The sequence below is a fragment of the Proteus sp. LHD240705 genome (assembly GCF_047921555.1).
Taxonomy (GTDB): domain Bacteria; phylum Pseudomonadota; class Gammaproteobacteria; order Enterobacterales; family Enterobacteriaceae; genus Proteus.
This window is the reverse complement of record NZ_JBLRMI010000007.1, coordinates 115344-173014: the sequence shown is the minus strand read 5'-3', so window position 1 is coordinate 173014 and position 57671 is coordinate 115344. Positions and strand designations below refer to the sequence as shown.

50 protein-coding genes, 3 tRNA genes and 1 pseudogene (1 of these 54 only partly in view) are annotated in these 57671 nt (G+C 39.4%); 26 read left to right on the top strand and 28 right to left on the bottom strand.

The window, feature by feature from the left end:
* The first annotated feature begins 39 nt into the window (after positions 1 to 39).
* The 5 genes from ACNART_RS14070 to ACNART_RS14050 all read left to right on the top strand — a co-directional run bounded on the left by ACNART_RS14070 (position 40) and on the right by ACNART_RS14050 (position 7398).
* Positions 40 to 1836 carry a sigma-54 interaction domain-containing protein gene (locus tag ACNART_RS14070; protein ID WP_368927605.1) on the top strand — a complete coding sequence of 599 codons (1797 nt, stop codon included), beginning with the start codon at positions 40 to 42 and terminating at the stop codon, positions 1834 to 1836.
* Positions 1837 to 2483: 647 nt separating this feature from the next.
* Positions 2484 to 3056, top strand: a complete 573-nt coding sequence (locus ACNART_RS14065) for a fimbrial protein (RefSeq protein WP_198620195.1) — start codon at positions 2484 to 2486, stop codon at positions 3054 to 3056.
* Between the two features lie 58 nt (positions 3057 to 3114).
* Positions 3115 to 3795 carry a molecular chaperone gene (locus tag ACNART_RS14060; protein WP_198626342.1) on the top strand — a complete coding sequence of 227 codons (681 nt, stop codon included), beginning with the start codon at positions 3115 to 3117 and terminating at the stop codon, positions 3793 to 3795.
* Between the two features lie 18 nt (positions 3796 to 3813).
* Positions 3814 to 6327 (top strand): fimbria/pilus outer membrane usher protein, encoded by a 2514-nt coding sequence (locus ACNART_RS14055; protein WP_368927607.1) that lies wholly within the window; start codon positions 3814 to 3816, stop codon positions 6325 to 6327.
* Between the two features lie 9 nt (positions 6328 to 6336).
* On the top strand, positions 6337 to 7398 hold the full coding sequence (locus tag ACNART_RS14050; RefSeq protein ID WP_198620198.1) for a fimbrial protein: 1062 nt from the start codon (positions 6337 to 6339) through the stop codon (positions 7396 to 7398).
* A gap of 445 nt (positions 7399 to 7843) precedes the next feature.
* Here the strand turns inward: ACNART_RS14050 and ACNART_RS14045 are convergent.
* Positions 7844 to 8088, bottom strand: a pseudogene (locus tag ACNART_RS14045) (tyrosine-type recombinase/integrase); the annotation flags it as partial.
* Positions 8089 to 8211: 123 nt separating this feature from the next.
* Positions 8212 to 8296: transfer RNA gene (locus ACNART_RS14040), tRNA-Leu, on the bottom strand.
* Between the two features lie 1472 nt (positions 8297 to 9768).
* On the opposite strand from ACNART_RS14040, the gene ampH reads away from it, so the two are divergent.
* The gene (gene ampH, locus ACNART_RS14035) at positions 9769 to 10998 is read left to right on the top strand and encodes a D-alanyl-D-alanine-carboxypeptidase/endopeptidase AmpH (protein WP_198620204.1); all 1230 of its coding nucleotides are present in this window, start codon (positions 9769 to 9771) and stop codon (positions 10996 to 10998) included.
* A 66-nt stretch (positions 10999 to 11064) separates the two neighbouring features.
* On the opposite strand, the gene lptG is transcribed toward ampH, so the two are convergent.
* Together lptG and lptF are read right to left on the bottom strand one after the other, a co-directional pair.
* Complete coding sequence (gene lptG / locus ACNART_RS14030; RefSeq protein WP_196533526.1) at positions 11065 to 12144, bottom strand: LPS export ABC transporter permease LptG; 1080 nt, start codon at positions 12142 to 12144, stop codon at positions 11065 to 11067.
* The gene (gene lptF, locus ACNART_RS14025) at positions 12144 to 13241 is read right to left on the bottom strand and encodes an LPS export ABC transporter permease LptF (protein ID WP_198620205.1); all 1098 of its coding nucleotides are present in this window, start codon (positions 13239 to 13241) and stop codon (positions 12144 to 12146) included. The genes lptG and lptF overlap by 1 nt, the downstream gene beginning before the upstream one ends.
* A gap of 286 nt (positions 13242 to 13527) precedes the next feature.
* On the opposite strand from lptF, the gene pepA reads away from it, so the two are divergent.
* From pepA to ACNART_RS13995, 6 genes are all read left to right on the top strand, one after another.
* A complete protein-coding gene (gene pepA, locus ACNART_RS14020; protein WP_006535637.1) occupies positions 13528 to 15036 on the top strand; it encodes a leucyl aminopeptidase in 1509 nt (502 codons plus the stop codon).
* 105 nt (positions 15037 to 15141) lie between these two features.
* The gene (locus tag ACNART_RS14015; RefSeq protein ID WP_023583544.1) at positions 15142 to 15591 is read left to right on the top strand and encodes a DNA polymerase III subunit chi; all 450 of its coding nucleotides are present in this window, start codon (positions 15142 to 15144) and stop codon (positions 15589 to 15591) included.
* 13 nt (positions 15592 to 15604) lie between these two features.
* Positions 15605 to 18493, top strand: a complete 2889-nt coding sequence (locus ACNART_RS14010; protein ID WP_198626346.1) for a valine--tRNA ligase — start codon at positions 15605 to 15607, stop codon at positions 18491 to 18493.
* Positions 18494 to 18869: 376 nt separating this feature from the next.
* Positions 18870 to 19379: a GNAT family N-acetyltransferase gene (locus ACNART_RS14005; protein ID WP_198620261.1), complete on the top strand. Its 510-nt coding sequence runs from the start codon at positions 18870 to 18872 to the stop codon at positions 19377 to 19379.
* A gap of 419 nt (positions 19380 to 19798) precedes the next feature.
* Positions 19799 to 19966 carry a YhfL family protein gene (locus ACNART_RS14000; protein WP_036914671.1) on the top strand — a complete coding sequence of 56 codons (168 nt, stop codon included), beginning with the start codon at positions 19799 to 19801 and terminating at the stop codon, positions 19964 to 19966.
* Positions 19967 to 20329: 363 nt separating this feature from the next.
* Positions 20330 to 21199: a pirin family protein gene (locus ACNART_RS13995; RefSeq protein ID WP_368927610.1), complete on the top strand. Its 870-nt coding sequence runs from the start codon at positions 20330 to 20332 to the stop codon at positions 21197 to 21199.
* 109 nt (positions 21200 to 21308) lie between these two features.
* Here ACNART_RS13995 and rraB read toward each other — a convergent pair whose 3' ends face one another.
* Positions 21309 to 21743, bottom strand: coding sequence for a ribonuclease E inhibitor RraB (gene rraB / locus ACNART_RS13990; protein WP_088493956.1), 435 nt, complete (start codon positions 21741 to 21743; stop codon positions 21309 to 21311).
* A gap of 184 nt (positions 21744 to 21927) precedes the next feature.
* Here rraB and argF point away from each other — a divergent pair, with 184 nt between their 5' ends.
* The 9 genes from argF to ACNART_RS13945 all read left to right on the top strand — a co-directional run bounded on the left by argF (position 21928) and on the right by ACNART_RS13945 (position 29115).
* Positions 21928 to 22932 (top strand): ornithine carbamoyltransferase, encoded by a 1005-nt coding sequence (argF, locus tag ACNART_RS13985; RefSeq protein ID WP_198620208.1) that lies wholly within the window; start codon positions 21928 to 21930, stop codon positions 22930 to 22932.
* Between the two features lie 178 nt (positions 22933 to 23110).
* Positions 23111 to 23284, top strand: a complete 174-nt coding sequence (locus tag ACNART_RS13980) for a hypothetical protein (protein ID WP_162558370.1) — start codon at positions 23111 to 23113, stop codon at positions 23282 to 23284.
* Positions 23281 to 24216 carry an aspartate carbamoyltransferase gene (pyrB, locus tag ACNART_RS13975; protein WP_109372663.1) on the top strand — a complete coding sequence of 312 codons (936 nt, stop codon included), beginning with the start codon at positions 23281 to 23283 and terminating at the stop codon, positions 24214 to 24216. Before ACNART_RS13980 ends, pyrB begins: the two co-directional genes overlap by 4 nt.
* Positions 24217 to 24229: 13 nt before the next feature.
* A complete protein-coding gene (pyrI, locus tag ACNART_RS13970; RefSeq protein WP_109372664.1) occupies positions 24230 to 24688 on the top strand; it encodes an aspartate carbamoyltransferase regulatory subunit in 459 nt (152 codons plus the stop codon).
* Between the two features lie 325 nt (positions 24689 to 25013).
* A complete protein-coding gene (locus ACNART_RS13965; RefSeq protein WP_006535650.1) occupies positions 25014 to 25400 on the top strand; it encodes a RidA family protein in 387 nt (128 codons plus the stop codon).
* Between the two features lie 344 nt (positions 25401 to 25744).
* Positions 25745 to 27883: an anaerobic ribonucleoside-triphosphate reductase gene (gene nrdD / locus ACNART_RS13960; RefSeq protein WP_198620209.1), complete on the top strand. Its 2139-nt coding sequence runs from the start codon at positions 25745 to 25747 to the stop codon at positions 27881 to 27883.
* 4 nt (positions 27884 to 27887) lie between these two features.
* Complete coding sequence (gene nrdG / locus ACNART_RS13955) at positions 27888 to 28352, top strand: anaerobic ribonucleoside-triphosphate reductase-activating protein (RefSeq protein ID WP_349443281.1); 465 nt, start codon at positions 27888 to 27890, stop codon at positions 28350 to 28352.
* Between the two features lie 31 nt (positions 28353 to 28383).
* Positions 28384 to 28593 carry a hypothetical protein gene (locus ACNART_RS13950; protein ID WP_023583554.1) on the top strand — a complete coding sequence of 70 codons (210 nt, stop codon included), beginning with the start codon at positions 28384 to 28386 and terminating at the stop codon, positions 28591 to 28593.
* A gap of 159 nt (positions 28594 to 28752) precedes the next feature.
* Positions 28753 to 29115 (top strand): hypothetical protein, encoded by a 363-nt coding sequence (locus ACNART_RS13945; protein ID WP_232799445.1) that lies wholly within the window; start codon positions 28753 to 28755, stop codon positions 29113 to 29115.
* Between the two features lie 26 nt (positions 29116 to 29141).
* On the opposite strand, the gene ACNART_RS13940 is transcribed toward ACNART_RS13945, so the two are convergent.
* Both ACNART_RS13940 and ACNART_RS13935 read right to left on the bottom strand, forming a co-directional pair.
* Positions 29142 to 29582: a YhbP family protein gene (locus tag ACNART_RS13940; RefSeq protein WP_198626349.1), complete on the bottom strand. Its 441-nt coding sequence runs from the start codon at positions 29580 to 29582 to the stop codon at positions 29142 to 29144.
* A gap of 114 nt (positions 29583 to 29696) precedes the next feature.
* Positions 29697 to 29948, bottom strand: coding sequence for a YdgH/BhsA/McbA-like domain containing protein (locus tag ACNART_RS13935; RefSeq protein WP_075673608.1), 252 nt, complete (start codon positions 29946 to 29948; stop codon positions 29697 to 29699).
* A gap of 286 nt (positions 29949 to 30234) precedes the next feature.
* Between ACNART_RS13935 and ACNART_RS13930 the strand changes: the two genes are divergently transcribed.
* The gene (locus ACNART_RS13930) at positions 30235 to 30519 is read left to right on the top strand and encodes a GIY-YIG nuclease family protein (protein ID WP_109372668.1); all 285 of its coding nucleotides are present in this window, start codon (positions 30235 to 30237) and stop codon (positions 30517 to 30519) included.
* A 13-nt stretch (positions 30520 to 30532) separates the two neighbouring features.
* On the opposite strand, the gene ACNART_RS13925 is transcribed toward ACNART_RS13930, so the two are convergent.
* Together ACNART_RS13925 and ubiT are read right to left on the bottom strand one after the other, a co-directional pair.
* Positions 30533 to 31036 carry a GNAT family N-acetyltransferase gene (locus ACNART_RS13925; protein WP_196533542.1) on the bottom strand — a complete coding sequence of 168 codons (504 nt, stop codon included), beginning with the start codon at positions 31034 to 31036 and terminating at the stop codon, positions 30533 to 30535.
* Positions 31030 to 31563 (bottom strand): ubiquinone anaerobic biosynthesis accessory factor UbiT, encoded by a 534-nt coding sequence (ubiT, locus tag ACNART_RS13920; protein ID WP_109372670.1) that lies wholly within the window; start codon positions 31561 to 31563, stop codon positions 31030 to 31032. Before ubiT ends, ACNART_RS13925 begins: the two co-directional genes overlap by 7 nt.
* Before the next feature lie 216 nt (positions 31564 to 31779).
* Between ubiT and ubiU the strand changes: the two genes are divergently transcribed.
* Both ubiU and ACNART_RS13910 read left to right on the top strand, forming a co-directional pair.
* A complete protein-coding gene (ubiU, locus tag ACNART_RS13915) occupies positions 31780 to 32775 on the top strand; it encodes a ubiquinone anaerobic biosynthesis protein UbiU (protein ID WP_088493968.1) in 996 nt (331 codons plus the stop codon).
* Positions 32776 to 32788: 13 nt separating this feature from the next.
* Positions 32789 to 33667, top strand: coding sequence for a U32 family peptidase (locus ACNART_RS13910; RefSeq protein ID WP_349443279.1), 879 nt, complete (start codon positions 32789 to 32791; stop codon positions 33665 to 33667).
* A 220-nt stretch (positions 33668 to 33887) separates the two neighbouring features.
* On the opposite strand, the gene ACNART_RS13905 is transcribed toward ACNART_RS13910, so the two are convergent.
* From ACNART_RS13905 to ACNART_RS13895, 3 genes are read right to left on the bottom strand one after another with little or no spacing between them, the layout of a single operon-like run.
* Positions 33888 to 35051 (bottom strand): ABC transporter permease, encoded by a 1164-nt coding sequence (locus tag ACNART_RS13905; RefSeq protein ID WP_196533589.1) that lies wholly within the window; start codon positions 35049 to 35051, stop codon positions 33888 to 33890.
* A complete protein-coding gene (locus tag ACNART_RS13900) occupies positions 35051 to 36196 on the bottom strand; it encodes an ABC transporter permease (RefSeq protein WP_100157966.1) in 1146 nt (381 codons plus the stop codon). The genes ACNART_RS13905 and ACNART_RS13900 overlap by 1 nt, the downstream gene beginning before the upstream one ends.
* Positions 36197 to 36205: 9 nt before the next feature.
* Positions 36206 to 37177 carry an HlyD family secretion protein gene (locus ACNART_RS13895; RefSeq protein WP_198620212.1) on the bottom strand — a complete coding sequence of 324 codons (972 nt, stop codon included), beginning with the start codon at positions 37175 to 37177 and terminating at the stop codon, positions 36206 to 36208.
* A 234-nt stretch (positions 37178 to 37411) separates the two neighbouring features.
* Between ACNART_RS13895 and ACNART_RS13890 the strand changes: the two genes are divergently transcribed.
* Positions 37412 to 39115 carry a sensor histidine kinase gene (locus ACNART_RS13890; RefSeq protein WP_109372675.1) on the top strand — a complete coding sequence of 568 codons (1704 nt, stop codon included), beginning with the start codon at positions 37412 to 37414 and terminating at the stop codon, positions 39113 to 39115.
* Positions 39116 to 39117: 2 nt separating this feature from the next.
* Positions 39118 to 39834, top strand: a complete 717-nt coding sequence (gene btsR / locus ACNART_RS13885; RefSeq protein WP_109372676.1) for a two-component system response regulator BtsR — start codon at positions 39118 to 39120, stop codon at positions 39832 to 39834.
* 196 nt (positions 39835 to 40030) lie between these two features.
* Here btsR and ACNART_RS13880 read toward each other — a convergent pair whose 3' ends face one another.
* The 16 genes from ACNART_RS13880 to rlmE all read right to left on the bottom strand — a co-directional run.
* Positions 40031 to 41929, bottom strand: a complete 1899-nt coding sequence (locus ACNART_RS13880) for a DEAD/DEAH family ATP-dependent RNA helicase (protein WP_160229903.1) — start codon at positions 41927 to 41929, stop codon at positions 40031 to 40033.
* A 171-nt stretch (positions 41930 to 42100) separates the two neighbouring features.
* A complete protein-coding gene (nlpI, locus tag ACNART_RS13875) occupies positions 42101 to 42988 on the bottom strand; it encodes a lipoprotein NlpI (protein WP_098941350.1) in 888 nt (295 codons plus the stop codon).
* Positions 42989 to 43100: 112 nt separating this feature from the next.
* A complete protein-coding gene (gene pnp / locus ACNART_RS13870) occupies positions 43101 to 45230 on the bottom strand; it encodes a polyribonucleotide nucleotidyltransferase (protein ID WP_109419174.1) in 2130 nt (709 codons plus the stop codon).
* 250 nt (positions 45231 to 45480) lie between these two features.
* The gene (gene rpsO, locus ACNART_RS13865; protein ID WP_023583571.1) at positions 45481 to 45750 is read right to left on the bottom strand and encodes a 30S ribosomal protein S15; all 270 of its coding nucleotides are present in this window, start codon (positions 45748 to 45750) and stop codon (positions 45481 to 45483) included.
* A gap of 123 nt (positions 45751 to 45873) precedes the next feature.
* Complete coding sequence (gene truB, locus ACNART_RS13860) at positions 45874 to 46827, bottom strand: tRNA pseudouridine(55) synthase TruB (protein ID WP_368927617.1); 954 nt, start codon at positions 46825 to 46827, stop codon at positions 45874 to 45876.
* Positions 46827 to 47228 (bottom strand): 30S ribosome-binding factor RbfA, encoded by a 402-nt coding sequence (gene rbfA, locus ACNART_RS13855; RefSeq protein ID WP_368927618.1) that lies wholly within the window; start codon positions 47226 to 47228, stop codon positions 46827 to 46829. Before rbfA ends, truB begins: the two co-directional genes overlap by 1 nt.
* A gap of 302 nt (positions 47229 to 47530) precedes the next feature.
* Positions 47531 to 50287 carry a translation initiation factor IF-2 gene (infB, locus tag ACNART_RS13850; protein ID WP_196533553.1) on the bottom strand — a complete coding sequence of 919 codons (2757 nt, stop codon included), beginning with the start codon at positions 50285 to 50287 and terminating at the stop codon, positions 47531 to 47533.
* Positions 50288 to 50309: 22 nt separating this feature from the next.
* On the bottom strand, positions 50310 to 51818 hold the full coding sequence (gene nusA / locus ACNART_RS13845; protein WP_006535691.1) for a transcription termination factor NusA: 1509 nt from the start codon (positions 51816 to 51818) through the stop codon (positions 50310 to 50312).
* Between the two features lie 20 nt (positions 51819 to 51838).
* Positions 51839 to 52291 carry a ribosome maturation factor RimP gene (rimP, locus tag ACNART_RS13840; protein WP_036914691.1) on the bottom strand — a complete coding sequence of 151 codons (453 nt, stop codon included), beginning with the start codon at positions 52289 to 52291 and terminating at the stop codon, positions 51839 to 51841.
* Between the two features lie 202 nt (positions 52292 to 52493).
* Positions 52494 to 52570: transfer RNA gene (locus tag ACNART_RS13835), tRNA-Met, on the bottom strand.
* A gap of 60 nt (positions 52571 to 52630) precedes the next feature.
* Positions 52631 to 52720, bottom strand: a tRNA-Leu gene (locus ACNART_RS13830).
* Between the two features lie 58 nt (positions 52721 to 52778).
* Positions 52779 to 53123, bottom strand: a complete 345-nt coding sequence (gene secG / locus ACNART_RS13825; protein ID WP_036914692.1) for a preprotein translocase subunit SecG — start codon at positions 53121 to 53123, stop codon at positions 52779 to 52781.
* Positions 53124 to 53288: 165 nt separating this feature from the next.
* The gene (gene glmM, locus ACNART_RS13820; protein WP_088493982.1) at positions 53289 to 54626 is read right to left on the bottom strand and encodes a phosphoglucosamine mutase; all 1338 of its coding nucleotides are present in this window, start codon (positions 54624 to 54626) and stop codon (positions 53289 to 53291) included.
* On the bottom strand, positions 54623 to 55465 hold the full coding sequence (gene folP / locus ACNART_RS13815) for a dihydropteroate synthase (RefSeq protein ID WP_198620215.1): 843 nt from the start codon (positions 55463 to 55465) through the stop codon (positions 54623 to 54625). Before folP ends, glmM begins: the two co-directional genes overlap by 4 nt.
* An 82-nt stretch (positions 55466 to 55547) precedes the next feature.
* The gene (ftsH, locus tag ACNART_RS13810) at positions 55548 to 57494 is read right to left on the bottom strand and encodes an ATP-dependent zinc metalloprotease FtsH (protein WP_198620216.1); all 1947 of its coding nucleotides are present in this window, start codon (positions 57492 to 57494) and stop codon (positions 55548 to 55550) included.
* A gap of 47 nt (positions 57495 to 57541) precedes the next feature.
* Positions 57542 to 57671, bottom strand: the end of a protein-coding gene (rlmE, locus tag ACNART_RS13805; protein ID WP_036939360.1) for a 23S rRNA (uridine(2552)-2'-O)-methyltransferase RlmE. It continues 500 nt past the right edge of the window; 130 of the gene's 630 nt are visible here — the last part of the coding sequence; its start codon lies off the right edge, out of view; its stop codon occupies positions 57542 to 57544.

Here is a 57671-nt window from a genome sequence, read left to right as displayed (position 1 = left end):
ATTTATTATCAATATTGATAATTTTAAGGTGAGAATGTGATGCACTCATTACTAAGTACTCTACAAGATGAAATCAGCAAGTACACCGATGCCATTGCAGGTATCACTGGTACCGATGTTGAAATTATTGATAACAACTTGATTCGCATTGCAGGTACAGGGCGTTATCGCTATATGCTCAATCAAGATGTCTCTAGTAATGGGCATATTTATCGCCATGTACTGCAAGTACAAAAAACCATTTTGATTGAAGATCCCAAAGAAAATAGCCTATGCCAACTGTGTCAAAACCGATTAACTTGCACTGAAGAACTTGATCTCAATGCTCCTATTTTCCTGAATAATCAAGTTATTGGCGTAATAGGGATTATTTGTTCTAATCGAGAACAAAAAATGTTTTTGATGAAACAAAAACAAGCCTTTATCACCTTTATCGAACAGTTTTCGGCGATGATTTCAAGTCGTATTTTTGAATGTCTTGAAAGGCTTAGAGAGCAAGAGCGATTTGGGACTTTTAGAAACTTGATTGATGTGATGGATAGAGGTGTGATTGCAATCGATAGCCAAAATAAAATTTGGCATGCCAATCTTTCTGCTCTACGTTTTTTTGATTGTGAATTAATTGGGCAATCTCTTGATATCGATATGACTGGCGATATTCTTTATGGTGATGAAGAAGCATGGCTAATATTAAATCAACAACGCTATCATGTTCTGTGTAAAAAAATCACCTTTTCATCTGTTGATAATGACCAACTCACAATGGTTATCTTCCATGATGCCCGCGATTATATGACACAGGTGAATACCTTATCGGTTGATGAAAATCCTCACTCCCCTTTAATTGGCAACTCACAAAATATGCTTCAATTAAAAAGCATGTTAAGTAAAGTTGCTATTAGCCACGCCAGTGTACTTATCACCGGAGAAAGCGGTTCAGGTAAAGAAGTGGTTGCTTACACTATTCACCAACAAAGCCTACGCACGAAGCAACCTTTTATTACTATTAACTGTGCAGCAATCCCAGAACAACTACTAGAAAGTGAGCTTTTTGGTTATGTACGCGGTGCATTTAGTGGTGCTGATCCTAAAGGACGTATTGGTAAATTTGAATTGGCACATGGTGGAAGCCTCTTCCTAGATGAAATTGGAGATATGCCTTTACATCTACAAGCCAAGCTTTTACGTGTTCTTCAAGAAAAAAGCATCACTCGTGTTGGCTCTAATAATATGATCAATATTGATGTAAGGATCATTGCTGCCACCAACAAAGATCTACGTGAAATGGTAAATAAAGGACAATTTCGTGAAGATCTATTTTATCGCCTCAATGTTGTTCCGATCCATACACCTGCATTACGTGATCACCGAGAAGATATTGCAGAACTTGCACAATTCTTTGCTGATGATCTGGCTTCAACCTATCAACGGCCTGCTGCAAAGATCCCCAACGTTGTTATTAACTACTTATATTCCTATGATTGGCCGGGCAATATCAGAGAGCTACGTAATGTGATTGAATATATGTATGTTATGCAAGGAGATACAGTGGATTTAAACCTCAGCCACCTTCCACCTTATTTGTTAGAAACACCTCATTCTGATCCTTTAGAAAAAGAAAAAACCAGTGGCATCTATACAGCAGCTAAAACAGATAATAAAAATCAACCGTTAAACGCACAAGAATTTCTCAAAACTCAAAACCAGACATCAGAGTATCAAACCATTATGAACATATTAGAAAAAACAGGGACAACATTAGAAGGAAAGAAGAAAGCGGCAGAAATTTTAGGGATAAGCATTGCTACTCTATATAGGAAAATAAAAATACGATAAAAGGTATTTAAGATGATTTTTTGAATATTAATAATTTAATCAATAGATTTAATTTAATATAAGGTACTTAATAAGAATTATTTTCATTAATTACTCTATATATATTATTAGAAACCATTCTTTTAATGACTAGCTTTTATAAAGTATTGTCATCATAATATTTTAAACTTAATAGAATTTGTAACTAAATATATTTTCCATAAAGTAAATTTAAACTATCACGTTTTATCCATAACTCCCCACAAAAGCATAACCAATTGAAAATAAATAATAAAAAAAATTAAATCTATTATCTTATTAATGATTTTTTCATATTACATAAGCAAATTTTGTAACACTGTGCATGAGACACCAAAAAATAAACTACATATAATCCGTTTACACAAAAACTGAAGTGAATTTTCATATTAAATTTTAATATTAATGATAAAAAGCAAAATAATGAAAATGCTTTGCAAATTTTATGATTAATACTAAAAACCTATTTTATTAAGATTATATTTACTATTAAGTTAATCTGTTCAACGTGCTTATATTGCAGTATACCTTTAATTGATTAAGAAATAGTAATAACAGACTAATTGTAAAAAAATAGCGATTAATATGATTTATTAAATACTTTTTATATCAATCACTAGGGGTTAAAAATGCCTATTTTAACAAAAAAACTGCTTCCAATGGCTTTTCTTATTTCAGCAATAACGGCAAGTGCAACAGTTTTCGCTGATGAGCAAACAGGACAAATTTCTTTTTCAGGTTTAATTTATTCATCTACTTGCACCATTGATATTAATGGCTCTGGTTCTGACGGTAACGTTAATATGGGACGTTATGCAACAAGTGAATTTGATCGTACCGGTAGTGAAGTTGGCGGAGCTAATGGTAATGGTAAATTAGATATCTCTTTAATTAATTGCCCACCACAAGGTACTGTAAAATTAAAGCTAGAAGGTAAAACAGATAGTAGCTCAGATCAAATCTTAGCCTTAGATGATCCTAATGGTTCGAATACAGCAAAAAATGTTGGTATCCATATTTATGATAGAGATGATTTGAGCACACCTTTCGATCTCAATATAACGAGAGAATATAAAATTAAAGATACGGGTGATCTTAAATCTAAAACACTTTATTTTGTTGCTAAATACGTTAGTACAAGCAATAACGTAGAAGCTGGCCGTGCTGATGCAACATTGAATTATACATTGACTTATCAATAATAAAAAATCGCAGGTTAATAATCCTGTTAACCTGCTTTTATTAAAAAGGTATTTACCGATGAAATTTAAAAAAACACTTTTAGGACTGGGGTTAATATTCAGCTCAATAACATCAAGCTTTGCTGGATTTGGTTTAGAAACAACTCGCGTTGTTTATAATGAAACAAATAAAAATGAAGGTTTCGTTGCATTTAACAGTGATAAAAATACTAATTATTTATTACAATCCTGGGTTGAAGATCTTAATGGCAAACTCACTCAAGATTTTGTGATCACTCCACCATTAATTAAATTAATGTCGCAACAAAAAAATACACTACAAGTCACTAAAAATACAACACTGCCTAATGATATTGAATCCATGTATTGGATCAATGTTAAGTTTGTCGCACCAAGCAATGAAAATTTAGAAAATGTTCTGCGTTATTCAATGACAAATAGAATTAAGTTAATTTACAGACCACAATCTCTAAAAAATGACAATATTGAAAAAGAAATCAAAGAGTTAAAATGGTCACCAAAGAATAACGATCTTGTAGTATCAAATAGCTCACCTTATTTTATTAATATTAGCAAACTCTTTATTGATGGAAGAGAGATTGAACAATTACCCAGTTTTCTTTCGCCAAAATCAGAAACCACTATTAGCGTTAACAAAACATTATCGGGTAAAGAAAAAATAAAATTATTTTATATCGACGATTTTGGAAAAAGCCTTCCAATGGAATTCGCATTATAATAAGAGATATTATTCAATATGAAAAAGATAAAGGATAATTATTTTAATAAATCGCCATTCTATTTATTTATTGCTGGCGCTTTATTCACTTCTTTTAATACATCAGCAAATGACTATTATCCTGCTAATCTATTAAATATTGAAGGAAGCGCTCAACAAGTGACAAATGAAGATCTAAATGTCTTTAGAGAGAATAATATCGCCCCAGGTCACTATAAAGTTACTCTTTTTATCAATGATAATCGCGTATTAACACGCGACTTTGATTTTATTTTGATGGAAGATAAAGAGGGTAACCCAATATTAGCGCCACGTCTTTCAGCAGAAGAGTGGTATAAAGCTGGTGTTGATCTTCCTTATGATGTGATTAATAAAAACAAAAATAATGATTTTATTAATCTCAACGAGATCAATAATGCGAACGGCTATTTAGATTTAAATAAAAAACAATATATTCTAACATTACCACAATTATATGTTAATGAAGATAGATTAAAAGAAAATGAAATAAAAAACTGGGATTCAGGTATTCCTGCATTATTAGTTAATTACGCATTATCTTCATTTAATAGTCGTAGTCAGGGTAATACGACGGATAGCTATTATGGCAACATTCAAACCCAAGTTAATTTAGGTCCTTGGCGTTTTAATAACTATTCAACCTGGACAAAGAATGAAAATGGCGAGAAAAAATGGAATACATTGAGTAATGTTCTTTCCAGAGCGATCACCAGTATTAATAGTGAATTAATGATGGGTGATCTCTATACCTCTTCACAACTCTTTGATTCAGTAAAATTTAGAGGAATTAAATTAGTCACCGATAGACTAATGACACCGACACAAAATAGAACCTATGCACCTAGCGTTTCGGGTATTGCTAATACAGAATCTATCGTCACTATCACCCAAAATGGCCAAGTTATTTATAAACGCAGTGTACCCGCTGGGCCTTTTAATATTACTGATTATTATCCGATGAACAGCGGCGGAGATTTACATGTCAGCGTTACTGAAGCGGATGGCTCTGAAAAGAATTTTATTGTGCCTTTCTCCTCTATTGCCAATCTAGAAAGAAAAGGTGAATTAAAATATAGCTTCTCAACGGGTAAATACGACGGTAATAATAGCGGGGATGGCGCTTATGTTGTTCAGACCGAAGCTTTCTATGGTTTAACTGACTATGTCACCCTTTATGGCGGCGTACTTATTGGTGAAAAATATCAATCTGTTGGTGTGGGTACTGGGGTAAATTTAGGTAGCTACGGCGCGATCACCACTGATTTATTGTATGCGAAATCTTCCACTAACAATGGCAATGATTCATTACATGGCAATGCTTTTAGAGTTAATTATTCTAAAAATATATCAGTCACAGATACGACTCTTTCGTTAGTCGGTTATCGTCACTTCGATGCCAATTTTCTCAATTTTACTCAAGCGATGGAATACAAAGACAGCAAATACCATTCAAGCAATGGGTTAAAAAATGAATATACGCTCTCGATTAATCAACCTTTATTTTCTAATAACGCTTCGATTAATTTAAATTCAGTTATTTATAAGTACGTTAGTGGTAAAACCGTTCATTCTTATAATATGGGTTTTAATAGCGCTATTAATAAAGTTAACTATAGCGTTTATTACACTTATTACGATGGTAGTCGTTATAACGAGAGTAATAAAAAAAATAGCCATGATTTGAGTATGAATGTCAGTATTCCTTTTTCATGGAATGAAAACTACATTTGGGCTAATTACGGTATATCAACGAACAATGATAACCAAGTATTACAGACCGCACGTTTAAGTGGAACCTATGGTGATAAAAACCAAGCAAACTGGGATGTTTATCAAGGCTATGGTAATAAAGGTGTTAATTATAGCGGTGGTTTAAATGGCTCTTACAAAACACAAAGCGCTGTTTTTAATGCGGGTTATTCGTATACTCAAGATAAGCAAAATATTAACTACGGTATTAGTGGTGCATTAGTTGCAACACAATATGGCGCAGTATTTGCCCCTTCATTGCAACAGACGAATGCATTAATACTGACTAAAAATACCTCTGGTGTAGAAGTCATTAATGGTCAGTCTATTAAAACGAATAATAGTGGATTAGCAGTTGTTTCTGGAATGTCACCTTACCAAAAAAATAGCATTAGTGTTAATACCAATTCTATTCCGAGTGATACTGAAATTTCGAATAATATTATTAGTAATATTGTTCCAACAAAAGGTGCTTTAGTACTGGCTGATTTCGATGCTAAAAAAGGCTTTAAATTCCTACTGACATTACAAACACCAGATAAAAGTACCATCCCTATGGGTGCTAAAGCTGAAATTGATAACGATGATACGCAATTAGTCGCAAGCTTCCATCAACTCTATTTTGTTGCCAATAAACCACAAGGCAATATTCAAGTTTCGTGGACAATTAATGGTGAGCAAAAAACCTGCCATGCAATTTATGACATTAATAATAAAGCGCCAGTTAATGGTTTATATATTTTAGATACTGAGTGTAAATAAGGAAATAAAATGACTAACTTAAAAAATAAAATGAATAAATTATTATTTCTAATTTTTATTCTTAGTTTATCTACCCTCTCTTTTTACAGTCATGCCGCACCTGATTGTGTCAATAATGGCGGTATTAAACATGGCACGATGGATGCGAGAGGTGGCACCATTGAACTAAAAGGAATGATTAAAAAGAATCAAGAGATCGCACGTTTTACATTTAAGCGTGATGGCTCTGATGTCGCCGTTGCTGATTGCCCAGATGGCGCTGAGTTCTATGCTTATGCAACATATAGCGAAGCCAGTGGCGTAATGCCAACCTATTATATGGATATCGATGGCAGACCTGCTTATTATGTTGTACGTAACGGTCATATTACAGGCTTAGATGATTATGCTTATGTTTTAATTGAAAATGAGTCAGGTTTGTCATTTAGAAGTCAGCCAGGACAAGAAGTTCCTGTTAACAGCCCTAAACTTAATACAAGGGATGCTACCGTTATTGTTTACTCCACCAAAGATAACCCTAAATCTCAGCGTTTTACGACTCAATATATTGGCTCTATATTAATTAATCGCTTTAATTCAGGTGGCGGTACAACGGCTGTTGGTTTTAGTTATCGCCTATCCGTGAATATTATTAGCGCGCCAACATCTTGTAGTGCAGAAAATACGAACCTTGAAATGAATTTGCCTAAAATGCCTATTACTGCATTTTCTAGCATTGGGTTTCCTCGTGATAATCAATATGCTGAAGATAATCTGAGAATAAATTGCACAGGTAATGCTTCCGCTAAAATTAAACTAATGGCGCATAACACCACAAGTTACGACGGGCAAAAAACCATTATCAAACCTGATAATGAAGGCGACAGTAATAATGCCAAAGGTGTAGGGTTTGTTGTTTCATCCCCTTCAAGTGGTGATACTGTGTTAATTAATAACCAGTTTGTTCCACTGGCTGATTTAACCAGTGGCAGCAATAGCGTATCACTAAAAGCAGAATATTATCGTTATGGTGATGATATTAAACCCGGCAAACTTAATGCCACTGCAAATTTTGTATTGGAGTTTAATTAGTTATTACTGCGCATTGTATGCTATTAATCGAAAAAGGGAATTTTCCTGTTATTTCGAATCAAGTGGACAAACAAAACCAGTTAATGAAGATAATAACACCATAAAATTACAATTCACTGTACCTGAGAGACAATTTATTGCAAAAGAGTATCTAGTGGGAAGCATTAAAGTTCCCTTTTAAAAAAGCCTATTTTAGATGGAATTAAAAATGCGTTTAGACCATTTCGATTATCCCAATCAAGGTGGAACGAGTTTATGTGGCTCTGCTGTATTTTTTTATTATCTACTCAGAAATAGACCTTATGTATATGAATAAACAGCAAAAGTACTGTGGCAATATGGAAAAAAATTGGCGAGCTAGAAATAGCACTTAACAAAGGCTGTCGTAATCCTAATGGCTATTTCTATAATACTTTTGACTCAGTTATTTCAGGACTTGATTGGGTAATCCAGACTCAATCAACGAGCTACACGCCATTGTTCTAAATCCATGTCCGCAAACTTCGTTTTAGTTTCATAGCCCATCACACGTAACGCATTGTTTACCGTGTTTTCACTCATAGGCTTTCTAGGATTATGGTCACCGATAAAGATCAATTTATGATTACCACTGAATTGATAGATCTGTTTTAAGATCTCAATGGCTTGTCTGCTTAAAGGCACTCAGTGAGGAGTATGCATTTTTGAATCGTGATGTAAGTATTTATCTCCTCACATTCAGCAGAAGGATGCTTTGAAAAACCAAAAGGTAGGTAACGCCCTATAAATCATAAACTTTAGGCATAAAAAAAGACGCTTTTAGCGTCTGATTTTTGGTGCCGAAGGCCGGACTCGAACCGGCACACCCGAAGGCGGTTGATTTTGAATCAACTGCGTCTACCAATTTCGCCACTCCGGCACTGAAGTGTGTCTGGAAAACCTGCCCATTATACTTGCGTGAAGAACCCTCGCAACAATTATTGTTAGTTTTCAGTTTGATTGGCGAAAAAAAGTGCATTTGGGGTTTGTTGCTATCATAAAACGCGACTTATAAGTTGCATCTAGGTATCTATCGTTAATGATTTAATCATGTTGTATCGATAAATCAATTATCTTGTTATTCTTGTATCTAAGTTTATTCGTCATCTTATTTCTACTTTTTTCTTATCTTATCTTTTTCTCTTTTAAAGATTATATCGTCATTATATAAATTCATTAAAACTAACTTATTTAAACGATATATTTTAATTTATATACCGATAAATAAAAAAAGGATCAAAACTTGGGTTAGTGTTTTGATCCGACAGTACTGCTAAACGAGGGCTTAATTTTATTTTAATGACTATAAATTATTTTTGTAGCGTCACTGCCCTTTTCTTCCCTGGTGTGAGGAAGAAGGTAGTTATGTTTTATTAATATAATGTACTTCTTTATCTATACTGCATATTATTGATATAAAGGATTTACTACTTTAATAAGATACTTCTTACTACTACATAGGAAATTACTATTTAACACAAAGGTACTTATTTACTACTATAACAAAGGTACTACTATCTAATATAAAGGCATTTATTACATCTAAAACGAATGTACTACTATTTAATATAATGGTGTTGAAATATTACGACTAATATATAACTTATTTATTATTGAAGAGGCTATTTTATAATATGCCTTCTTATTACTTCACTCTATTATTGCTGTGTTATCTTTGCTCTATAACTCTTATATTCTCAGTCTCTCGACTTGATGAAGCTATAATAAGTTTAATTTCACAATCTCACAATCAATAAATTATTACAAAATATGTCACACTCTTATATTATCTTTACATAATACCGTAATTTCATCAAAATAAGATAAATTAAAGATGAATACGTTATCTAAAAGCGATTTATTGAATAAAAAAACCATTCATTAACATTTTCTTGATATACATATCCTAACTTAATAATAAAGAAAATCTAATAATAGGGTTAAAAACTAGGGTAACTGAGGAAGATTGTAACTTAACGGTAATACTTACCTCACTTTTAGAGGAGAAACATGAGAAAAATGTCTTTTTATGATGCAGTTTTTCTCCACTATCCTTTTCTTAGAGACAATTTGACACATTTAATGCCAACTTTTTGATAACTGACTCTTGCACTGATAGACATTCTTATTTCTGATAATATAATCAAAATTTGGTTTAAATCTGATTAGAAGGCGGTGTTATGGGCATTGTTGGCTGGATTATAACGGGCATATTTGTTGGTATTATCTTAGGTGCCGTATTAAAAATGATAAAGAAAAAATAACGCGATAAGAAAGGCACCAAATTAAAACATAAACCATTTTATGTTGATCGCATTCCTTTCACCTCACTGACTTCTGTTGAAAGTAAAAATGAAAAAACATTTTCTAAAATATCTTATGATCCCAATCGCTTTACTGACATTGAATGCGTGTAGCCAACGTTCGTCATTACCACCAGCGACACAGCCTTCTATGTTAAATCAACAGAACAGTGTGCCTGAGTTAACGCAATGGCCTACGGCATTAAGCCCTAATGTAAGCAATGCAAGCGCGCTGTTTGATAAATATGCCTCACAGATTTATCAAAAGAGTAATCCTCAAGGCATGGTTATTGTCATGATCAATAACTCTCAAACCTTGAATCGTTCTTTTGGGACGACAACACCTGAAAGCCGCAATGCACCATCAATGAACTCGCTTATTCGTATCGCTTCAATTACTAAGTTGATGACAAGTGAAGTGCTATTAAAGTTACAAGATGATGGAAAATTATTAGTCACCGATCCACTACAAAAATACAGTTACTATGGTGTAGACATTCCATTAGTCAGCGCTCAATCCCCTATCCGTCTTTATCATTTAGCGAGTCACACCAGTGGTTTTCCACGAGAACAACCCGGTGGAAAATGGGGAAGACCTGTTTTTATATGGCCAACGCATGGCGACCGCTGGAACTGGTTGAAAAAGGCGACATTGACATCTACCGCTGGGGAACAAGCAGCTTATTCAAACCTCGCTTACGATCTATTAGCGGATGCCTTGGTGAAAGCATCAGGTAAAAGTTATCCTCAACTTTTACAACAATATGTCACTCAGCCCGCAGGCATGACGAATACCACATTGACGCCGACTCCAGCACAATGCCAACGACTATTAGTAGGATATAAACCAAGCCCATGCTCTGACACCATTGCAGCAGCTGGAAGTGGTGGTGTGTACTCTACGCCTGCCGATATGCAACGTTGGATGCAAGGCTTTTTGACTTCTCATAATGCCATGCGAAAGGCAACAGCAAGTAAAGAGCAGTCTGTTTACTTTCCTCGTAATCGACTCTCTTCAATAGAAGGGATGGATGTAGCGGGTCGTGCTGATGGCGTGGGTTTAGGCTGGGTTTATATGGCTCCCGCCAATGGTGTTCCGGCCATTTACCAAAAAACAGGTGGCGGCGGTGGGTTTAATACTTATATGGCAACCATCCCTGAATTAAATATCGGTGTATTTGTGGTGATCACCCGTAAACCTAACGGCACTAAATTTAGTGAAGTAACTCAGGGTACTAATGCTCTTGTTCGTGCGCTAGCAAAAGATTTTTATCAGTGATCGCATACTCAATAGCAATAAAAAAGCGCCTAATAAGGCGCTTTTTATTTTTCAGTCTGATGTTATCTAGCGATTACGCTTCATCAATAACCATAAACTCAACGTTAAGAAGAGTATTCCCGGTACTAATGCGGCAATCACTGCGGGTATGCCATAAACCAAACTTAATCGTCCTGAAACTTCATTGACGATATAGAATAAGAAACCAAAAGAGATACCCGTTAAAACTCTTAATCCCATTGGTACAGTACGTAATGGGCCAAAAATAAATGACAATGCCATTAACATCATTACAGCAACAGAGATTGGAGCAAAGATTTTTTTCCAGAAATTCAGCTCATAGTTTGCTGACTCTTGCCCACTCTGTTTTAGATATTTAACGTACTGATAAAGCCCGCTGATCGATAATGCATCTGGATCTAACGCCACAACGCTTAATTTTTCTGGCGTTAATCGTGTTGGCCATTCAAGTGATACCTGTTTTTTACCTGTGATTTTTTGTGGATCAGTTAAATCTGACTGTTCAACTTGTTTCAACATCCACGTTTTTTTATTCACATCGTAGGTTGCACTTGATGCATAACGTACCGTTTCTAGTTTTCTATCATTATTAAAATCATAGAGTGTGATGCCTTGCATCTCATTTTGGCTCTTTATTCGGTTGATATGAATAAATTGATTGCCATCTTTAGCCCACATACCGCGGTTAGTCGAAACTAAAGAGTTACCCATGATTTTTTCGGCACGGTAGTTACGTGCGTACTGTTCACCTTGTGGTGCGCCCCATTCGCCAATCAGTACAGTTAATAGTACCAAGGGAATAGCGGTTTTCATTACCGAGCCTGCAATTTGCAAACGGGTAAATCCCGATGCTTGCATCACCACCAACTCACTACGCGTTGCTAATGCGCCTAATCCTAATAACGCACCAAGTAATGCCGCCATAGGAAAGAAAATCTGCACATCTTTAAGGATATTTAAAATGGCGTAAATACCCGCATCCAGTGTGGTGAAATCCCCTTGCCCTACTTTACGGAGTTGATCGACAAATTTGATAATGCCAGATAGTGAAACTAGCAAAAACAGTGTCATCAAAATCGACTGTAAAATAGTACGCCCGATATATCTATCTAGTACACCAAACATCAGGCAACTCCTTTCTTAAAGCGAGCGCGGAATTTACGCATAGGCAAGGTATCCCAAATATTCAATAAGATAGCCAAGGCAAGATAAGCACCATTAACACTCCACATTGCAATTAGAGGGTCCAGTTTTCCTTTTTCACCGTTAGAGTGCAATGAACTTTGTAGTAAGAAGAACACCAGATAAAGCAACATGGCAGGTAGCATACTTAATACGCGACCTTGACGTGGGTTTACCTCACTTAAAGGCACGACCATCACCGCCATAATGATAACAGAGAAAATCAAAGTTAAACGCCAATGGAATTCAGCGATAGACTCAGTTTCATTTGAATGCCAAAGTTCAGTCATCGTTTTTTGTTCTACACGATTACTGCTAATGGTAGATTCACGGTGCCCGATAACAGCTTGGTAATCATTAAAATCGGTAATACGAAAATCACGTAGCACAGCCGTACCTTCATAGCGAGTACCCTCACTTAATACAACTATCTGATTCCCGTTAGGTAATTCTTTGGTATAGCCTTTATCTGCCACCACGACAGAAGGACGTTGATCTTGTGTTGGACGCAACTGTGCAAGGAATACATCTTGGAATTGATTCCCTTTTACACTGCCAAGATAGAGCACCATATTGCGGTCACTGGACATTTTAAATTGCCCTTCCATCAATGCAGCTAAACTTGGGTTTGCTTTAGCATCCTCAAGGACTTGCTCTTGATGCACCGAAGACCAAGGAATAAGCCAAATGACATTTCCTGCGGCTAATGCGCTGGTGAGTAATGAAAGCAACAGTGCAGCTTGCACTAATGCTTTTTTACCTATTCCGCACGCATTCATGACGGTTATCTCACTTTCAACATAAAGTTTGCTGTAAGTCATCAGAAGCCCAAGAAAAAGGCTTAATGGAAGAATAAGCTGTGCCATCTCAGGAATTCCCAGCCACAGCAGAGAAATCACGAGGTTTGTAGGAATGTTACCTTCAACAGCAGCCCCTAAAATTTCAACCAGTTTCTGGCTAAAAAAGATAAGCATCAAAATAAATAAGATGGCTATCTGACTTTTAAGGGTTTCCCGAGCTAAATATCGAATTATAATCACGCTAGTTATGCCTGTGAAAACTTGTCTTTTTGCAGGAAAATCGCTAACTTCGTTGTATATCTATCATTTGTGCATCTCAGTTAGACATTCTTGCAGCCCAAATGATATCAAAACATGCTATAAACAGGTTCCCAATAAGAACAAGCTTATAAGTTAGCTAAATTAGTTGTGTTCAATTAATGCATTTAGCTTAACATAAAAAGTAAACTTTCTATGGGGTAGATTAATGCGGATCACTATTCTAAACGATACTTTCCGTTTTTGTCTTTAATATTCAGGAGAACGCATGGAGTTTAATGTAAAAAGCGGCAGCCCAGAGAAACAACGCAGCGCTTGTATTATCGTGGGGGTGTTTGAGCCTCGTCGTTTATCTCCGATCGCGGAGCAACTTGATAAAATCAGTGATGGCTATATCAGCGCCTTGTTACGCAGAGGTGAACTGGAAGGCAAAGTCGGACAATCATTGCTGTTACATCATGTACCAAATGTTCTCTCTGAGCGCGTTTTACTAATTGGTTGCGGTAAAGAGCGTGAATTGGATGAACGCCAGTATAAACAGATCATTCAAAAAACCATTAACACACTCAATGAAACTGGATCTATGGAAGCCGTATGCTTTCTGACTGAGTTACATGTTAAAGGTCGTAATAATTACTGGAAAGTGCGTCAAGCGGTTGAGACTGCAAAAGACTGCCTCTATACCTTTGATCAACTGAAAAGCAATAAGACAGAATTACGTCGCCCATTACGTAAGATGGTCTTTAATGTACCTACTCGTCGTGAACTACCAAGTGGTGAACGTGCAATTGCACACGGTTTAGCCATCGCATCAGGTATTAAAGCATGTAAAGATTTAGCTAACATGCCACCAAATATCTGTAATGCCGCTTATTTAGCATCTCAAGCTCGTCAACTAGCAGACTCATCTTCAAATGTTTCTACGCGTGTTATTGGCGAAGAACAAATGAAAGAGCTAAATATGAATGCTTACCTCGCAGTAGGACAAGGCTCTCAAAATGAATCTTTAATGTCGATTATCGAATATAAAGGCAATAAAGATCCTGAAGCTCGCCCAATTGTGTTAGTAGGTAAAGGGCTGACATTTGACTCGGGTGGTATTTCCATCAAGCCTGCTGATGGCATGGATGAGATGAAATACGACATGTGTGGTGCGGCAACGGTTTACGGTGTGATGCGTGTTGTTGCTGAACTCCAGTTACCAATCAATGTCATTGGTGTACTTGCGGGTTGCGAAAATATGCCGGGTGGAAAAGCGTATCGCCCAGGTGATATTTTAACAACCATGTCAGGACAAACCGTAGAAGTATTAAACACCGATGCTGAAGGTCGTTTAGTGCTGTGTGATACGTTAACTTATGTTGAGCGCTTTGAGCCTGAATTAGTTGTCGATATCGCTACATTAACAGGTGCTTGTATGGTGGCTTTAGGACATCACTACAGCGGATTAATGTCTAATCATAATCCATTAGCACATGAATTAATGAATGCATCAGAACAAGCAGGTGACCGCGCTTGGCGTTTACCATTAGGCGATGAGTTCTATGAACAAATCGAATCTAATTTTGCTGATTTAGCTAATACTGGTGGCCGTTTAGGTGGCGCAATTACTGCGGGTTGTTTCTTAGCGCGCTTTGCGACTAAATATAACTGGGCTCACTTGGATATTGCAGGCACAGCATGGCGTTCTGGTAAAGCAAAAGGCGCGACAGGCCGCCCTGTTTCTTTATTGTCTCAGTTCTTACTTAATCGCGCGGGTTTGAATAGCGACGAGTAATACCGCATAATTATCAGGGTTAAGGTATTACCCTATTATTATGGTAAATAGAGCAGACTCCAAGAAGGGTATTGCAACGCAATACCCTTCTGTTATCGGGATATCATGAAAAACGCCACGTTTTATTTAATGGAACACCCATCAATACACGATGATTTACAGGCTCATGAGTGGCTTGCCTGTCAACTTACCGCTGAACATTGGCGATTAGGCAAACGTATTTTGTTGGTTTGTGAGTCTCAAGCTCAAGCTGAATTGCTTGATGAGGCATTATGGGCAAGAGAACCTCATCAGTTTGTTCCTCATAATCTTGCAGGTGAAGGTCCTCGTTATGGCTCTCCTGTTGAATTATGTTGGCCAGGAAAACGTGGTAATGCACCTCGTGATCTCTTGATTAATTTGCAATCGCAATTCGTAGACTTTGCCACAGCTTTCCATGAAGTGATAGACTTTGTACCTATTGATGAACAATTGAAACAGTTGGCGCGTGAACGATATAAAATTTATCGTAGCGTCGGCTTTACTTTGACAATGGCTACGCCGCCAACCTATTGAATACGTAAAAAATATGGAAAATAAATCCGCACCGAAAGAGCCATCGCTCGACACAACATATAATCCAGCAGAGATTGAACAACCTCTGTATCAGCATTGGGAAAAAAATGGCTATTTCAAAGCCAATGGCGATACAACGAAAGAAAGCTTCTGTATCGTGATCCCACCGCCAAACGTCACAGGTAGCCTACATATGGGTCATGCTTTCCAGCAGACTATTATGGATACCATGATCCGTTATCAGCGTATGCAAGGTAAAAATACCTTATGGCAGTCAGGTACTGACCATGCGGGTATCGCAACGCAAATGGTTGTTGAGCGAAAAATTGCCGCTGAAGAAGGTAAAAATCGTCATGACTATGGTCGTGATGCATTTATCGACAAAATTTGGGAATGGAAAGCAGAATCAGGTGGTAACATTTCTAACCAAATGCGTCGTTTAGGTAACTCTGTTGATTGGGAACGTGAACGTTTCACAATGGATGAAGGGTTATCTAAAGCGGTTAAAGAAGCTTTTGTTCGCTTACATAAAGAAGATCTAATCTACCGTGGTAAACGCCTTGTAAACTGGGATCCTAAATTACACACAGCGATTTCTGATCTTGAAGTCGAAAACCGTGAAGTTAAAGGATCTATGTGGCATCTGCGTTATCCTTTAGCGGATGGGGCGAAAACAGCCGAAGGTAAAGACTACCTCATTGTTGCAACAACACGTCCTGAAACCATGTTAGGTGATACAGGTGTTGCTGTTAACCCAGAAGATCCTCGCTATAAAGATTTAATTGGTAAAGAAATTATTCTACCAATCGTTAACCGCCGTATCCCTATTTTAGCGGATGAACACGCTGATATGGAAAAAGGTACAGGTTGCGTAAAAATCACCCCTGCTCACGACTTTAATGACTATGAAGTTGGACGTCGTCATCAATTACCAATGATTAATATCATGGATTTTGACGGCAATATCCGTGTAAGCGCAGAAGTCTTAGACACCAATGGTGTTGAATCTGATGTTTATAGCACTGAAATTCCAGCAGCCTACCAAGGTATGGAACGCTTTGCTGCACGTAAAGCAATGGTCGCTGAATTTGAACGTCTAGGTTTATTAGAAGAGATCAAGCCTCACGATTTAACCGTACCTTACGGCGACCGTGGTGGTGTCGTTATCGAGCCTTTATTAACAGACCAATGGTATGTTCGCGCAGCACCTTTAGCGAAACCAGCAGTTGAAGCTGTTAAAAATGGCGATATCCAATTTGTACCAAAGCAGTACGAAAACATGTACTTCTCATGGATGAATGATATCCAAGATTGGTGTATTTCTCGTCAACTGTGGTGGGGTCACCGTATCCCAGCTTGGTATGATAATGAAGGCAACGTTTATGTTGGTCGTGACGAAGAAGAAGTTCGTCGTGAAAACAATATCGCAGCTGATGTTGCATTACGCCAAGATGATGACGTACTGGATACGTGGTTCTCATCGGCACTATGGACATTCTCAACATTAGGCTGGCCTGAAAATACTGAAGCACTGAAGACATTCCATCCAACGAATGTTTTAGTCAGTGGATTCGATATTATATTCTTCTGGATCGCTCGCATGATCATGATGACCATGCACTTTATCAAAGACGAAGACGGTAAACCGCAAGTGCCATTTAATACGGTTTACATGACAGGTCTTATTCGTGATGAAGAAGGCCAGAAGATGTCAAAATCTAAAGGTAACGTACTTGATCCTCTGGATATGATCGACGGTATTTCATTAGAGAACCTGTTAGAAAAACGTACTGGTAATATGATGCAGCCACAAATGGCTGAAAAAATTGCTAAACGTACTAGCAAAGAGTTCCCAGAAGGTATTGAAGCACACGGTACAGATGCCCTGCGCTTTACCTTAGCCGCGTTAGCCTCAACGGGTCGCGATATTAACTGGGATATGAAACGTCTATCTGGTTACCGTAACTTCTGTAACAAGCTGTGGAATGCAAGCCGCTTTGTGCTGATGAATACAGAAGATCAAGATTGTGGCTACCAAGGTGGTGAGATGACATTCTCACTGGCTGACCGTTGGATCTTAGCTGAATTTAACAATACCGTTAAAGCCTATCGTGAAGCGTTAGACAACTATCGTTTCGATATCGCTGCTGGTATTTTATATGAGTTCACTTGGAACCAATTCTGTGACTGGTATCTTGAGCTATCAAAACCTGCGGTACACAAAGGTAATGATGCACAAAAACGCGCAGCGCGTCATACACTGATTGAAGTGTTAGAAGGCTTACTGCGCCTTGCTCATCCAATTATTCCATTTATCACAGAGACAATCTGGCAACGTGTGAAGGAAGTGAAAGGCATCGAAGGTGAAACCATCATGCTACAAGCTTTCCCTGAATTCGATGCATCACTTGTTGATGAAGCTGCACTTAACGATCTTGAGTGGATCAAAGAAGTTATCGTTGCTGTACGTAATATCCGTGCTGAAATGAATATTGCCCCAGGTAAACCACTTGAAGTTATCTTACGTGGTGCCGACGACAATGCTAAACGTCGCGTTAGTGACAATATTGGTTTCTTAAAAGCAATGGGTCGTTTAGCGGATATTCGGCCATTAGCAGAAGGCGAAGAAGCGCCATTATCAGTTAATAAACTGGTTAACGGTGCAGAATTGCTGATCCCAATGGCGGGCTTTATCGATAAAGATGCGGAGCTTGCACGTTTAGATAAAGAGCTTGAAAAAGTAGAAAAAGATATCACAACTTTAGACAGCAAATTATCTAACGATGGCTTTGTTAGCCGTGCGCCAGAAGCGGTTGTTGCTAAAGAGCGTGAACGCTTAGCAACATGCTTAAGTGCAAAAGAAAAACTAATCGCACAAAAAATCTCTATCGCCTCTTTATAAGCATAGTCGCTTTAAAGACACTGAGATTAATAATAAAAACCCGCGTTTATCGCGGGTTTTGACTTAATATCATTCAGCTAAAAAATAAAACCATTTTTCACTTCATTTCTTGTTATTCTCGGTTCTATTCTCGTCAATCCGCCTTTCTCCCCCCTTATTTTCGCTTAAATTTAATCACTCACTAAAATATAACGCTAGAAATAAAGGGGATAAGTAAGCAAAGAAAAAGGGTTAACGGTTTACAAACACGCTTAATCAATTAAGATAGTTTTTGTAGCCATCCGCGCTACTTTCAATGAAGAAGTTCCTTTCCGGTGCTCTCTCAATAAATAATCAAAAAGTATTCTACTAATAAGTGAAAACGATGAGTGCAACTATGACTGCAACCCAAGCTATAACCTCAAATATTGTTATCCGAGCAATTGAAGAAAAAGACAACGCAGGTATTGCACGCGTTATTCGTGAAGTCTCCGCAGAGCACGGTTTAACTGCCGATAAAGGCTTTGCGGTTGCCGACCCAATTTTAGATACCCTTTATGAAGTTTATCATCAGCCTCGCAGTGCTTACTGGATTGTTGAGATGGATGGAGAAGTTGTTGGCGGCGGCGGTGTCGCACCACTTGCTGGAGGTGATGGCAATACTTGTGAATTACAAAAAATATACCTTTCATCCAAACTACGAGGCAAAGGTATTGCGAAAAAAATCGTTCTACAATCTCTTGAATTTGGTAAAGAGCAAGGCTTTAACCGTTGCTATTTAGAAACCACAGATATCTTAAAAGCGGCTGTCGGTTTATACGAAAAGCTAGGATTCGAATTTATTGATGAAGCATTAGGCAACACGGGACATAGTGATTGTGAGATCCGTATGGTGAAGCCACTTTAAGCGTTCTTGCTGTTCCCTAAGTAATACAATAAATAAAATAAGTTTTACTTTACCCGTATTTCTGATACGGGTTTTTATTGTCAAAAATAGCACCCATTAACACAAATTCTGTTTATCAAAATGATATAAATACAGTATATTTTATACTTATTCTCACAATTAATTTCTTAATTAATTATTATCAAAGTATTATTAATGAAATTCTTATCTTATATTTTATTAAAATCTACAAGTTTAATTTATTATTCATTTCACTCTAGATAACTCTATTTAACTTCTTAAATTAAATATCTCTTAGCTTCTATTTTATTTTAATTCTCCTTCTTTTTTATATTGCTATTTATCGCTAATTTAATATCTTTATGCAGATAAAGTCATGTGATGGCTTTTATAACTCTAAAATTTAAAAGGAATTTTTCATGAAAAACTTTGTTAAAATTGCACTTATTGCTTCTGTAATTACCGTAATGACTGGTTGTACTGGTAGCGTATACAATAAAGAAAAAGACTGTAACTACGACTACTTACTGCACCCAGCAGTTTCTATTTCTAAAATTATTGGCGGCTGTGGCGACACAAGCAAATAAGAACTAAGAAATAAACATATTAATAAACTGCATTCTGACTTATTGTTGCTAAGAAAGAATGTAGTTTTTTATTTTTCATTTCTTGAAAAGAAATGAAAAAAAATTAAATCTATTACACTAAAAACTATTTATTCAATTATTTAAATATAGCCTATTTATTATTTCTATTTTCTTTATTACATCTCTTTTATTTCTATCTATTAAAATCATTCATTTTTTTTGAACACCATCAACAAATTCCCCCTATTTTGTTCATCTCGCGAACACTTTATGATCAGCTTCATTAAGAAATCGCGATAATCTGTATTACCTCCTTCTGTGTCTTGGTTATTGCGGTTTCTTTCCTTAACTCGGAGAACAATCATGACTATCAGACAGATTAATCATATTTATTCGGCGCCAAATTCACACTGGGTAGGTAATGGCTTTCCAGTCAGCACCTTATTTTCCTATCAGGAAAATGGTGAAAAACATAGCCCGTTTCTGCTGATGGATTATGCCGAGCCAACACTATTTAAGCCTGTTACTAATGCCCGTGGTGTAGGAGCGCATCCTCATCGTGGATTTGAAACCGTGACAATCGCTTATCAAGGCGAAGTTTCTCATCATGACTCTAAAGGTCATGCTGGAACCATCGGCGCAGGTGATGTGCAATGGATGACTGCTGCTTCTGGCATTTTGCATAAAGAGTATCACTCTGAAAAAATGACCAAAGAAGGCGGTGTATTGGAAATGGTGCAACTTTGGGTGAATCTGCCGACAGCGTACAAAATGACACAGCCTCGTTATCAGGCGCTAAAAGCAGAGGATATCCCTCATGTTGAATTACCTGATGGTCAGGGTTATGTCAGAGTCATTGCGGGTGATTATGCCAATATCCAAGGTGCTGCAATGACCTATTCACCACTGAATGTGTGGGATCTGCATTTAAATCACGCAGGTGTTTCACATTACAGTATTCCCGAAGGCCATAATGCAATGCTGTTTGTAGTAAAAGGTGCGGTACATATCAATGACAGTGAAATAGCACGCCAACATGACATGGTCGTGTTAGATAATCATGGCGATACGCTGACATTAGAATCAATGGGTGACACCCTTGTTTTAATTCTAACAGGTGAGCCGATTAATGAGCCGATTGCTGGACAAGGACCTTTTGTGATGAATACGCAAGAAGAGTTACAACAAGCTTTTGATGATTATGACAATGGTAGATTTGGGGTGATGAACTAATCGCTCGATCTTAAAACCAATAACACCAGTCACAAAGTAATTATTTTGTGGCTGGTGCTATTATTTTGCACTGATAAATCAGGTACAAAAGGACAACATTTAGCAAAAATTAATGTAAGCGAGATGACTTATCAGACTCTTCTTCTTCGTCATCTTCGTCTTCACCTTCTTCATCATCATACTCTGCGTCAGGATCTTCAAAATAAGTCCCCCAACCATCGTAATAGACACCCATTTTTTCAGCTAAATTCATTAATTGCTCAACTTGGGCATCAATAAGTTCAGCATTCAAACCACTTTCACTCACAGCATCAAAACAAACTAGGATCTCACCTGATTCGACTTCAATTTCCTCAGGCTCAGTCACTTCATAACCTAACTTAAAGACTTCAACTGCTGCTTTTTCTAGTGTTTCAAAGTTTTCACAAGAAATATGGTGCTCAATGGCATACAGTGCGTCAGGATCACTGCCATCTTCCAGTAACTCTTCAATAATAAGACGTGTTTCTTCACGTTGTTCTGCTAACTCTTTGCTGTCCGCCATAATCATGCTCCGCAATAGTCTGAAAAGGTATCTCGTTCATTCTCCCACAGGCAGGATCAACACTCCATACTTAATATGATGCCCTTATCGCAGACTGTTTAAATTAAAAGTTTTGCCTTAGGGGTTGATGATGAATATTTATTAATATAAATTGAATATAAATTCAATAACAGGATATCACTCTATGAACCCTTTTTATCAAAAATCATTCTTACGTTTGCTTGATTTTTCACCTGTGGAAATTCAGCAACTGCTTACACTGTCAACGCAATTGAAAAAAGCCAAAAAATCAGGTCAAGAAACTCAATATCTTACTGGAAAAAATATCGCACTGATTTTTGAAAAAGACTCAACACGTACCCGTTGTGCATTTGAAGTTGCTGCATTTGATCAAGGCGCAAGAGTGACTTATTTAGGAGGAGGAAGCCAAATTGGGCATAAAGAATCGATAAAAGATACCGCTCGAGTATTAGGTCGTATGTATGATGGTATTCAGTATCGGGGTTACGGGCAAAAAACGGTAGATGCACTTGCACAATATTCAGGTGTACCTGTTTGGAATGGTTTAACCAATGAATTTCACCCAACACAGCTACTAGCAGATTTACTCACTATCACTGAACATCAAACTAAACCGTTATCAGAAACTGTGTTTGCTTACCTTGGTGACGCTCGTAATAACATGGGAAATACCATGCTGGAAGCGGCAGCATTAACAGGTATGGATTTACGTTTAGTTGCCCCTAAAGCATGTTGGCCTGAAGCAGGTTTAGTTGCTCAATGCCAAGAAATTGCAACAAAAAATGGTGGAAAAATCACACTCACTGAAAATGTCGCTGAAGGCGTTAAAAATGCAGATTTTCTTTACACTGACGTGTGGGTTTCTATGGGTGAACCGAAAGAGGTTTGGAAAGAGCGTATTGCTTTACTCAAGCCTTATCAGGTCAATATGGATGTTATAAAATTAACTGGAAATACAGATGTTAAATTCCTTCACTGTTTACCCGCTTTTCATGATGAAGAAACAACGATGGGTAAAGCATTAGCTGAAGAATTTAACCTATATGGTGGTTTTGAAGTCACTGATGAGGTTTTTGAATCAAAACACAGCATTGTGTTTGATGAAGCAGAAAATCGTCTTCACACCATAAAAGCAGTGATGGTCGCTACCCTTGCAAATCCTTTCTAAAATACATAATCATGCAAAACACCTATTTTTTATTTATCAAAAAATAGGTGTTTTCTTTGTTTTATCCCAAGCTTATTGATTTTTAAATCAAAAAAAAATTTTTAGAAAAAAACAAAAGCAAACGCTTGCGTGCAAATCTAAGATGCGTATAATGCGCCACAATTTGTCAGGAGGAAAGATGAAACAGCGCCTATTCCAATTTGTTACTAAAACAAGCACCTTAACTGGTCGCAAGCGCATTCTCTTTTTTCCAATAGCCCAATTTTTTAAAACCCCTCTTATTGAGGGGTTTTTTTTGGCCTGTAAAAAACCACTTATCGCACAATTCATCGCTAAAGGAGAACTCAAATGACTAATCCGCTCTACCAAAAGCATATTATCTCCATCAATGATCTGGACAGGGAAGATTTGGAAGCTGTTCTTCACGTTGCTAATAAATTAAAACAGCAACCTAATAACGAATTGTTAAAAGATAAAGTGATTGCGAGTTGCTTTTTTGAAGCATCAACACGTACTCGCCTATCATTTGAAACTGCGATTCATCGCCTAGGCGCATCTGTTGTCGGTTTTTCTGATGGAAGCAACACTTCACTGGGTAAAAAAGGTGAAACTTTAGCGGATACCATTTCGGTTCTTCGCACTTATGCTGATGCCATTGTTATTCGCCATCCTCAAGAAGGTGCAGCGCGTTTAGCTTCTGAGTTTGCTGGCGATATTCCAGTACTTAATGCGGGTGATGGCGCAAACCAACATCCAACACAAACTTTACTGGATTTGTTTACCATTCAAGAGACACAGGGTCGTTTAGATAATCTTAATATCGCGATGGTCGGTGACTTAAAATATGGCAGAACAGTTCACTCACTAGCACAAGCATTAGCGAAATTTAAAGGTAATCATCTCTATTTTATCGCCCCTAAAGTACTCGCTATGCCAGAGCATATTCTTCACTTACTGGAAGAGAATGGTGTTGAATATAGCCAGCATGAAACAGTAGATGAAGTCATGCCTGAGCTGGATATTCTCTATATGACTCGTGTACAGAAAGAGCGTTTAGATCCATCTGAGTATGCGAATGTGAAAGCACAATTTATCTTAACCAGTGCAGATCTTGTGAATGTGAAAGATAACCTCAAGATCCTACACCCACTGCCACGTATTGATGAAATCACTACTGATGTAGATAAAACACCTTACGCTTACTACTTCCAACAAGCGGGCAATGGTATCTACGCACGCCAGGCATTACTTGCCTTAGTTCTGAATAAAAACTTAGTTCTTTAATAAGGAGCACACCATGACACATGATCACAAACTAAAAGTTGAAGCTATCAAACGTGGGACTGTTATTGATCATATTCCAGCGCAGGTGGGCTTTAAAATTCTTTCACTGTTTCGTTTAACTGAAACTGATGAAAGAATAACAGTGGGTTTTAATTTACCTTCAGAAAATTTAGGTAAAAAAGACTTAATTAAAATTGAGAATGTCTTTTTAACCCCAGAACAAGCAAACCGTTTAGCAATGTATGCACCGCAAGCAACGGTAAATATTATCGATGATTATCAAGTGATTAATAAGATGGCATTAAGCTTACCTGAATTACTTGAAGATGTGGTGCCTTGCCCGAACAGCAACTGTATTAGCCATAACGAGCCAGTACAAAGTAGTTTCCGTGTGAAAAAACTGGCCTCAGATGTTGTATTAACCTGCAAATACTGTGAAAAAGAGTTCGAACGCCATGCGGTAATTCGTTAATTCTTTTAACTATCTGCTCGAAAGGGCAGATAGTTTTTTTATAAAAAAAGAATAATTATCTCTTAAAAGCCCCAAGACTATTTTTACTAAAAATAGAAATAGTTTATTTCCTCTTTTTTATAAAAAATATTACTACAATTTCACTATTTTTATGGACTAAAAGTAGCGTCAAGATGCAGTATAACTCTACATTCATTTTCTTTTTACACTGACAAACTTTATGATAAAGCCTGACATCTGTCATATTGCTAACCTAAAGCACTGGCTATAATAGCGCCACACTAATCGAATGTTAGCGTTAATCTTATAAAAACAGGAGTTCTACATGTCTTACGAAATTAATACCGATAAAGCCCCTGCAGCAATCGGCCCTTATGTACAAGGTGTTGATTTAGGTAACTTAGTGATCACTTCAGGTCAATTACCTGTTGATCCTGCAACCGGTGAATTTGTTTCTGATAATGCTGCAGAGCAAGCTCGTCAATCTTTAGAAAACGTAAAAGCAATCATTGAAAAAGCGGGTTTAACCGTTGCTAACATCATCAAGACTACTGTTTTCGTAAAAGATTTAAATGATTTTGGTACAATCAATGCGGCTTATGAAGCGTTCTTTAAAGAGCATAATGCCGCATTCCCAGCTCGCTCATGTGTTGAAGTTGCACGTTTACCAAAAGATGCAAAAGTAGAAATCGAAGTTATCGCTATCCGTTAATTTCGTCTCAATAATGAGTCATAAAAAAGCAAAGGTCTCTTAATGAGCACTTTGCTTTTTTTATGTTCTCACTTTTTGATGAATAATTTATCACTTCTATTTTTGGCACATATTTACAATTCGGCTAATCCCTCTTGATACCTGACGTAGCAAAAATACCTTGATATAGATCAGTTTTAATGAAGATTATTTCCCTTCCAATAACTATATATTGTGCTTTAATACATACCGACCTACAACATATAGTAATTATACACATCTTATCCACAATAAGCCTGAATGCTGTGCCATCACCTGTTTTTATGGGATTTGAGCCTGTGGATAAATAGTTAAGGAGCAAGATTGTGAAAACCATAGTGATAAAACGAGACGGATGTAAAGTCTCTTTTGACCAAACCCGCATCAGCGATGCTATCAAAAGAGCCGCCGTAGCTTGTGAGATCACTGATGATGATTATTGCGATTCTGTCGCGCAATCCGTTTCACAATCTCTCGCAGGACGTTCGAATGTCGATATCCGTGAGATCCAAGACGCCGTAGAAAATCAGCTGATGGCTGGCGAACATAAAGATGTCGCCAGAGCCTACATTGAATACCGTCATGACCGAGATGTTGCTCGTGAGCAACGTGGAAGACTAACTCAGGAAATCCGAGGTCTTATCGAACAAAGTGATGTCTCTATTCTTCATGAAAATGCGAATAAAGACAGTAAGGTTATCCCTACCCAGCGTGATTTACTTGCGGGTATTGTGGCTAAACATTACGCAAAATTGCATATCCTGCCAAGAGATGTGGTACTCGCTCATGAGCGTGGTGAAATTCATTATCATGATCTCGATTATTCACCGTTTTTCCCTATGTTTAACTGTATGCTAATTGACCTTAAAGGCATGTTAAACAATGGCTTTAAAATGGGAAATGCAGAAATAGAACCCCCTAAATCTATTTCAACAGCAACAGCAGTAACTGCACAAATTATCGCACAAGTGGCAAGCCATATTTATGGCGGTACAACGATAAATCGTATCGATGAAGTATTAGCACCATTTGTAAAAGCAAGTTATGACAAACACTATAAAGTGGCAGAAGAATGGCAAATTGCTGACAAAGAAGCCTATGCCACTGCACGCACTGAAAAAGAGTGTTACGACGCATTCCAATCTTTAGAGTATGAAGTCAATACGCTGCATACGGCTAATGGACAAACCCCATTTGTCACTTTTGGCTTTGGTCTTGGTACATCAAAAGAAGCGCGTTTAATTCAACGCTCTATTCTTGAAAACCGTATGGCAGGTTTAGGTAAAAACCGTAAAACGGCTGTTTTCCCTAAACTCGTTTTTGCCATTAAAGATGGCTTAAACCATAAGTTTGGTGATCCTAATTACGATATAAAACAACTTGCTCTTGAATGCGCAAGTAAACGCATGTATCCCGATATCTTAAATTACGATCAAGTTGTGAAAGTGACGGGATCATTTAAAACTCCAATGGGTTGCCGTAGTTTCTTAGGTGTTTACGAAGAAAATGGCGAAATGATCCACGAGGGGCGTAATAACTTAGGCGTTATCAGCCTGAATCTACCGCGTATTGCTATTGAAGCTCAAGGTGATGAAGCGACATTCTGGTCACTACTTGATGACCGCCTTGAATTAGCGAAAAAAGCACTGATGACACGTATTGCTCGTTTAGAAAACGTCAAAGCGCGTGTTGCCCCTATCCTTTATATGGAAGGTGCTTGCGGTGTTCGCTTGAAAGCAGATGATAATGTGGCTGAAATCTTTAAAAATGGTAGAGCCTCAATTTCTCTTGGTTATATTGGTGTTCATGAAACCATTAATGCACTGTTTGGTACTCAAAAACACGTTTTTGACGACGAAACCTTAAGAGAAAAAGCGGTAGCGATTATTAATCGTCTACGTGAAGCCACAGATCAATGGAAAGCTGAAACAGGTTATGGCTTTAGCCTTTATAGCACACCAAGCGAAAACTTATGTGACCGTTTCTGTCGTTTAGATGCCGCAGAGTTCGGTATTCTTCCTGGTGTTACCGACAAAGGTTATTATACCAACAGCTTCCACTTAGATGTTGAGAAAAAAGTAAACCCATACGACAAACTGGATTTTGAAGCGCCTTATCCTCCATTAGCAAGTGGCGGTTTTATCTGCTATGGCGAATATCCAAACTTACAGCATAACCTTAAAGCGTTAGAGGATGTGTGGGACTATAGCTATACCCGAGTTCCTTACTATGGAACAAACACTCCAATAGACGAATGTTACGACTGTGGTTATACCGGTGAATTCTCTTGCACCAGTAAAGGCTTTACTTGCCCGCGTTGTGGTAATCACAACCCTGCTAGAGTCTCTGTTATTCGCCGTGTGTGTGGATATTTAGGTAGCCCCGATTCACGTCCATTTAATGCGGGTAAACAGGAAGAAGTTAAACGTCGAGTTAAACATCTGGCAAATGGTCAGTTAGGCTAACAGAGTGAATTATCATCAATACTATCCTGTTGATGTGGTAAATGGTCCTGGTACTCGTTGCACCCTGTTTGTTGCAGGGTGCATACACCAATGCCGCGGCTGTTATAACCAATCAACGTGGTCATTAACGTCGGGCAAGCCGTTTACACAAGAAGTGGAAGATCAGATCATTGCTGATCTCCAAGACAGTCGGATTAAACGACAAGGATTATCACTTTCAGGTGGAGATCCACTACACCCTCAAAATCTTTCTGCTATATTAAAATTGGTAAAACGCGTTAAAACGGAATGCCCTGAGAAAGATATTTGGGTTTGGACTGGCTACTTACTGGCTGACTTAACCCCAGAGCAGCAAGAAGTCGTTAACTTTATTAACGTACTGATTGATGGGAAGTTCGTACAAGAACTTTATGATCCCGCATTACTGTGGCGTGGTAGTAGTAATCAGGTGATCCATAAATTGAAGTAATACACATTGAATTAAATTAACTGGAGGATGTATGCCTTTAAGTGATAATAAATATGTAAGCTTTTCTGAAGATCATGAACTGAACTACCATTTAAAAAAATGGGGTAAAAAGCAGTCTAAAGCGAATCGAGAACAACTCGTGAAGCTAGGCACCGAATTGAAAAAGAAACTTGGTGCTAAACATCTCCAGCATACTGAAATAGATGCTGAGATAGAAAAAAATCTTTCATCATTCGAGTAATCCCTAAAAGCCCATTTATATAATGGGCTTTTTTCTTACCATTCTTACTTAATCACTCCTGTTATCAAATGCGAATCATTTTCAAAAAAGATGGTAAAAGTGATTAGTTTTGTTTTATTATTAACTCTCTTGACTATTCTTTTTATGATGATATTTGATATGAAATTAGCGCTCTTCCCTTTATTTTCAATGATTTTACTTTCGGGTTGCAGTAGTACTTGGGAACCCAAAGGCGCATCAGATTACACATTACAAGAAGCAAAGCTAATTTGTGATCTCGATGCCAATACTCGTTACCCTATCCGCAAAGAAGTGCTACAACGTACTGTTTATCGTGATGTACAAAGAACGTGTCGTAAAGATGATAAAGACCATTGTGGTGATAAAAAAACCTACACTGAACGCGTACCAATGACAGAAAGTTATGTTGAGGACATTAATCAAGAAGACAGAAGAACCTTCTATACTTCATGTATGTCTTTAAAAGGGTGGGAACAGAAAAATCATTATTTTTGGGAATAAAAGAAATTTGAGAAAAAATAATCAGCTTAATCACGTTGCCAATACAGCTTAGTCCCAAAACCTAACTGATTATTGACCATCTTAATTTCTTGTAATTGTAATTCCCATAAAGGCACATGGATGGCGGCTAATGCGACAGGAAAGCGTAAACAGTAATGTTTTCTTGCGTGGATGTCGTCCTTACCTGCCAGTAAAGCAACAGAACCCGTGAATTGAATACCTTGTAGATCGGATACTGCAATTTCTTGCGTACTAATACTTCCTGCAACTAATAAATTTTCCTGCATCATTTGAGCATGACGCGTTTTCTTTTCAGAAAGAAAAACAAGCCTCATCTGGCTTTCATCGAACCAATAAAAACAATTTGCACACCAAACATCACCTAATGAACGAGTTGTACATAAGGTAAACACATGGTTATCTCGAATGTATTGTTTAATTATTTTGATCGAGTCTAAAGAAGACATAATACACCTGTATAGATACAAAAAGAGACGCTGTTTAGCTGATAATTATATCATCAAAACGAGCGTCTTACCGCGTGTCTCTTATTACAGGTTATTTATCGAAAATAATTAAAATTAACGATAAATTTCAGCATTTACAGTGAGGTAATCGTCACCTGTTGCGCCAACAACTTTAAAGCCTTTTGCACCTTCATCTTTTGCAATTTGAGCAATTTTAGTGGTTAAACCATCTAAAGTATCGCTACCTGTGATTGTGATATACTCACCATTAACAGAAGGGCTTTTTGATACGCTATCAGATGCGATCGAACCGAATGAAATAGCACTTAAAGCTAATGTTGCAGCGATTAATGTAGATTTTTTCATAATAAACTCCAATTAAATTCTAATTTTGTTAGGTATCGCGGAGTGTCTCTCTGTGATATGGATCATACTATGCGCTTTAATTTAACTTTAAAATTAGCAATAATTGCTGTTCATTTTCAAAAAAATTGAATGTCATTTTATAAATAACAAAGCATTCTGTCACAAATATTTCACAACATATTGATATATCTAATAGATTTCATTTTGATAAAACGATAAATTACTCAATTCAAAAATTAAGAAATATTATTTATCAAAAAAAAAGTAGCACGAAAAGGAAAAAATGATGGCTGATACAGTGTGGTCACTCTATATTGTCAGAAATCGTCTTGGCTATCTTTATACAGGGATAACGACAAACGTTGAGCGACGCTTTACTCAACACCAGAATGGAACCGGCGCTAAAGCACTGAAAGGAAAAGGACCTTTATTATTAGAGTTTCATTGCCAAATAGGCTCTCGGCAACGTGCTTCTCAACTGGAATACCAATTAAAACAATTGAAGAAAACGCAAAAAGAAAAGCTGATCAAAGACCAGCCTTCAGACATTGCGTTGTATTTAACACGATAGACAATCTGTTCGATTAAACCTCATCAAATAATGGCGAGAAATTCACTAAACCATGAATATTTTCAACATTACCATTATCGAGAGCATAGAACTGAAATGCCTCTTCGGTGTCAGGCCATTTGCAATGTAACCCTTGTGATTTTGCAGGAATAAAGCCTGATTTTTGATAGTACTCTGGCTCACCTAATACCACCACGGCGCCATAACCAAATTCATTTAGGCTATCTAACCCTTCATTAATCAGTTGGCGTCCAATACCTTGGTTCTGGAAATCAGGTGCAACAGCAAGAGGCGCAAGCCCTACCCATTGGCAATCGACACCATCAACATCAACGGGTGTAAAGCCAATGTAACCCATAACGTGGCCTTCATCATCGACTGCGACCATACCTAATGTCAGCAGTCCCTCTTCTCGTAAATGTCCCACTAAATCAGCTTCTGCACCTGTAGGAAACGCTTGACGTAAAAGGTTATCAATAGCTGGAATATCAACGGGAATTTCAACACGTATTAGCATGAAGTTGAGCTCAGTTCATGGCTGTGTAGAGTGTCTTCGGTTTCTTCTTGAAGCCCACTTTTTACAAACTCAGCCAGTTGTAATAAACCAAAACGCAACACAGATGGCATTGAGTCTAATTCAATTGCGTCCATCAGGTTCTTAACATATAACCCGAGTTCTGTATCACCCTCAATTTGTAGACGGCGTTGGAAAAATAAGGTGTCAGGATCTTCTTTGCGCGCAGCAATTAAAATAAGATCATTTGCATTTCCACTAAAGCTGACATCTTCTTTTTCTAAGCGACTGACCACTAATTTATCATCACAAACACTGATAAACCACTGTAAATGTAAGTCTCTTATCTCAACTTTTAGCCATTTATTTTCTAGAAAGTGCAAATCGCCTTCCGCTAAAGATTCACGAAATTGCCAGCTTAAAAACTGTTCTAAAATATCGCGTTGCAGAGCAAATGGGGTAACTTGTAAAGGGTAACGTAAAAAACGAGGTCCCTCTTTAACCAAATGGGTACGAATTTTGTTAAACACGTTCGGACTCCTATAAATAAAATTACGGGCTATTGTGCCAGATATAGACAGATATTCTGCGATCCTATATCAATATTCGGTTAATCCGTTGCTCACATTTTGTGTTCTTTGATTTTACTTAAGCAAAAAACGAAGTTCTCTGCCCTAAATCAAAACCTTTTTTTATCCTGCTCATTACAATTTCTGATCATTCTTAATTTCTAAAGGGAAGTGAAGATGGAATTGCTGTGCCCAGCGGGTAATTTACCTGCCTTAAAAGCGGCCATAGATAATGGTGCGGATGCCGTTTATATCGGCTTAAAAGATGATACTAATGCAAGACATTTTGCTGGTTTAAATTTCACAGAAAAGAAGTTACAAGAAGCGGTTAATTATGTTCATCGCCACCAGCGAAAATTGCATATTGCAATAAACACCTTTGCTCACCCTGATGGATTTGAACGCTGGCAAAAAGCCGTTGATATGGCGGCATCTTTAGGGGCTGATGCTCTTATCTTGGCGGATATCGCCATGTTAGAGTACGCTGCAGAGCGTTATCCTCATATTGAACGTCATGTTTCAGTACAAGCCTCAGCAACCAATACACAAGCTATTGAGTTTTATCAACGTAACTTCGATGTGGCTCGTATTGTTCTTCCTCGTGTTCTATCTATTCATCAAGTCAAACAATTAGCACAAACTAGCCCTGTACCTTTAGAAGTTTTTGCCTTTGGCAGTTTATGTATTATGGCTGAAGGTAGATGCTATCTCTCTTCTTATTTAACAGGTGAATCGCCAAATACGGTAGGTGCTTGCTCTCCTGCACGTTTTGTACGTTGGCAACAAACACCACAAGGGATGGAATCTCGCCTTAATGATGTCTTGATAGACCGCTATTCACCTGATGAAAATGCAGGCTACCCAACACTGTGTAAAGGTCGCTATTTTGTTGATGATCACTGTTATCACGCATTAGAAGAGCCTACGAGCCTCAATACTCTTTCACTCTTACCTGAATTAATGGCGATGAATATTGCGTCAGTTAAAATTGAAGGTCGTCAACGTAGCCCTGCCTATGTGACAGAAGTGGCGAGAGTTTGGCGTGCAGCCATTGATCAATGTAAGAAAGATCCTCAAGGTTTTAGTACTAATCCACGTTGGATGAACGCGCTAGGAAAGATTTCAGAAGGAACACAAACAACACTGGGTGCTTATCACCGTAAATGGCAATAATAAGGATACGAAAATGAAATATGCATTAGGATCTGTACTTTATTATTGGCAAAAAGAGACACTTGAAGCGTTCTACGAAAAAGCAAAACAATGCGACGCTGATATTATTTATTTAGGCGAAACAGTTTGCAGTAAACGCCGAGAAACCAAACCTCAAGATTGGATAAACCTCGCCAAAGAAGTCGCTAAAAGTGGCAAACAAGTGGTTCTTTCTACCTTAGCGTTATTACAAGCACCTTCTGAATTGAAAGAAATTGCTAAGCTGGTTGATAACGGTGAGTTTTTAGTTGAAGCACATGATTTTGGCGTGATTAATATGCTTTACGAGCGCAATCTTCCTTTTGTTGCAGGCCACGGGCTTAACTGCTACAACGCTTATGCACTACGTTTGTTGCATAAACAAGGCATGATGCGTTGGTGTATGCCTGTTGAGCTTTCTCGCGAGTGGTTAAATAATCTTTTAAATCAATGTGAAAAATTAGGCATTCGCAATAAGTTTGAAGTTGAAGTATTGGCTTATGGGCATCTTCCTCTCGCTTATTCAGCACGTTGTTTTACTGCGCGTTCTGAAAATCGCTCTAAAGATGATTGTGAAACCTGTTGTCAAAAATACCCTCAAGGCCGTGAAGTATTATCACAAGAAAATCAGCGAGTGTTTGTGCTTAATGGCATTCAAACACAAAGTGGTTATTGCTATAACTTGGGTAACGATCAAGCTTCAATGGCAGGTTTAGTGGATATTATTCGCCTTTCACCTGAATCTGACGCTATTTTTGATACCTTGCAACAATTTCGCCAAAATGAGCAAGGTCAACAACCTCTTACAACGATTCATCATCATGACTGTAATGGTTATTGGCGTAAGTTGGCAGGATTGGAATTGGTGAATTAAAGATATATGATACACTTAACAAAACATTTATAGATCAATTAAATCATTATGGATGTGGTGTAAGCGGTATTATTCCTTGGAGTTACCACGGTCTTTCATTAATAGATATTTCAAAATGGGAACCAAGAAAATTATCAATGGATTGTTGCCACCACATAGTAAATATTATTAGTAAAGATAAGATCTACAATATTGATAAATAAAAGCCCTTAAGGGCTTTTTATTTTGACTCACCACGATGATGTAACCAATGCTTAAACTGATGCGTAATATGTCTTAACTCACCATTACGTAGCATACCCACCAGCACACCTAATACCGTATAAATCACACCTAAAACGAGCATCATCACGATATCACCCAATATACTTTGGAATGACAGCCCCATTTGGTTGATTCCCGCCATGGCGTTTACAGCCCATGTAGAAGGTAATGCAGATGAAATGGCAAATACCCAATCTGGCATTGCTTGTAATGGCCAGATTGTGCCAGAAATATAGAACACTGGTGTTGTCACAAAGGCTAGTGTCAGATAAATCATCTCAACACTGCGTAAGCATTCTGTAATTAACTTACCTAACCCTAAGACCGCCAATAAGAATGGGAAAGTCAGCATCCAAATCTGGTAAAGCGGCGCTTCCTGGCGGTAACCCAATACCCACGGCCACAATGCAAAGAATACCGCAGATAAAAATAACCAAATCGGAATAAGTGCAGATAATGCCCCTAGATAAACCGCTAAAGGTGGCTTTCCTTTCGGGGTACTTCTCACCGCGATACTGACGCGGACACAAGCTATTAGAAGTGAGTGCTGTAATAGCATCACTAATAAGCCAGGGAAAATAATCGCAGCAAAACTTACCCCAGGGTTATACATCGCAATGGTTTCGCCTTGAATAGGCTTTAATAGGATTTTTGATTGTTCAACACTAAAGCCTGCATTTCTCAAAATACGTCCATTGTAAGCATCTAATAACTGCTGATAAGCCAACATCAACTCTTGTTGAATTTGCCCGCTAGCCAGACGGTTTGTCGCATCACCAAATACAGGCACAGTAACATCTTTACCATTGAGTAGTTTTTTCTCAAAATCGGTTGGAACAATAATAATGGCAAATAACTCTCGCATAATCATATCGTGGCGGGCTTCATCTAAATTATCGTAATTCTTGATGCTTAATTTTGGTGTGGAGTTTAATGCGCGGATCAGTGAATAACTTGCGGGACTGTGATCTTGATTGATAACAGCCACAGGAAGATCCCACAGTACAGGCTTGGCATAAACCAAACTCATAATGCACAGAGAAACAATAAGTAACATCCACATGGGTTTTTCTAACATACCCAATAGAACACGCTTGAAGGTTTGGAAATACATTTGCATCATGCAACACCTACCTGTAATTCCAATCGTTTAAAAATACGTTTACGAACTAAAAAGGCGATAGCAAAAGGATAAATCAGCAAAAGTGAACACACATATAAAATGCCTTGTAGTGATACTTCTCTTAAGAAAATATCAAACATCGCATTTAAGGCGTGCGTTAATGGTTCTAAGTTAGAGATGATCCTTGCAGGCAATATCATCGAAAGCTCGGGCACAGCCATGCCTGAAAATGCCAATGCGATACTCACCAACATACCTATCATACTGTATGCCGTTATCGCACTATTGGTAAACGCAAAGAGCAGCAACCCCACACTTTGAGCTGCAATAATATAGAAGAATCCCACTAACACCATGTATAGCGGATTACCGTTCACCTTTGCCCCTGAAAAATGCACTAATGCCGCGAGTTCGACAATTAATAAGGTTAAGAAAAACAGCGTATAAGGTGTAAGCTTCCCAATAAGCGCAAAAGTAAAAGGCTTAATATTCAGGAGCATATTTCCTCGTGACAAAGAATAAATAGTACAAGTCACGACGAACAGTTGGAGCATATGGATCGTAGCCGCAAATTGCTGGTAATAAATATAACTCCCGCTGGCATTAAACAAACTGTCATAAGAGAGCGTAACTTTTGCCAATGGTGGAACGGGCTTATTCATCTCTTGCGCTAAAACAGTGCGATATTGCGCATTAAGCTCTGCAATGAGTCCGCTAAAGTCCTGAATCGCATAACTCCCCGCCGCATAATACAATCCGTTGTAATACATCCGTGTGGTCGGTTGCTTTCCTGCTAATACCTTACTTTCAAAGTGTCGAGGGATGGTCAGTATCGCGTAATCTTTTGCGCTACCTAATCGCTCCATTGCTGTGCGAGGATTACCATCTAGCGTATTTAATTGCGCATGAGAGCCTGCATTTAGGTCTCTTATCAGGGTCCTTGATAATGGACTATTGTCATTATTAATCACGGAAACAGGCAAGTTCAGCAATGTGCCTTCAGAAAAGTTAGCACTAATTAACGTAAACAACATCAATGGAAACAGCCAGCTTAGCCAGTGAAAAACGGGGCTACGAACTGCCATATGAGTTTCTCGTGAAAATGCGCTACTAAAGCCACGCCAAGCTGCCTTTACTCTCATTATTCGTCCTTATTTATCCCAGCGCCATAATGCGCTCATACCAGGACGTAGCCCTTCAATTGGCGTAACAGGATACAGTCGGATTTCAAATGTTTTTAAATCGAAATCACCTGTTGCTCTTGTTGCTCTTTTTGTTGCGTAGTCGCCCATTGGGGCGATATAGCGAATTTCAGCTTCTACTTCTTTATTGCCTAATGCGGGAACCGTGATAGTAATGCGATCACCTTTACGTATATCCGCTAAGATATCTTCGCGGAGGTTATAAACAAAATAAGCATCAGGAATTCGGATCAGTGTAGCAAGTGGGCTATTCGCGTTAAAAAGCTCACCAATTTCCGCAGGAATAGGACCAACTTCTCCATCCACTGGCGCTTTAACTTGTAGATCGTTTTGTTGGATCTTCAACTCAATAAGTTGTTGTTCTGCTTGTTGCACCGCCGCCGTATATTTGTGGCGTAATTCAATACGATCACCATTTTGGGCTTCATCAAGCTCAGCTTGCGCGGCTCTTACACGTTGTGAAGCAACATCACGGCTACGGCGTGCATTATCAAGTTCTGTCGCTGATACATAGCCTTTATTCGCCACAGCACTGATACGCTGATAATCTCTTGCTGAATTTGCAGCTTCCACTTTTGCTTGAGATAACACGGCTTCTAGGTTACGAATACTCTCTTCTCTTGTGCCATGTAATGACAAATCTAATTGAGCTTGTGCTTGTGCTTTAGCGGCTTCAAGTGCAGCAACTTGCGCATTGAGTTCGGGGCTTTCTAATGTGATCATCAATTGCCCCGCTTTTACATCATCACCTCGCTCTATATGACGCTCAATCACACGGCCTTTGGCTTTAGAGGCGACAATCACTTCCGGTGCATCCACTTCGCCTTGCAGTAATAAATATTGATTATGCGCGCGGAAAAGTATGGCTAATGCAATTAGTATTAGCATTAATAAAATAAGATAGATGGCTCTTTTTTTCATATAACGATTAGACCTTAATAGTGAAGTAGAACACTCACTGACGGAGTTATATTACACAATAACTCAGAATTTCTTTAAGAATTTTGTGCGCCAGATCACTGACGCAAAGGAATATTTTCTTTGAAAGTGCGATTAAGTTATTCTTATATCAAACTTTATCGCCTCATTAATAGCCCTGTTTTATCTGGTATTTTTATATTTATCAGATAAAGAAGAGAACGGTACTCGATACTTATGTACGAATTTGATCTTATTTTGCTGTTATTACAGCAAATGTGCGTTTATTTAATCATTGCTTGGTTTTTAAGCAAAACACCTTTATTTACGCCACTTCTACAGGTCACGATAAAGCTTCCGCATAAGTTGATGTGCTACGTCATTTTCTCTATTTTTTGTATTATGGGCACCTATTTTGGGCTACATATTAATGATTCTATTGCCAATACGCGTGCCATTGGTTCGGTATTAGGCGGATTACTAGGTGGCCCTTATGTCGGCTTCCTTGTCGGTTTTACGGGAGGCTTACACCGTTATTCTCTGGGCGGTATGACCGCATTTAGCTGTATGGTGTCTACTATTGTAGAGGGATTAATTGGCGGATTAGTTCACCGTTATTACGTCAAACGCGGGCAAATGCACCGCATATTTAATCCATGGACCGCAGCAGCCGTGACTTTCTTTGCCGAAATAATACAGATGAGCATTATCTTATTATTAGCTCGCCCATTTAATGAAGCGCTTGCCTTAGTGAAAGATATTGCTGCCCCAATGATTGTCGCAAATACCGTTGGTGCGGCGATGTTTATTCGAATATTACAAGATAGACGGGCAATATTTGAAAAATATACCAGTGCATTTTCAGCTCAAGCATTAAAAATTGCCGTTTGCACCGAAGGTATTTTGCGTAAAGGGTTTAATCAAGATAATAGCACTCGAGTGGCAAAAGTCATTTATCAAGAACTAAGAGTCAGTGCCGTTGCGATTACAGATAGAGAAAAACTCCTCGCCTTTATTGGTATTGGCGCTGATCATCATTTACCGGGTACACCTATTTCATCAGAACAATCCAAACAAGCCATCAATAATAATGAAGTTGTTTATGCAGATGGTAATGAAACACCTTACCGTTGTACGCTTTCACCCCATTGCAAACTTGGCTCAACCTTAGTTATTCCATTAAGAGGCGAAAATAACCAAGTCATTGGCACAATAAAACTTTATGAAGCTAAAAATCGCCTATTTAGTTCTATTAACCGAACCCTAGGTGAAGGGATTGCAAGTCTATTATCTGCACAAATTCTGGCTGGACAATATGAGCGAAATAAGCAATCTCTTTTAGAGTCAGAGATTAAACTTCTCCATGCGCAAGTGAATCCCCACTTTCTTTTTAACGCATTAAATACACTACAAGCAGTTATTCGACGAGATAGCGAACAAGCAAAGCAATTAGTGCAATTTCTCTCTGCTTTCTTTCGTAAAAATTTAAAAAGACCTGAAGCAGTTGTGACATTAAGTGATGAAATTGAACATGTGAATGCATATTTGCAAATCGAAAAAGCCCGTTTTCAGGAACGATTACAGATTGATATTCAAATTCCTGAAAGCCTAGCTAATGCCCGTTTGCCTGCTTTTTCGCTTCAACCAATGGTCGAAAATGCAATTAAACATGGAACATCACAGTTATTAGATACAGGAAAGATTACAATTAGAGCACACCAAGAGCACCATTTAATCATTATTGAAATCTGTGATAATGCGGGGCTTTATCAACCCCAATGCCCTTCTCATGAATTAGGGTTAGGAATGAGGCTGGTGGATAAGCGATTAAAATTACGCTATGGCGAACTTTATGGTGTTTTAGTGGAATGCCAAGCTGATGAATATACAAAGGTGAAAATTTGCTTACCCCTAGAAAAAAGCATGGATAACGTTGCATAACAATGAATATATTAATCGTTGACGATGAGCCGTTAGCTCGTGAAAATTTACGTTGTTTACTTGAAGTCGAAAAGGATATTCATATTGTTGGTGAATGCAGTAATGCAATTGAAGCCATAGGAGAGATACACCGTAAGAAACCCGATGTCGTCTTTCTTGATATTCAAATGCCACGCATTACAGGGCTTGAAATGGTCACAATGCTTGATCCTGAACATCGCCCGTATATCGTCTTTTTAACCGCATTTGAAGAGTATGCAATCCAAGCCTTTGAAGAGCACGCCTTTGATTATCTACTCAAACCTTTAGAGCAAGAACGCCTAACAAAAACATTAAACCGTTTACGCCAAGGTAATAAGCAGAATATTGATCTCTTAACGCCTCCTGAAGAACGTTTAAAGTGTATTCCTTGTACAGGTCATAGCCGTATTTGGTTAATGCCCATTGATGAAGCGGTATTTGCAACATCAAGGCTCAGTGGGGTTTATGTAACCAATAATCAAGGTCAAGAAGGCTTTACAGAATTAACATTACGCACGTTAGAAACACGGACACAGCTGGTCCGTTGCCATCGCCAATATTTAGTGAATATGGATTATGTTAATGAGATTGTTTTTGGCGATAATGGGCAAGCGGAGTTGATATTACACAATAACAGCCAAATTCCTGTCAGCCGTCGATATTTAAAGCCATTAAAAGAAGCGATTGGCTTAAGCTAATTTGTTATAAATTAAAATCTGCACGTAAATCTAACCGATTTACTTGAATAAGCTTTCCTATTGTTTATATTGACAGAAATGTGTCGTAATAAATTTTATATTACTAATCAAATGATAAAAAAACCAGTCAACTTTCATTGACTGGTTTTATTTTTTTGTCATCAACTCAATTAAAAATTAAGTTAATTACCAACTCTTATTGGTTATGAGAGCTGCTACGGCGGCGTGGTGTACCTTCGTTGTTACGACTGCGGAAGTTACCGCGCTCGCCACCACGATCGTTGCTACGCTCACCACCACGGTCGTTATTACCACGACGTTGTGGTTGATCACCATTGTTAAAACGACGACCACCTTGTGGCTGACCATCACGACGGCTGTTATTACGACGCTCACGGAAAGGCTGAGATTGAGCATCACCCACTAATTGCATATTCAGTGGTTTGTTCATAATACGCGTACGTGTGAAATGGCTTAATAAATCTGTTGGCATACCTTTTGGTAATTCGATGGTTGAGTGAGAACCATACAGTTTGATATTACCAATGTAACGGCTGCTGATATCGCCTTCGTTAGCAATCGCACCAACGATATGACGCACTTCAACACCATCATCACGACCCACTTCGATACGGTATAAATCCATCTCGCCAGCATCACGACGTTCACGACGAGGAGAACGCTCGCGATCGTTATCACCGCGACGGCGATCATCACCACGACGATCGTCACGATCGTTAAATTCACGACGAGGACGACGAACTGGATCTGGTGGCAGAATAAGTGCACGCTCACCTTGAGCCATTTTCAGTAATACCGCAGCCAGTGTTTCCATATCCAGCGCTTCTTCACCTTGTGGAGCTAATTTAGGTAACAGAGCACGGTATTGGTCAAGGTTGCTAGTTTCTAATTGTTGTGCGATTTGCTGTGCAAATTTTTCCTGACGACGTTGGCTGATAAGCTCTGCATTTGGCAGTTCTACTTCAGGAATAGTCATCTTCATTGTACGTTCGATATTGCGCAGTAAACGACGCTCACGGTTATCAACGAATAAAATTGCACGGCCAGCACGACCCGCACGACCAGTACGACCAATACGGTGAACATAAGATTCTGAATCCATTGGGATATCATAGTTCACAACAAGGCTGATACGGTCAACGTCAAGACCACGAGCAGCAACGTCAGTTGCAATTAAAATATCTAAACGACCATTTTTCAGACGCTCTAATGTTTGCTCACGCAGTGATTGGTTCATATCACCATTTAACGCTGCGCTGTTATAGCCGTTACGCTCTAAAGCTTCAGCAACTTCTAATGTTGCGTTTTTAGTACGAACGAAAATAATTGCCGCATCAAAATCTTCAGCTTCTAAGAAACGAATTAACGCTTCATTTTTACGTGCGCCGAATGTCATCCAATAGCTTTGGCTAATGTCTGGACGTGTCGTTACGCTACTTTGAATGCGCACTTCTTTAGGATCATTCATAAAGCGACGTGTAATACGACGAATTGCTTCTGGCATTGTTGCAGAGAACAGTGCAGTTTGGTGTTCTGCTGGGATCTTACTTAAAATGTTTTCAACATCTTCAATAAAGCCCATACGTAACATTTCATCAGCTTCATCTAATACTAAGCCCTTCAGTTTAGATAAATCTAATGTGCCACGGTTTAAATGGTCTAATAAACGACCTGGTGTACCCACAACAACTTGTGGACCTTGACGTAACGCGCGTAATTGCACGTCGTAACGCTGACCACCATACAGTGCAACAACATTTACTTTTGGTAAGTGTTTAGAAAAATCTTCAATTGCTTCAGCAACCTGAACCGCAAGTTCACGAGTAGGTGCTAAAACTAAAATTTGTGGTGCTTTTAATGATTCATCAAGATTGTGTAATAAAGGCAGGCTAAATGCGGCAGTTTTACCACTACCTGTCTGTGCCATACCTAAAACATCATTGCCGTTTAAAAGGAAAGGAATACATTGTTGCTGAATTGGAGAAGGCTTCTCGTAGCCTAAGTCATTCAGTGCAGTCAAAATAGGTGCTGATAAACCTAGATCAGCAAAAGTCATATCGGTTTCAGTAGTCATGTCACTGTGCCTCATTCATTATGGCAGCCAGTTGACATAACATACCGCATGGTTTGTCGGTCTTTATCATCTAAAATGTGAACTGGCTCAAATTATATTATTAAACGAACAAACAAGCCCTCATCCTATGTAGATGATGGCTTTCAAACTGATCAGAGAAATGTTCGTCAGCTATTGCTGGTCCGATTCCGCTAGGTCTTCTTGTTGGCCTAACAGTGCTAATTCCAACAATGCGTAGCGGTGCTCAACAAAGTTATGTGCGTTGTTGGCAACCGTCAGCTTGAATAACGCTTCTGCGCTATCCATGTCCCCCAGACTTAGGTAATACTTACCTAAATAGAAGTTAGTTTCACTAAGATGCTCAGCGAGCGAAGTGTTATCGGTTGAAGCCTCATTTAGTTTCAACATTAATGTTTTCTCATTAATATCGCCTAAATAAAACTCAACTATATTCCATCCCCATTGCCCCGTTTTATCCGCCTGCTGGTATCGCTGTTTTAGCTGTTGTTTAGCCAAATCAGTGTTTATCTCTTTTTCTACAAGATATAACCAAAGCGAACGAATGGGATCATTTGGATCGACCTGATAAAACGCCTGCAGATCATCCTGCGCCAATTTCAATCGGCCACCGTAGTACGAAGCGATACCACGATTAAAACGCGCATTATTGTAAGTTGGATCAAGCTCTAAAACAGAATCAAACGCTTCATAAGCAGCATCGTAATTCGCTGCCTGCGTAAAATAGATACCTAGAAAATTAAAAATTTCTAGCATATCTGGTCGTATTGATAGCGCCATTGAAAAATCATTGCGCGCTAAAGCTCGTAAACCGAGACTATCATACAGCACACCACGCTCATATAAAAGCTGTGCGTATTCATCTTCAGTTAATGAGCGGCTCGCTAAGATTTGTTCTATACGAGCCAATATCACTTCTTGTTGTAAAGAAGGCTGCAATGGTGTGGCAAAAATCGCATTCTGACGCCACTCTGGACTAGTGCTGCATCCGGAAATAAAGATGAAAACAGCAATAGAACAACTGCGCAGAAATGTTTTCATTTCTCACTCCCAAAGTCAGACCTTTCAACAAAAAGCGTTCTAGACGTCCTACTTGTCAATCATAATAAGTCTCTACCGATACCTATGTCTAGATATCGGTAGTAGAATATCATTAATTCGCAGAATCTTCAGAAGAAGTTTCTGTTGCTTCCTGCTGATTAGCTTGAGCTTCTTTCATGCTTAAGCGAATACGGCCTTGACGGTCAATTTCCAGTACTTTAACTGGAACTTCTTGACCCATTTCCAAGTAGTCACTCACTTTCTCAACGCGTTTGTCTGCGATTTGAGAAATATGAACCAGACCTTCTTTGCCGCCACCGATAGCAACGAATGCACCGAAATCTACAATACGAGTTACTTTACCGTTGTAGATACGACCCACTTCAACTTCAGCAGTAATTTCTTCGATACGAGCGATAGCTTGTTTTGCTTGATCGCCACTTGTTGCAGCAATCTTCACTGTACCATCATCTTCGATTTCGATAGTTGTGCCAGTTTCTTCCGTTAATGCACGGATAACAGAGCCGCCTTTACCGATAACGTCTTTGATCTTGTCTGGATTAATTTTGATAGTGTGAATGCGCGGTGCGAATTCAGAAATATCAGCACGAGGTTGGCTAATTGCATCTTCCATTACGCCTAAAATATGTAGACGTGCGCTTTTCGCTTGGTTTAATGCAACTTGCATGATTTCACGAGTGATACCTTCGATTTTGATATCCATCTGTAATGCGCTGACACCGTTACGGCTACCCGCAACTTTAAAGTCCATATCGCCTAAATGGTCTTCATCACCCAGAATATCGGAAAGAACAACAAAGTTGTCGCCTTCTTTTACTAGACCCATTGCAATACCTGCAACAGATTCTTTAATTGGTACACCTGCATCCATCAGTGCTAAAGAAGCACCGCAAACAGATGCCATTGAAGATGAACCATTTGATTCAGTGATTTCAGAAACCACACGAACGGTATATGGGAATTCTTCAATTGTTGGCATTACTGCTAACACACCACGTTTTGCTAAACGGCCATGACCGATTTCGCGACGTTTTGGTGAACCCATCATGCCTGTTTCACCAACAGAGTATGGAGGGAAGTTATAGTGCAGCAAGAATGTATCAGTGTGCTCACCCATGATGTCATCAATAGTTTGAGCATCACGCGCAGTACCTAATGTTGCAGTTACCAGAGCCTGAGTTTCACCACGAGTAAACAGTGCTGAACCGTGAGTACGTGGTAATAAGCCAGTGCGAATGTCTAATGCACGTACCATGTCTTTTTCACGGCCATCAATACGTGGTTCGCCAGCTAATACGCGAGCACGAACGATGTTTTTCTCAAGACCTGAGAAGATTTCGCTGATTTCAGCTTCATCTAAAGTTTCATCTTCAGCGACTAACGTCGCAATAACTTCATCACGGATAGCTTCGATTTGTTCATAACGCTCTTGTTTCTCAGTGATACGGTAAGCATCACCAATGCGAGCTTGTGCTAATTGTGCAATACGGTCATGTAAAGTTTGGTTGATGGCTTCTGGCGCCCAATCCCATTTCTCTTTACCAACTTCTGCAACTAATGCATTGATGTTTTCGATCACGACTTGTTGTTGATCATGACCAAATACTACTGCACCTAACATTTCTTCTTCTGATAATAAATCAGCTTCTGATTCTACCATCAGTACCGCACCCGCAGTACCTGCAACCACTAAGTCTAATTTGCTAACTTTCAGCTCATCAACAGTTGGGTTTAGAACATATTGTCCATCGATAAAACCAACACGCGCACCACCGATAGGACCATTAAATGGAACACCTGACAGCGCTAATGCCGCAGAAGCACCAATCATTGCAACGATATCTGGGTTAACTTGTGGGTTAACTGAAACAACGGTAGCAACGATTTGAATTTCGTTTAAGAAACCTTCTGGGAATAATGGGCGTAAAGGGCGGTCAATTAAACGTGCAATCAACGTTTCGCCTTCACCAGGACGACCTTCACGACGGAAGAAGCTACCTGGGATACGACCAGCAGCGTATGAACGCTCTTGGTAGTTAACAGTTAATGGGAAGAAATCTTGTCCAGCTTTAACTTTTTTCTTTGCAACAACGGTAACAAAAACAGCAGTGCCGTCCATGTCAACCATAACAGCGGCTGTTGCTTGACGAGCCATCATGCCTGTTTCTAACGAAACAGTATGTTGACCGTATTGAAATTTACGAACTGTAGGATTCAGCAAAATAATATCCTTTATCTTATTGTCGCCAGATGTTTAGCGACGATGAATGATCTTTTCTCCGCTACGTCCCCTCGCGACTAATGAAAATATTAACCATTTAATGATAAATACTTTCATTAGCCGCGCGAATTGTCGTAACTAGAGAGATTAAATAACAATCACCACATTAAAACATAACGACTAACATTAAAAATAGCACTTTTTAGTAGAAAAGGGGCCAACAGGCCCCTTTCCACTGAAACTCGCTTGATTAGCGACGCAGACCTAAACGTTCAATCAGTGCAGAGTAACGAGCAACATCTTTACGTTTCAGGTAGTCCAGCAGATTACGACGGCTGGAAACTTTACGCAGCAGACCACGACGGCTGTGGTGATCTTTTTTGTGCTCTGAAAAGTGACCTTGCAGGTGGTTGATTTCTGCAGTCAGCAGTGCAATCTGAACTTCGCTTGAGCCAGTATCGTTAGCATCACGACCAAATTCAGCAACGATTTGTGCTTTCGCTTCAGTACTTAGAGACATAATAAACTCCAAATTAAGTAAAATTTTCAGATAGCCAATCTCTAATTCAGCTATCCAACTCAGCCACCTAAACAGATAGCCGCATTATTCTACGCTTCAAACACTTTTAGCGCAAGATTGCTATTAAGTGTTATCTTGTGCGCTATAGTCTACAACCACTCTTTTCGGAGCAACTAGGCCATCTTTAATGATAGCAAGACCAATGAATTTTTTTTCATCGCCTTCAGTTACTCTTACCCATTCGCCTTCATTGATGTCATGATTAACACGAACAGGTTGCCCCAGCTTGAGATAACCCGCAATAATCGTGGTCAAATTCACAACAGGAAAATGTGCAACAGCGGTATCCATAGGTAATAACAGTGCATCAAGTGCTAAGAAAGGATCTTCTTGAGCAGCTTGTGCATTCTCTATCATCGCTCTTAATTGCTCTAATGTGACCATTCGCTCTTTAGGATAATCAGCGACTTCTAATCGACGTAAGAAAATAACGTGAGCACCACATTGTAATTTCTCACCAAGATCATCAATAATTGTTCGAATGTAAGTACCTTTAGAACAATGAACTTCTAGCTCTAGCTCATCACCTTCCCAGCGAATAAACTGAAGTTCATAAACCGTGATGGGTCTTGCTTCACGCTCAACCTCAATACCTTGTCGAGCGTATTCGTAAAGCGGTTTACCTTGATGTTTTAAAGCGGAGTACATTGAAGGGATTTGCAATGTTTCACCGCGAAAACTCTCTAAGGCGTCATCTAAAGCCTGCTGTGTAAATTGTACTGGGCGTTCTTGAATAACCTCACCATGTGCATCGGAGGTATCTGTTCGTTGCCCTAAACGTGCAATAACACGATAACGCTTATCAGAATCCAATAGAAACTGTGAAAATTTTGTTGCTTCACCTAAACAAATAGGGAGCATACCTGTTGCTAAAGGATCCAATGCCCCTGTATGCCCAGCCTTACTGGCATTAAACATACGGCGGACTTTTTGGAGTGCATCGTTAGAGGAAATATCTTGGGGTTTATCGAGTAGCAATACGCCGTTAATCTCACGCCCCTTACGACGACGCCCCATTATTTATCCTCTTTATGACGACGCTCTTCATCGCTTTTAACGACGTTAGAAACTAAGTTAGACATACGCATACCTTCAACTAATGAGTTGTCATAAGCAAATGTCAGTTCAGGCACAATACGTAAACGCATCGCTTTACCTAATAAAGAACGAATAAAACCAGCGGCTTCATTAAGTGCAGCTAAACCCTCTGCAACCATCTCTTCTTCGCTTTGTTCACCACCTGATAAGTTTAAAAAGGTGACAAATACTTTGGCATAAGCCAAATCACGAGAAATTTCAACGCCAGAAACCGTTGCCATTCCAATACGTGGATCTTTGACTTCACGTTGTAAAATGATGGCGATTTCTTTTTGCATTTCCTGAGAAACACGCTGACTACGGCTAAAATCTCTTGCCATTTTATCTCTCCCTGACAATAGGGTATCGCCCTGATTGTCATTGTTAATTCAAATCTAAAATCAATGATATCTAAAGAGTATACATGAAGTGATATTTAACAACCGCTTTCTCTGATTTCTTTCTTTAGAAATAAAATGTTTCTTTGGTGCTATTTTACCCTGTTATTTCACTTTCATAAATTACTGAAAGGCAATCTATTTCGGTTATGTTGAAAAATGGAGAGGAAATAAAAGGAGAATACAGCAAAGAAAGGAATAAGAAGGGAGCCCTTGAGCTCCCTTTTAAAACAAAACGGACTAAATTAATCAATAGAACGTTTGATTTCGATAACTTGGAAGACTTCAATCATGTCGCCAACACGAACATCGTTGTAGTTTTTCACACCGATACCACATTCCATGCCGTTACGTACTTCGTTGACATCATCTTTAAAGCGACGCAGTGACTCAAGTTCGCCTTCATAGATAACCACGTTATCACGTAGAACACGAATTGGGTTATTACGTTTGATGTTACCCTCAACCACCATACAGCCCGCAATCGCGCCGAATTTAGGTGATTTAAACACATCACGGACTTCTGCAAGACCCATGATTTCTTGTTTATATTCAGGTGCCAACATACCGCTCATTGCCAGTTTGATTTCGTCAATCAGGCTATAGATAACAGAGTAGTAACGTAAATCAACGCTTTCTTGTTCAATGATACGGCGAGCAGATGCATCAGCACGAACGTTAAAGCCAAGAATGATTGCGTTAGAAGCCGCTGCTAATGTTGCGTCAGTTTCGGTGATACCACCTACGCCTGAACCGATGATTTTCAGTTTAACTTCATTAGTAGACAGTTTAACTAAGGCATCAGTAATCGCTTCACAAGTACCTTGAACGTCTGTTTTCAGAACGATGTTCAGTTCAGAAGTTTTACCTTCTTCCATGTTAGCGAACATGTTTTCCAGTTTAGATTTCTGCTGACGAGCCAGTTTAACATCGCGGAATTTACCTTGACGGTATAATGCAACTTCACGCGCTTTCTTCTCGTCACGAACAACCGTTGCTTCATCACCCGCAGAAGGAACGTTAGACAGACCTAAGATCTCAACTGGCATTGATGGACCAGCAGATTGAACGTCTTGACCTAATTCGTTACGCATCGCACGAATACGACCGTATTCGAAACCACACAGAACGATGTCACCTTTATTCAGTGTACCTTCACGGACAAGAATAGTAGCAACTGGGCCACGGCCTTTATCAAGGTAAGATTCGATAACAACACCGCTTGCCATACCTTCTTTAACTGCTTTCAGTTCAAGAACTTCAGCTTGTAAAAGAATAGCATCCAGCAGTTCGTCAATACCTAAACCTTGTTTTGCAGATACGTGCATAAACTGAGTTTCGCCGCCCCACTCTTCTGGCAAGATGCCATATTGAGACAGTTCAGTTTTAACGCGATCTGGATCAGCTTCGTGTTTATCAATTTTGTTCACTGCAACAACAACGGGTACGTTTGCCGCTTTTGCGTGTTGGATTGCTTCGATAGTTTGTGGCATTACACCATCATCTGCCGCAACAACCAGAACAACGATATCCGTTACCTGAGCACCACGAGCACGCATTGAAGTAAACGCGGCGTGACCTGGAGTATCTAGGAAGGTGATTTCACCTTTGTCAGTCTTAACGTGGTAAGCACCGATATGCTGGGTGATACCACCCGCTTCGCCTGATGCTACTTTCGTTGAACGAATGTAGTCCAGTAATGATGTTTTACCGTGGTCAACGTGACCCATGATAGTTACAACTGGTGCACGAGATACTGCGCTTTCTTCGCCAGTATCACGATCGCTCATGACTTGTTCTTCTAACTCGTTTTCACGACGTAAGATAACTTTATGGCCCATTTCTTCAGCAACAAGCTGTGCAGTTTCTTGGTCTAAAACCTGATTAATGGTCGCCATAGCACCCATTTTCATCATAGTTTTGATAACTTCAGACCCTTTTACTGCCATTTTGTTAGCAAGTTCGGCAACAGAAATAGTCTCACCGATGATAACATCACGGTTTACAACAGCAGCTGGCTTATTGAAGCCTTGCTGTAATGAGCTACCTTTACGTTTACCTTTCTTGTTAGTACGGCCAGCAGCACGTGCTTCTTCACGATCTGCTTTTTCAGAATGGCGGTTGTTTTTCTTAGGACGAGGAGCCTTAGCGTTGCGACCACGACCGCGGCCACCTTCAACCTCAGCATCACTTTCATCTTCTGCATCACGAGCATAACGTGATGTTGTTACATGATAGTCTGAGCCTTCAGTTTCTGGCGCTTTAGGTTCAGCAGTCCATTTTTCAGCATTTTCTTCAGCTAAACGACGTGCTTTTTCTGCTGCAACTCGTGCTTCTTCTTCCGCTTTACGGCGCTGTGTTTCTTCCGTTTTACGCTTCAGTTCAGCCTGTTCAGCATTGCGACGTGCTTTTTCCTGATCTGCTGCTTTATCAGCTTTTGGTTTATCGTTTTGTTTCACTTTATCTTTTTCCGCTGCTTCGCGCTTAGCTAATTCCGCTGCTTCACGTTTTGCTTCTTCAGCTTCACGTTTCGCTTTTTCTTCGGCGTCTTTCTTCGCCTTTTCAGCTTCACGTTTTGCTTTTTCTTCAGCTTCGCGCTGTGCTTTCTCTTGTGCTTCGCGCTGGGCTTTTTCTTCGGCTTCGCGATGCGCCTTTTCTTCCGCTTCACGCTGAGCTTGCTCATCCGCTTGCGCTTTTTCAACGGCGTCACGGTTCACATAAGTGCGTTTTTTGCGGACTTCGATGGCTACTGATTTACTTTTGCCACCTGTACCAGGAACACTTAACGTACTACGCACTTTGCGTTGTAACGTTAATTTTTCTGGTTGGTTGGTTGATACGTCTTTATCACGATTCAACCAAGCCAGTAAGGTTTCTTTCTCTTTTTGGGAGACAGAATCAGAGACGGTCTTCTTAATACCGGCATCAGCAAACTGCTGTACCAAACGTTCAACCGGTGTCTGAATCTCTTCTGCCAGTGATTTTACTGTTTCATCTGTCATTCTGTTCCTTCCTGCTCAGTTGTTACGCATCATTCCCAAACCAGCAGATATTACGTGCGGCCATAATGAGTTCGCCTGCGCGCTCACTATTTAAACCTTCAATATCAGTTAGGTCGTCGATACCCTGTTCGGCAAGATCTTCCAGTGTGCAGATACCACGGGCAGCTAGATCAAATGCTAAAGAGCGCTCCAATCCTTCGAGAGCTAATAAGTCCTCGGCTGGCTGGTTATCGCCTAGGCTTTCTTTTTGAGCCAACTCAATCGTTGTTAGTGCAGCTTTTGCTCTTTCACGTAGAGCTTCAACGGTATCTTCATCTAATCCGTCAATAGCCAGCAGTTCACTGATTGGCACATAAACTAACTCTTCAAGGGTAGAGAAACCTTCTTCAACTAAAACAGTTGCGAAGTCTTCATCAATGTCGAGATGCTTAGTAAATATTTCAATGGCTGCGTTTGCTTCTGCCTGATGTTTTGCATTCAGTTCATCAGCAGTCATGACGTTTAATTCCCACTTGTCATCACCACGATGTTTTTTCAGTAACTGTGCTGCCAGACGAACGTTTTGACCATTACGGCCGATTGCCTGTGCAAGGTTACTGCTTTCAACTGCAACATCCATTGTACATTTGTCTTCATCGACAACAATAGAAGCAACATCTGCCGGAGCCATTGCATTAATGACGAATTGTGCAGGATTATCATCCCACAGAACAATATCAATTCGCTCGCCGCCCAATTCACTGGAAACGGCTTGTACACGCGCACCACGCATACCAACACAAGCACCCACAGGGTCAATACGCTTGTCGTTAGTTTTTACTGCGATTTTGGCACGAGAACCTGGATCACGCGCTGCAGCTTTAATTTCAATAATTTCTTCGCCAATTTCTGGTACTTCAATACGGAAAAGTTCAACCAGCATTTCAGGGCGAGAGCGTGTCACGAAAAGTTGTGCACCACGGGTTTCTGTACGTACGTCGTATAAAACACCACGTAAACGGTCACCTGGACGGAAGTTTTCACGCGGTAACATATCTTCACGTAAAATAACCGCTTCAGCGTTGTTGCCTAAGTCTAAAGTGATATTTTCACGGTTCACTTTCTTCACAACACCCGTGATAATTTCGCCGAGTTGTTCGCGGAATTGATCAACAACCATTGCTCTTTCAGCTTCACGTACTTTTTGTACGATAACTTGTTTAGCGGTTTGTGTTGTAATACGGTCGAAAGTGACAGATTCAATCTGATCTTCAATATAACCACCTAGTTCAATACTAGGATCTTCATATTGAGCAGCTTCAAGTGTGATTTCACGAGTAGGTTGAGTGACTTCATCAACGGCAACCCAACGACGGAATGTATCAAAGTCACCCGTTTTACGGTCGATACATACACGAACGTCAATTTCTTGCTCGTATTTTTTCTTAGTTGCTGTCGCTAGTGCGGTTTCCAGTGCTTCAAAAATCTTTTCACGAGGAAGAGATTTTTCGTTAGAGACCGCTTCCACAACAGCCAGAATCTCTTTGTTCATCCTAGTTGCCTCTTCAAAACTTAAAAGTGGGGTACCAGGTTAGCTTTCTGGATGTTGCTCAGTGCGAACACTTCGTCTTTACCATCCACAGTAACCGTGATCATTTCGCCAGCGACAGACTTAATAATGCCCTGCCATTTACGGCGGTTTTGCATTGCAATTCGTAATACGATAGCGGCTTCTTCGCCGATAAATTGCTCATAATGCGTTGCAGTGAATAAAGGTCGTTCTAAACCAGGAGAAGAAATCTCAAGGTTATAAACTGTTTGAATTGGATCTTCAACATCCAGCACAGCACTGACCTGGTGGCTAACATCAGCACAATCATCAACAGTGATACCGTCTTCACTATCAATATAGATGCGCAATGTTGATTCTCGGCCACGAATAAACTCAAGACCGACAAATTCAAAGCCTAATGCTTCTACTGGTGCTGAAACCATCGCTGTTAATTTTTGCTCTAATGTGGACAAACCCACCCCCAAGGCATAAAAAAAGGGCCTATAGCCCAGTATTCTATTCTCTGATAACAAAAAACCCCGAAATTCGGGGCTTTATGCAACTGGACCCTGTAACTTGCCATTCGAGAATAACCTCTTCTTACGGCACATTCCACTCAGGATCATAATCGGTTCAACAAGATGATTAATGAGAAAAGTGCTGTATTGTTAGAAGTGGTTGCGGGGGCCGGATTTGAACCGACGACCTTCGGGTTATGAGCCCGACGAGCTACCAAGCTGCTCCACCCCGCGTTCGAAAAACGTGGCAAATTTTACGCTGATAACAAGCAAAACGCAAGCTATCTGGAATAATGGTGCCGAGAACGGGACTTGAACCCGTACGCCCGTTTTATAGGCACTACCACCTCAAGGTAGCGTGTATACCAATTTCACCACCTCGGCACTTAATGAGACTGTTACTGCGTAAAAATTAACAATCTCATTTAAATCTTTACTTAGTTTACTGCGGAATATCTGTATTTGCTGGCGCTACAGGCGCTGCTAATTGCTCAGCTTTTTTAGCTTCTTCTGTAGTCTGCTCGATAGACATCCATTTGCTGTCTTCACGCACAGTTTTATTGGCACTTAGATTACCTAAAATAAGGGCAAGTACAATAAAAGCTGTCGCTAAAACAGCGGTCATACGGGTCATAAAGTTAGCTGAACCGCTTGAACCAAATACTGTACCAGAAGCACCTGCACCAAAAGAAGCGCCCATATCAGCACCTTTACCCTGCTGTAACAGGATCAGACCAACTAGCCCTGTTGCTACAATGATAAGAATAACAATGAGTGCCGTATACATTTGCGTTACCTTTTCTATGGAACTTATCGTCTTAACGATAACCTTCGATTGCTTCACCCGCTTTAGTTCAAGACCTTACTAAGCGGGTGTGAATACTAACCAAAGCTGAACTGACAAGCAAGGTTATTTTTCTACAAAGTGATTGATTGAAGAAAAAAGCATCAATTAACCAACGTGCTTCACAGCGTCAGCAATACGATTTGCCATCGCAGTGACTTGCTCTTCATTTTCACCTTCAACCATGACACGAATTAAAGGTTCTGTTCCTGATTTACGCAGTAATACACGACCTTTACCAGCCAGTTCTTCTTCAACCGCTTTAGCGACTTTCTGAACTTCAGGTGTTTGTAGCGGATCGTGGCTACCGGTAAAGCGAACATTCACTAAAATTTGTGGTAATAGTTTCATACCACTACATAGATCATGCAGACTCATATGGTTACGCACCATTGCACTTAAAACTTGTAAACCTGCAACAATACCATCACCTGTAGTCGTTTTATCTAATAAAATAATGTGGCCTGAGTTTTCAGCACCTAAACGCCAGCCTTTCTCTTGTAATTTTTCAAGCACATAGCGGTCGCCCACTTTTGCTCTTACAAAAGGAATACCCAGTTGTTTAAGTGCAATCTCTAATCCCATATTGCTCATTAGAGTACCAACTGCGCCACCGCGTAATTGACCTTGGCGTAACGCTTCTCTCGCAATAATGTAGAGAATTTGGTCACCATCAACTTTTAGGCCTTGATGGTCAACCATGATGATACGGTCGCCGTCACCATCAAAAGCTAAACCAACATCAGCGCCTTCTTCTAAGACGCGTTTTTGCAACATACGAACATCTGTTGCGCCACACTCTTCGTTGATATTGATACCCGTTGGATCACAGCCAATAGTGATCACTTCAGCACCTAATTCACGAAATACGTTTGGTGCAATATGGTATGTTGCACCATGAGCACAATCGACAACCACTTTTAGACCATTAAGATTGTTTTCATTTGGGAAAGTCCCTTTACAGAATTCAATATAACGACCTGCCGCATCCACGATACGATTTGCACGACCAAGCTCTGCTGATTCAACACAGGTAATTGGCTTTTCCATTTCGGCTTCAATGGCTTCTTCTACTTCATCTGGTAATTTTGTACCATCAATAGAGAAGAATTTGATCCCGTTATCGTAATAAGGGTTATGAGAAGCTGAAATAACAATCCCTGCTTCAGCACGGAATGTACGCGTTAAATAAGCAACAGCAGGTGTTGGCATTGGCCCTGTAAATGAGGCGGATAAACCTGCCGCTGCTAAACCCGCTTCTAATGCAGATTCCAGCATATAGCCTGAGATACGTGTATCTTTACCAATAATGATTTTACGAGAGCCATGACGTGCTAATACTTTGCCCGCAGCCCAACCCAGTTTTAATACAAAATCAGGTGTAATTGGACTATCACCTACTTTTCCACGGATACCATCTGTTCCAAAGTATTTACGTTCGCTCATTCATTATTTTCCTTTGCAGAAAGAGTCGCTTGTACGATTTTCATCGCATCAACCGTCTCTTTAACATCGTGTACACGAATAATTTGTGCGCCTTGCATCGCTGCAATGACTGCGCATGCCACGCTACCAGCAACACGCTCTTGTGGTGGTACATTCAATAGTTGCCCAACCATTGATTTGCGTGACATTCCGGCAAGTATGGGTAAACCAAAGTGATGAAATTCACTTAGGTGTGCTAATAGTTGGTAATTATGCGCTAAATTTTTACCAAAGCCGAATCCTGGATCAAGAATAATTTGATTTTTTTCGATACCTGCATCAACACAACGTTGAATATTTTCTTGTAAAAAACGATCAACATCCATCATCACATTCTCATAATGTGGTGACTGTTGCATGGTTTTAGGGTCACCCTGCATATGCATAATACACACTGGCAAACCTGTTTTAGCGGCTGCTTCAAGTGCGCCAGGTTCTTGTAATGAGCGAATATCATTGATAATTGAAGCACCTACATTTGCGGATTCAGTAATGACTTGAGCTTTAGATGTATCAACAGAGATCCAAACATCAAAACGCTGACGAATAGCCTCAACAACAGGAACAACACGCTGTAACTCTTCATCAATAGAGACGTCACTTGCACCAGGTCTGGTAGACTCACCACCAATATCGATGATAGAAGCCCCTTCAGCGATCAATTTTGCTGCATGATCAACTGCATCATTAAGTGAATTATGAGTGCCACCATCAGAGAAAGAGTCTGGAGTGACATTCAAAATCCCCATAACTTGAGGTGTTGATAAGTTAAGTTCGGTTCCTCTAGCCATTAATTTCATTTCATTGATACCTTCATAAAAAAACCCCAGAAGCCTGGGGTTTGTATTTATAGCTTACTCAATATGCGTAACCCAATAAGGATTAGTGAGTATTGTTATCAGAAGGCGTATCACTTTCTGACTCAGGCTTGTCTTTTGGCTCACTCGCTACATGCGTTTGTGCTGGCTGGGCAGTAGTCGTTGCACCACTATTGCCATTATTGCCTTCCCAACCCGCAGGTGGACGAACATCACGACGATTCATTAAATCATCAATTTGAGGCGCATCGATAGTTTCATAAGTCATCAGTGCATCTTTCATTGAGTGTAGAATATCAAGGTTGTCCATTAAGATCTGACGAGCACGAACATAGTTACGATCAACGATAGCTTTAATTTCTTCGTCAATTGTACGAGCTGTTTCATCAGACATATGTTGCGCTTTAGCAACAGAACGACCTAAGAACACTTCACCTTCTTCTTCTGCGTACAGCAATGGCCCTAATTTTTCAGAGAAACCCCACTGTGTCACCATGTTACGTGCAATATTGGTTGCAACTTTGATGTCATTAGAAGCACCCGTAGAAACATGCTCTACACCATAGATAATTTCTTCAGCTAAACGGCCACCGTAAAGTGTTGAAATTTGGCTCTCTAACTTCTGACGGCTCGCACTAATTTGGTCGCCTTCAGGTAAGAAGAAAGTCACACCTAATGCACGTCCACGAGGAATAATCGTCACTTTATGCACAGGATCATGTTCAGGTACTAAACGACCAATAATTGCGTGACCAGCTTCATGATAAGCGGTTGATGCTTTTTGTTCTTCAGTCATCACCATTGAACGGCGCTCTGCACCCATCATTATCTTATCTTTCGCTTTCTCAAACTCGACCATTGAGACAACACGTTTATTACCACGAGCAGCAAATAAAGCCGCTTCGTTAACTAAGTTAGCTAAGTCAGCACCAGAGAAACCTGGAGTACCACGCGCTAAAATTGCTGGATCAACATCTGGTGATAAAGGTACGCGACGCATATGGACTTTAAGTATTTGCTCACGTCCACGCACATCAGGTAAACCAACAACCACTTGACGGTCAAAACGACCTGGACGAAGTAATGCTGGGTCTAACACATCTGGACGGTTCGTTGCCGCGATAACGATAATTCCTTCATTACCTTCAAAACCATCCATTTCAACTAGCATTTGGTTCAGTGTTTGTTCACGTTCATCATGACCACCGCCTAAACCAGCACCACGTTGACGACCAACCGCATCGATTTCATCGATAAAGATAATACAAGGTGCTGCTTTTTTAGCTTGTTCAAACATATCACGAACACGAGAAGCACCCACACCCACGAACATTTCAACGAAATCAGAACCTGAAATGGTAAAGAATGGGACTTTAGCTTCACCCGCGATGGCTTTTGCTAATAATGTTTTACCTGTACCTGGAGGCCCTACCATCAGAATACCTTTAGGGATTTTACCCCCTAACTTCTGGAAACGACCTGGATCACGTAAATACTCAACTAATTCGCTTACTTCTTCTTTCGCTTCATCACAACCCGCTACATCAGCAAAGGTTGTTTTGATTTGGTCTTCTGTCAACATGCGCGCCTTGCTTTTACCGAAAGACATCGCACCTTTACCGCCACCACCTTGCATTTGGCGCATAAAGAAAATCCAAAGACCAATCAGTAATAGCATTGGGAACCAAGACACAAAAATTTGAGTCAGAAGGCTTTGGCCTTCAAGTGGTTCACCCGTTACTTTTACATTACGGTTCATTAAAGTGGTCAGCAGGTTATCATCACGCATAGGCATATACGTGCTGTACTTTGAGTTATCTGTTTTAGTTACATTAATATCATAACCACTTATGCTGACCTCGCGTAATTGGTTATTAGTTAACTCATTGATAAAGGTAGAGTAATCCACCTTACGACTATTCGAATCGCTGGGTCCGAAGCTCTGGAATAATGACATCAAAACGACTGCAATAACTAGCCAGAGGATCAGGTTTTTCGCCATGTCACTCAAGGGATTAACCTCATATTACAACTGTGTTAACAAATAGCTTTAGGGTACTAAAGTTTACGCCCTGTGGCTACAATATATACCTCACGAGAACGAGACCGCGAAGCGTCTGGTTTACGAACTTTCACTTTCGTAAACAGGGAGCGTATTTGCCCCAGGTATTCATCAAAGCCTTCTCCC

What these genes read in the sequence shown, in the direction of transcription:
- ACNART_RS14070 (WP_368927605.1), top strand. Translation starts at nt 40, where the DNA reads ATGCACTCATTACTAAGTACTCTACAAGATGAAATCAGCAAGTACACC.
- ACNART_RS14065 (WP_198620195.1), top strand. Translation starts at nt 2,484, where the DNA reads ATGCCTATTTTAACAAAAAAACTGCTTCCAATGGCTTTTCTTATTTCA.
- ACNART_RS14060 (WP_198626342.1), top strand. Translation starts at nt 3,115, where the DNA reads ATGAAATTTAAAAAAACACTTTTAGGACTGGGGTTAATATTCAGCTCA.
- ACNART_RS14055 (WP_368927607.1), top strand. Translation starts at nt 3,814, where the DNA reads ATGAAAAAGATAAAGGATAATTATTTTAATAAATCGCCATTCTATTTA.
- ACNART_RS14050 (WP_198620198.1), top strand. Translation starts at nt 6,337, where the DNA reads ATGACTAACTTAAAAAATAAAATGAATAAATTATTATTTCTAATTTTT.
- ampH (WP_198620204.1), top strand. Translation starts at nt 9,769, where the DNA reads ATGAAAAAACATTTTCTAAAATATCTTATGATCCCAATCGCTTTACTG.
- lptG (WP_196533526.1), bottom strand. Translation starts at nt 12,144, where the DNA reads ATGTTTGGTGTACTAGATAGATATATCGGGCGTACTATTTTACAGTCG.
- pepA (WP_006535637.1), top strand. Translation starts at nt 13,528, where the DNA reads ATGGAGTTTAATGTAAAAAGCGGCAGCCCAGAGAAACAACGCAGCGCT.
- ACNART_RS14015 (WP_023583544.1), top strand. Translation starts at nt 15,142, where the DNA reads ATGAAAAACGCCACGTTTTATTTAATGGAACACCCATCAATACACGAT.
- ACNART_RS14010 (WP_198626346.1), top strand. Translation starts at nt 15,605, where the DNA reads ATGGAAAATAAATCCGCACCGAAAGAGCCATCGCTCGACACAACATAT.
- ACNART_RS14005 (WP_198620261.1), top strand. Translation starts at nt 18,870, where the DNA reads ATGACTGCAACCCAAGCTATAACCTCAAATATTGTTATCCGAGCAATT.
- ACNART_RS14000 (WP_036914671.1), top strand. Translation starts at nt 19,799, where the DNA reads ATGAAAAACTTTGTTAAAATTGCACTTATTGCTTCTGTAATTACCGTA.
- ACNART_RS13995 (WP_368927610.1), top strand. Translation starts at nt 20,330, where the DNA reads ATGACTATCAGACAGATTAATCATATTTATTCGGCGCCAAATTCACAC.
- rraB (WP_088493956.1), bottom strand. Translation starts at nt 21,743, where the DNA reads ATGGCGGACAGCAAAGAGTTAGCAGAACAACGTGAAGAAACACGTCTT.
- argF (WP_198620208.1), top strand. Translation starts at nt 21,928, where the DNA reads ATGAACCCTTTTTATCAAAAATCATTCTTACGTTTGCTTGATTTTTCA.
- ACNART_RS13980 (WP_162558370.1), top strand. Translation starts at nt 23,111, where the DNA reads ATGAAACAGCGCCTATTCCAATTTGTTACTAAAACAAGCACCTTAACT.
- pyrB (WP_109372663.1), top strand. Translation starts at nt 23,281, where the DNA reads ATGACTAATCCGCTCTACCAAAAGCATATTATCTCCATCAATGATCTG.
- pyrI (WP_109372664.1), top strand. Translation starts at nt 24,230, where the DNA reads ATGACACATGATCACAAACTAAAAGTTGAAGCTATCAAACGTGGGACT.
- ACNART_RS13965 (WP_006535650.1), top strand. Translation starts at nt 25,014, where the DNA reads ATGTCTTACGAAATTAATACCGATAAAGCCCCTGCAGCAATCGGCCCT.
- ACNART_RS13950 (WP_023583554.1), top strand. Translation starts at nt 28,384, where the DNA reads ATGCCTTTAAGTGATAATAAATATGTAAGCTTTTCTGAAGATCATGAA.
- ACNART_RS13945 (WP_232799445.1), top strand. Translation starts at nt 28,753, where the DNA reads ATGAAATTAGCGCTCTTCCCTTTATTTTCAATGATTTTACTTTCGGGT.
- ACNART_RS13940 (WP_198626349.1), bottom strand. Translation starts at nt 29,582, where the DNA reads ATGTCTTCTTTAGACTCGATCAAAATAATTAAACAATACATTCGAGAT.
- ACNART_RS13935 (WP_075673608.1), bottom strand. Translation starts at nt 29,948, where the DNA reads ATGAAAAAATCTACATTAATCGCTGCAACATTAGCTTTAAGTGCTATT.
- ACNART_RS13930 (WP_109372668.1), top strand. Translation starts at nt 30,235, where the DNA reads ATGGCTGATACAGTGTGGTCACTCTATATTGTCAGAAATCGTCTTGGC.
- ACNART_RS13925 (WP_196533542.1), bottom strand. Translation starts at nt 31,036, where the DNA reads ATGCTAATACGTGTTGAAATTCCCGTTGATATTCCAGCTATTGATAAC.
- ubiU (WP_088493968.1), top strand. Translation starts at nt 31,780, where the DNA reads ATGGAATTGCTGTGCCCAGCGGGTAATTTACCTGCCTTAAAAGCGGCC.
- ACNART_RS13910 (WP_349443279.1), top strand. Translation starts at nt 32,789, where the DNA reads ATGAAATATGCATTAGGATCTGTACTTTATTATTGGCAAAAAGAGACA.
- ACNART_RS13905 (WP_196533589.1), bottom strand. Translation starts at nt 35,051, where the DNA reads ATGCAAATGTATTTCCAAACCTTCAAGCGTGTTCTATTGGGTATGTTA.
- ACNART_RS13900 (WP_100157966.1), bottom strand. Translation starts at nt 36,196, where the DNA reads ATGAGAGTAAAGGCAGCTTGGCGTGGCTTTAGTAGCGCATTTTCACGA.
- ACNART_RS13895 (WP_198620212.1), bottom strand. Translation starts at nt 37,177, where the DNA reads ATGAAAAAAAGAGCCATCTATCTTATTTTATTAATGCTAATACTAATT.
- ACNART_RS13890 (WP_109372675.1), top strand. Translation starts at nt 37,412, where the DNA reads ATGTACGAATTTGATCTTATTTTGCTGTTATTACAGCAAATGTGCGTT.
- btsR (WP_109372676.1), top strand. Translation starts at nt 39,118, where the DNA reads ATGAATATATTAATCGTTGACGATGAGCCGTTAGCTCGTGAAAATTTA.
- ACNART_RS13880 (WP_160229903.1), bottom strand. Translation starts at nt 41,929, where the DNA reads ATGACTACTGAAACCGATATGACTTTTGCTGATCTAGGTTTATCAGCA.
- nlpI (WP_098941350.1), bottom strand. Translation starts at nt 42,988, where the DNA reads ATGAAAACATTTCTGCGCAGTTGTTCTATTGCTGTTTTCATCTTTATT.
- rpsO (WP_023583571.1), bottom strand. Translation starts at nt 45,750, where the DNA reads ATGTCTCTAAGTACTGAAGCGAAAGCACAAATCGTTGCTGAATTTGGT.
- truB (WP_368927617.1), bottom strand. Translation starts at nt 46,827, where the DNA reads ATGGGGCGTCGTCGTAAGGGGCGTGAGATTAACGGCGTATTGCTACTC.
- rbfA (WP_368927618.1), bottom strand. Translation starts at nt 47,228, where the DNA reads ATGGCAAGAGATTTTAGCCGTAGTCAGCGTGTTTCTCAGGAAATGCAA.
- infB (WP_196533553.1), bottom strand. Translation starts at nt 50,287, where the DNA reads ATGACAGATGAAACAGTAAAATCACTGGCAGAAGAGATTCAGACACCG.
- nusA (WP_006535691.1), bottom strand. Translation starts at nt 51,818, where the DNA reads ATGAACAAAGAGATTCTGGCTGTTGTGGAAGCGGTCTCTAACGAAAAA.
- secG (WP_036914692.1), bottom strand. Translation starts at nt 53,123, where the DNA reads ATGTATACGGCACTCATTGTTATTCTTATCATTGTAGCAACAGGGCTA.
- glmM (WP_088493982.1), bottom strand. Translation starts at nt 54,626, where the DNA reads ATGAGCGAACGTAAATACTTTGGAACAGATGGTATCCGTGGAAAAGTA.
- folP (WP_198620215.1), bottom strand. Translation starts at nt 55,465, where the DNA reads ATGAAATTAATGGCTAGAGGAACCGAACTTAACTTATCAACACCTCAA.